Genomic DNA, 56,132 nt, shown 5'->3' with positions numbered 1-56,132 from the left:
ACACCAGCGAGCGCAGCTTGGTCTGCGACTCGAGGATCGCCGTCAGCTCGGCGATCTCCTTCTCCAGCGTGTCCCGCTCCTTCTCCAGCTCCAGCCGGTCGAAGCGGGTGAGGCGGCGCAGCGGGGTGTCCAGGATGTACTGGGCCTGGATCTCCGACAGCTCGAAGACCTGCATCAGGCGGGAGCGCGCCTGACCGGTGTCGTCGGAGCTGCGGATGACCTGGATGACCTCGTCGATGTTCAGCAGCGCGATCATCAGGCCGGCGACGAGGTGCAGCCGCTCCTCGCGGCGGCGGCGCCGGTACACCGAGCGGCGGCGCACGACCTCCAGCCGGTGGTCGACGTACACCTGGAGCAGTTCGCGCAGGCCGAGGGTCTTCGGCTGGCCGTCGACGAGCGCGACGTTGTTGATGCCGAAGGTCTCCTCCATCGGCGTCAGCCGGTAGAGCTCCTCGAGGACTGCCTCGGGGTGGAAGCCGTTCTTGACCTCGATGACCAGGCGCAGGCCCGTCGTGCGGTCGGTGAGGTCCTTGAGGTCGGCGATGCCGTTGAGCTTCTTCGCCTGGACCATGTCCTTGATCTTGGCGACGACCCGCTCAGGTCCGACGTTGTAGGGCAGTTCGGTGACGACGAGGCCCTTGCGGCGCTGACTGACCGCCTCGACGTGGACCGTCGCCCGGGTCTTGAACGTGCCGCGGCCCTTGGCGTAGGCGTCCCGGATGCCTTCGAGGCCGACGATCCGGCCGCCCGTGGGCAGGTCGGGGCCGGGGACGAAGCGCATCAGGTCTTCCAGCGTCGCGTCCGGGTGCACCAGCAGGTGCCGGGCCGCGGCGACGACCTCGCCGAGGTTGTGCGGCGCCATGTTGGTGGCCATGCCGACCGCGATGCCGCTGGCGCCGTTGACGAGGAGGTTCGGGAACGCCGCGGGCAGGACGTCCGGCTCCAGCTCCTGGCCGTCGTAGTTCGGCCGGAAGTCGACGGTGTCCTCGTCGAGGCCGGTGACCATGCTCATCGCCTCGGGCGACATCCGCGCCTCGGTGTAGCGCATGGCCGCGGGGGCGTCGTCGCCGCCGAGGGACCCGAAGTTGCCGTGGCCGTCGACCATCCGCATCCGCATCGCCCACGGCTGGGCCAGGCGGACCATCGCGTCGTAGATCGCGCTGTCGCCGTGCGGGTGCAGCTTGCCCATGACCTCGCCGACGACCCGGGCGCACTTGACGTGCCCGCGGTCGGGCCGCAGGCCCATCCCGTTCATCGAGTACAGGATGCGCCGCTGCACCGGCTTCAGTCCATCGCGCGCGTCGGGCAGCGCGCGGGAGTAGATCACCGAGTAGGCGTACTCGAGGAAGCTGCCCCGCATCTCCTCGGCTACGTCGATGTCGACGATGTTCTCTTCGAAGTCCTCGGGGGGAGGGGTCTGCGCTGAACGACGTGCTGCCATGAGGGCTATTCTCGCGGTTCCCGAAGACAGTTTCGTACCAGGAGCGCCAGGATGAGCCTTGCCGACTTTCAGAATGAGATCTATCTGAACGGTTTGTCGGACCTCAGGCCGTCGCTGCCCACGGATCTTTCCCAGCTCGAGGCACTCGCCGGGGAGCGCCTGGGCGGGCAGGCGTTCGGTTATGTCGCCGGGGCCGCGGGCACGGAGTCGACCGCGCGCGCCAACCGCGCGGCCTTCGAACGCCGGCGCATCGTGCCCCGCATGCTGCGCGACACCTCCGCTCCGGACCTCTCCACCACGGTCCTGGGCACGGCGATGCCCGCGCCGATCATGCTGGCGCCCGTGGGCGTGCTGTCGATCGTGCACCCCGAGGGCGAGATCGCCGTCGCCAAGGCGGCGAAGGAGACCGGCGTGCCGATGATCCTCAGCACCGCCGCCTCGCGCACCATCGAGCAGGTCGCCGAGGTCGCCGGACCGCGCTGGTACCAGCTGTACTGGCCGAAGGACCGGGACCTCGCCGAGAGCTTCGTGAACCGGGCGGCGGCCGCCGGGTACGAGGCGCTCGTCGTCACGCTCGACACCTACAAGCTCGCCTGGCGGCCCCGCGACCTCGACACCGCCTACCTGCCGTTCCTGCGCTCGATCGGCGTCCAGAACTACTTCAGCGACCCCGTCTTCCTGAAGGCCGTCGGCGGCGAGATCACCGAGGAGAACCGGATCGCGGCGATCCTGCACTGGGTCGCCAACTTCGGGAACCCGACCCTCACCTGGGACGACCTGGCGTGGCTGCGCGAACGCTGGGCGGGCCCGATCGTCCTCAAGGGCATCCAGCACGTGGACGACGCCCGCAAGGCCGCCGACGCGGGCATGGACGGCATCGTCGTGTCCAACCACGGCGGACGCCAGGTGGACGGGGCCGTGGCGTCCCTGGACTGCCTCCCGGGGATCGCCGAGGCGGTCGGCTCGCGGCTCTCGGTGCTGTTCGACAGCGGGATCCGCACCGGCGCCGACGTCGCCAAGGCCGTCGCGCTCGGCGCGGACGCGGTGCTCATCGGCCGCCAGTACGCCTACGGGCTGGGACTGGGCGGCGAAGCGGGCGTCAAGCACGTCCTGCGCTGCCTCATGGCGGAACTGGAGCTGACCATGAGCCTTTCCGGGCTCAACCGGGTCGAGGACCTCATCCCCGACATCCTCGTCTGAGTCTTCTGGTCTGAGGCTCCGGTCCGAGCCTCCGGCCTGGGCCTTCTGCGAGGTCGGGCCAGTCGCACCGCGGTCGTAGGCTGCGGGGCATGAACCGATGGGAAGAACTGACCGGGGGAACGTCCGGCGAGGACTACGCCGCGAGGTTCGCGGCGCTGGCCGGATCCGGGAAGGACGTCCACGGGGAAGCCCGCTTCTGCGCCGCCCTACTGACGCCCGGAGACCGTGTTCTCGACGCGGGATGCGGCACCGGAAGGGTGGCGATCCGCCTTGCCGAACTCGGCCATCCCTGCGTCGGGGTCGACGTGGACGCGTCGATGCTGACCGTCGCCCGCAAGGCCGCCCCCGGCCTGACGTGGATCGAGGCCGACCTCGCGACGTTCGAGGCGCCCGGCGACTTCGACCTCGTCGTCGCGGCGGGCAACGTGATGCCCCTTCTCGCCCCCGGCACCGAAGCCGAGACCGTCCGGCGGCTGGCGGCCTGCGTCCGTCCGGGCGGGCTCCTGGTGGCGGGCTTCGGCCTTGACCGGGCCCACCTTCCCGTCGCGCCTTCGCTCACGCTGGACGAGTACGACTCCTACTGTTCGGCCGCGGGCCTCACCCTTGACGGCCGCTACGCGACCTGGGACGGCGATCCGTACGACGGCGGCGGCTACGCCGTGTCCGTCCATCGAGCCGCCTCCACCGGGATCCCTGAAGCCCGGCACCCGTGACATCTGTCATGGGCCGGAGGTGAGAGGTTCAGGGCCATGTCCTGACGGTCGGCACTGACCGGGGGCCGTCTTCGCCCGGCAGGCTTGAGGGCATGGACGAACGGGCGAACACGATCGAGGTCGGCGGAGGCGTCGAGGTCGGTCCCGGCGAGGTGGTCGGGGTGTGCGGGCCGGACGCGCGGGGCGTGCTGGAGTTGGCCTGCGGGCAGCGTCCGGGGGAGCCCGGCACGGTGCGCGTCGCCGGAGCCGATCCGTACCGGGACCGCACGGTGCTGGTCGGGGCGCTGTGGGCCGAAGGGGGCCTCTACGGGGAGCTGAGCCTGCGGGAGGTGACCGGGGCGTGGCGGCGGTGGTCGGGGCGGCCCTTCGGCCCGGACGCCGAGAGCGTCCTGGCGCGCCTCGCGGGCCGGGCTGCGGTCCCCTACGAGCGGCTGGCGGCGGGGGAGCGGCGGCTGTTCGACCTCGCGCTCGCCCTGCTGGCGGCGCCCGCCGCGCTCGTCGTCGACGAGCCCCTGGACGGCCTGGACGGGAGCGAGGCCGACGCGCTGGGGGCGGCGCTGCGCGAGCTGGAGATCCCCGTTCTCATCGGGGCGCGGACGCCTTCGGGAGTGCCCGGAGCCGACCGGATCGTCCCGACTGCGGCGTTCCTCCTGGCGGCCTGAGGAGCGCGTACTGTGGAGCCCCGACCGTGGCCCCCGAACCAGGGAGGTGGGCGGTGCGCCCGAGGCTGCCGAGCGAGTCCGCGATCGTCGCGTTCGTCGTCGGGCTGTCCACGGTCGCCTCCTGCGGACTGTTCGTCCAGGGCGTCGCCGACGTCACCGGCATGGCGCTCTCCGGCGGGCCGGTCCGGCCCGCCGTCGCGGGCACGGGCGCGGCGCTGCTGGTCGTGGTGCTGCAGGGCGTTTTGATGTGGCAGTCGGCGACCCGGCAGGTCGGCGCGCGCAGCCGGGTCGCGCTCGCCGTCGCCGGCGCGGTCTGCTTCGCCCTTCCGCCGCTGCTCGGGCCGACCTGGAACGCGGCCATGCTCGCGGTCGGCGGCATGATCGCGGTGACCCTGCCGGAGCGGCTCTCGGTCCCGCTCGTCCTCGCCGCCGCCGTGCCCGCCGCCGGGATCACCGCGGCGACCGGCGCGGACGGCCTCCAAGCGCTGATCGCCGGACTCGGCCTGCCCGTCGCGGGGCTGTCCGCGTACGCGACAGTCTGGCTGTGCCTCGCCGTCGGCGAACTTCGCGACGCCCGCGCCGAGCTGGCCCGGCGCGCGGTCGGGGAGGAGCGCATCCGCTTCGCCCGCGACCTCCATGACGTCCTCGGGCACAGCCTCCAGGCCGTCGCGCTGCGCGCCGAACTCGCCGAGCGGCTGCTGCCGCGCGACCCCGACCGGGTGGCGCGGGAACTCGCGGAGATCCAGGCGATGGCGCGCGGGGCGGTGCAGGAGATGCGCGAGGTCGTCCGCGGCTACCGGATCACCTCCCTGCACACCGAACTCGACGGCGCCACGGCAGTCCTGAGGGCCGCCGGAATCGACTGCGCGGGCGCCGCGCTCCCGGCCGGCCTGCCCCGCCACGTCCACGAGACGCTCGGCTGGGTGGCGCGCGAGGCGGTCACCAACGTGCTGCGGCACAGCGGCGCCACCCGGTGCGCGATCCAGGTGCGGACGGACGGGGCGCACGCCGAGCTGGAGATCGCGAACGACGGGGCACGCCGGGCGGCGGGCTCCGGGAGCGGCCTCACCGGCCTCCGCGAACGCCTCGCCGCCGTCGGCGGGACGCTCCAGGCGGGACCCGCCGAGGGCGGCGAGTTCCGGGTCCTGGCGACGGTCCCCCTCACGGCGGCGGAAGCCCAGGAGGCGGGACAACGGGAGCCGGGACCCGAGGAGACCGGCCCGCGGGAGACGGGACGGCACGGGAGCGCGCGGCAGGAGGCAGGCCCGCAGGAGGCCGAGAGCAGGGAGGCCGAGTGCCAGGACGACGGCCAGGAGGACGAGCGTCGGGAAGCGCGGTCGCAGGAGGCCCGGTGAGCGAGGACACGATGAGCGGAGGCACGGTGACCGGGAGCGGGGCTCAGGGGAGCGCAGTGAGCGGGAGCGGGGCCCAGGGGAGCGCGGCGATCAGGGTGCTGCTGGCCGACGATCACCACCTCGTCCGGGAGGCGCTGGCGCTGCTGCTGGGGACCGTGGAAGGGATCGAGGTGGTCGCCGACGTGGGCCGCGGGGACGAGGCGGTGGCCCGCGCGCTCGCCGAACGGCCCGACGTGGCGGTGCTCGACATCGACATGCCCGGCCTGGACGGGCTCTCCGCGGCCGAGCGGCTCGCGGCGGAACTGCCCGGCTGCCGGGTCGTGATCGTCACCGGGCACGGAAGGCCGGGGAATCTGCGCCGCGCGATGGCGGCCGGCGTCCGCGGGTTCCTCGGCAAGGACGCCCCCGGCTCACGCCTCGCCGAGGTGATCGAGCAGGTCCACGCGGGCGCCCGCTACATCGACCCGCAGCTCGCCGCCGACGCCCTCGCCGCCGAGGAATGCCCCTTGACCCCTCGAGAACTCGACGCCTTGCGCGCCGCCTCCGACGGCTCCCCCGTCAGCCGCATAGCCCGCGCCCTCTCCCTCTCCGAAGGCACAGTCCGCAACTACCTGTCCTCCGCCGTCACCAAACTGAACACCCCCAACCGCCACACCGCAGTCCAAGCCGCCCGAGACCGAGGCTGGCTATAACCCACCCCCTACCGTCCCCACGCCCCCAGGCGTGCGGACGCCGTGACTGGTGGGCCTCTGGTGGGGCGCAGGTCGGCCCCGTGACCCGGGCGGCCTCGTTCCCTCTGGCGTGCGGACGCCGGGACCTGTGGGCGTCTGGCGGGCGCGGGGCGGGGGTCAGGAGAGGGCGGTGGCCACGGCGGCGGCTATCGGGGTGCGGTGGACGGGGCCGTGGCCGGGGAGGATGGTGTCGGCGGGCAGCGGGGCGAGGAGGTCCAGGGCGGCGCGGGTGGCGCGCTCGTCGTGGTTGAAGATCGGGTGCAGGAGCTGCGGGCCGCGGCGGCGCGAGGTCGGGTGCGCGGTGGCCAGGGCGTCGCCCGTCACCACGGCGCCGAGATCGGGCAGGTGGTAGCAGGTGTGGCCCGAGGTATGGCCGGGGGTGAGGACGGGGATGGGGCGGCCCGGGACGTCGAGGGCGCCGGTCGTGGGCAGGCCGGAGACCGGGTCGCGGACGAGGTCGTCGTGCGTGTGCGGGCGGGCCTCGGGGACGCGCGGGTCGGTCAGCACCCCGGCGCGCAGGATGTGCAGGGTCCAGCCGAGGAAGCCCGGCCGCCACAGGTTCGCCGCCACGTCCTTCGGCGCGGCCTGCTGCAGGTACTCGCGCCGGACGTGCGGGGCCTCCTCCGCCGAAGTGATCACCTGCGCCTTCGGCGCGAGCCGCAGCAGCTCGGGGATCGCCCCGATGTGATCGACGTGGGCGTGCGTGACGAGGATCGCGGTGATCTGCTCCGGCCGGTGCCCGACCGCCTCCAGGCTGTACCGCACCGTCTCCAGGTCGCCCGGGTACCCGGCGTCGATCAGGGTGACGTCGTCGCCCTCGGCGAGGATCGTCCAGTTGACGGCGGCGGCCTCGACGAAATGGGCGTCGTCGGACAGCCGGGTGATACGTGGGGCGCGCACAGCGGTCTCCTCGGCGGGTCGGGTTCGCCGCGACTCACGTCACGGTGCTGCCAAGCGGAGGCAAACACCTCGACCCTATCCGGAAGACTCTCCGAAGACTACTCAGCGTGATCGAGCCAACAGATCGGCAGAACGGTCATAAGACTGTCAAGCGGGTGCCATTTCGGCCTCGCGGCGGGGCTTCCACGCGGTGACCAGACCCGCGACGACGGCGCCGAGGGTGCCCAAGGCCTCATCGCCGAGCGTGTCCCGGTAGATCCCGACGCTCTCGGGCGTGTCGAGGATGAAGGCGCCGTACTCGGCGATCTCCCAGCCGATCGCGGCGATCGCCCCGATCCCCGCGCACAGCAGCACATGGGCCCACGGCGGCAGGGAGAGCGAGCCGCGGCGCAGCGCGACCCCGGCCGCCGACACCAGCAGCACCCAGTTGAAGAAGTGGCAGAAGTCGTCGAACCATCCGATGGTGTCGTAGAGATCGGCCGCGTTCCCCGCGACGTCGATCACGAACGGCGCCGTCAGCAGCGCGTCCACGTCCCAGGGGAACGCCCCGCCCTTCCCCAGTCGCCTGCGCGCCCACCAGACGACGGGCACCACCATCACCGCCAGCGGGTACGCGACGGCCCGCGCCCCCATCGCCTTGTCCGCGAACCGCTCCCACTCCGGAAACGCCAGGGCCATCCCCAGCAGCACCACGAGCGCCGCCTTCAGCCCGACCGAGACCACCCGCCACACACCCATGCCGCCCACCCTCCCGCACCCCGCCCGCCCCCGGCTACCCCTCACCCCACCCGCCCCGCCGTCCCACCCCTCCGCCCGCCCCGGCTGCGCCTCGCACGGCCGCGTGTGCCGACGCCTGGGCGCGCCGTGCCGCCGTTCGGCACCTCTGGCTTCGTCCGGCTGCTCCTCGCGGCGGTGTGCGGGGCGCGCGGGTGTTGCGCACGGCCACGGCTCCTTCTCGCGGGGCCGCAGGTGCGGGGTGGGGGTTGCCGGATGAGGGGGTGGGGCGCGCGGAAGCGCCGGCGGTGTCGGGTGGGGCTGGTGGGTGGTTCGGGTGGGGTCAGGTGGGGGTGGCGAGGACCAGGGGGAGGACGGCCGTGGCGCCGGCCTCGCGCAGGAGGCGGGCGGCGACGGTGAGGGTCCAGCCGGTGTCGGAGAGGTCGTCGATGAGGAGGACGGGGCCTGGCGGCACGTCGAGATCGAGGGTGAGGGAGCCCATCACGGTGCGCAGGCGGGTGGCGCTGTTGTGCTGGATCGGTGGGACCGGGCCGACGGAGGTGAGGGCGCCCAGGTAGGGCAGGCGGCCCAGGCGGCAGATGTGCTCGGTCAGGGAGGCGACCAGCGCGGGGCGGGTGCGCGAGGCGATCGAGGCGACCGCGACGGGCCGCTCCGCCCAGTCCCAGGAGGCGAGCACCTTGACGGCCTCGGCGAGGATCTCCTCGGGAACGGGGCCGTCGGCGGCCTGCCGGTCGACCAGGGCGCGCAGGCGCGGCCCCCAGCCGACCCCGGTGAGCCGCCCGACCGCGCGGCCTTCGGCGGCCTGCTCCGCGGGCGGGATGCGCCCGGAGAGCCCGAGATCGCTCTTGAGCCCGGTGGGCCACATCTTGCGCGGCTCCAGGACGATCCCGGGCCGGGCGAGCCGCTCGCGGGTCCCCGCGACGGAGGCCTCGGCGACGTCGGCGGGCCATGGCTCACCGGTGCACACGTCGCACCTGCCGCAGGGCTCGGCGGAGGCGTCGTCGAGGGTGCGGCGCAGGAAGACCATCCGGCACTCGTCGGTGTCGGCGTAGGCGAGCATCGTGCGCTGCTCGCGCTCGCGCGCCTCCTGGACGCGGGCGTACCGCTCGGCGTCGTACTCCCACGGCTGCCCGGTGGCGACCCAGCCGCCCTTCACGCGGCGGACCGCGCCGTCGACGTCCAGCACCTTCAGCATGGTCTCCAGCCGCGACCGGGACAGGTCCACCAGCGGCTCCAGCGCGATGGTGGACATCGGCCGGTCGCCGAGCGCGCCGAGGGTGGCCCGCACGAGCGGCTCGGGCGGGAAGGCCAGGGACGCGAAGTACGACCAGATCGCCTTGTCCTCGGCGCCTGGCAGCAGGATCACCTCGGCGCGTTCCACACCGCGCCCGGCGCGGCCGATCTGCTGGTAGTAGGCGACGGGTGAGGCCGGCGCGCCCAGGTGGACGATGAAGCCGAGATCCGGCTTGTCGAAGCCCATGCCGAGCGCACTGGTGGCGACCAGAGCCTTGACCCGGTTGCCCAGGAGATCCTCTTCGGCGCGCAGCCGCTCGGCCTGCTCGGTCTGCCCGGTGTAGGCGGCGACCTCGTACCCGCGCTCGCGCAGCAGGGCGGCGACCTCGTGCGCGGCGGCGACGGTGAGGGTGTAGATGATCCCCGAGCCGGGCAGCTCCGCGAGGCGCTCGGCCAGCCAGGCCAGCCGCTGCTCCGGGGTGGGCAGCTTGACCACGGCGAGCCGCAGGGAGTCGCGCTCCAGGGTGCCGCGCAGCACCAGGGTGCCCTCGCCGAGCTGCTCGGCGACGTCGGTGGTGACGCGGGCGTTGGCGGTGGCCGTGGTGGCCAGCACCGGGACGCCTGGCGGCAGCTCCGCGAACAGGGTGCGCAGCCGCCGGTAGTCGGGCCGGAAGTCGTGGCCCCAGTCGGAGATGCAGTGCGCCTCGTCGACGACGACCAGGCCTGCGTCCACGGCCAGCTTGGGCAGCACCCGGTCGCGGAACTCCGGGTTGTTGAGCCGCTCAGGGCTGACGAGCAGCACGTCGACCGCGCCGGAGGCGACGTCGGCGTAGACGGCCTCCCAGTCGTCGATGTTGGCGGAGTTGACCGTGCGGGCGTTGATCCCGGCCCGGGCGGCGGCCTCGATCTGGTTGCGCATGAGGGCCAGGAGTGGGGAGACGATCACCGTCGGGCCCGCGCCGCGGGCCCGCAGCAGGGACGTGGCCACGAAGTAGACGGCCGACTTGCCCCATCCGGTGCGCTGGACGACCAGCGCCCGGCGGCGGTCGGACACCAGGGCGGAGATCGCCCGCCACTGGTCCTCGCGCAGCTTGGCGGTGGCCCCGGCCAGCGCCCGCAGACACCTCTCGGCTTCCTCACGCAGTTCCATGCCCCCATGACTACCAGTCCGCGCCGACACTCGCGGACGAGCCTGTGGACAACTCTCCGGCGCCCCCGCCGCACCTGCGATTGATCCGTTATGCGCTGGTCAGGTGTCCGACTGCGGTCTGTCGGCCCCTGCTGGTAGACCTTTCGCGTCAGTTCCCCCAGAGAGGCCGATCGACGATGATCAATCACTTCATGGAGTCCTTCGCCGGTCTTCCGGTGTTCGACGTCACCGAGGAGACCGCGTTCACCGGGCTGCCCGACGCCGCGTCGGTGGCGTGGCGGCTGCGGATCGACGACTACGTCGAGGAGTTCGAGCCCTTCGAGAAGCTGTTCGCGGACTTCCTCGAGCACGTGGACACCGCCCGCGTCCAGGCGCTGATCTTCGGGAACTGGGGTCCGACCTACGAGGTGACCTCCACCAGGCCACTGGCGCTGCTCACCGACGCCGCCGAGCGCTTCCCGAACCTGAGGGCCTTCTTCTTCGCCGAGTACCTCCAGGAGGAGTCCGAGATCTCCTGGATCATGCACGGCGACATCACCCCCCTGTTCAAGGCCTTCGAGGGCCTTGAGGAGGTCGTCGTCCGGGGCGGCTCGGACCTCGCGCTGGAGCCGCTGAAGGCGCCGGCGCTGAAGTCCCTGCGCTTCGAGGCGGGCGGGCTGCCCGGCCGGGTGGTGCGCGCGGTGGCCGCCTCCGAGCTGCCCGCGCTGGAGTCCCTGGAGCTGTGGCTCGGCATCGAGGACTACGGCGGCACCACCGTGGCGGCCGACCTCGCCCCCGTCCTCAGCGGCGAGCGTCTGCCCTCGCTGGGCTTCCTCGGCATCCAGAACTCCGGCATCCAGGACGAGATCGCCGCGGCCGTCGCCGTCGCCCCGGTCGTCGCCCGGCTGGAGGCGCTGTCGCTGTCGATGGGCTCGCTCACCGACGTGGGCGCCGAGGCGCTGCTGTCCGGCCAGCCGCTCGGCCACCTCGCCCGGCTCGACCTGCACCACCACTACATGTCCGACGCGATGATGGCGCGCGTCGTCGCGGCGTTGCCCGGCGTCGAGGTGAACGTCGACGACCAGAGCGACCCCGAGGACGAGTGGCGCTACGTCGAGGTCTCGGAGTAGCCGGTGCGCCTCACCGTGGTCGGCACGCCGGGGGACCGCCGCGTCGGCCTCTTCGCGGCGGCCTGCGCGCGGGCCGGGCTGGCCGAGCCCTCCGTCGTCCCCTGGCGCGACGTCCTCGCCGGGCGTCCCTTCACCGTCGAAGGGATGCTCCGGATCGACTCCCCTGGGGAGGACGCGGAAGCCAACGCGCTGCTGCGCGGACCCGGCGACCCTTCCCGGATCGGCGGGGGAGCGCGCTGGTACCGCACCTTTCTCGACGGCCTGGAACGGCTGCGGCCCTACCCGTCCTTCGGCGACGCCGACGAGATCGCCGTGATGTTCGACAAACGCGTGGCCCACGCGCGGCTGGAGGCCGCCGGGGTGCCGGTGCCTCCCGCGCTGGGGCCGGTCGGCGGCTACGCCGAACTGCGGGAGCGGATGGCGGAGAGCGGGTTCCACCGGGTCTTCGTCAAGCCCGCGCACGGCTCGTCGGCCTCCGGGGTGGTCGCGCTCCAGACGGCGGGCGGCAGGATCCGGGCGCAGACCTCGGCGACGCGCGACGCGGCGGGCTGGTACAACGCGCTCGGCGTGCGCGCCTACACGGGCGAGGCCGAGGTGGCCGATCTCGTCGACGCGCTCGCGCCGGACGGCCTGCACGTCGAGAGGTGGTTCCCCAAGGCGGCGCTCGGAGGCAGGGTCTTCGATCTGCGCGTGGTGGTGGTCGCCGGGGAGCCGACGCACGCGGTGGCGCGCACCTCGCGGGCGCCCATGACCAACCTCCACCTCGGCGGCGCCCGCGGCGACCTCGCCGCGGTGCGGGCGGCCGTGCCGTGGGAGGAGGCCATGGACGTGTGCGTCCGGGCCGCGGCCTGCTTCCCGCGCAGCCTGATGGTCGGCGTGGACCTCCTCGTCGGGGTGGGCCTGCGGAGGTTCGCGGTCGCCGAGGTCAACGCGTTCGGCGATCTGCTGCCGAATCTGCCCGGTCTGTCCGGCGGCCATGACACCTATGATGCCCAGGTCGCCGCCTATCTACGGACGGAGCGTGTGACATCAGTGGATAACCGAAATGTCCGTGATGCCTGGTAGGACTGTGGGATCCGTCCACCCTGGAGGCCGCCGATGCCCGACATGAACACCATCGTCGGCACCCACGACATCGTGCTCGTCACCCTCGACACGCTGCGCTACGACGTCGCCGTCCGGCTCGCCGAGCAGGGCCGGACCCCTCGTCTGACCGAGCGGTTCTCCTGGCAGGAGCGGCACGCGCCCGGGAACTTCACCTTCGCCTCGCACATGGCGATGCTGAGCGGGTTCCTGCCGACCCCCGCGGGGCCCGGTCCGCATCCGCGGCTGTTCGCGGGGGCGTTCCCCGGCAGCGAGACCACCGCACCAGGCACCTGGACGTACGAGCAGGCGGATCTGCCCGCGGGGCTCGCCGCGGCCGGGTACCGGACGGCGTGCGTCGGCGGCGTCGGGTTCTTCAACGGGCTGACGCCGCTCGGCTCGGTGCTGCCCGGCATGTTCACCGAGGCGCACTGGGCGCGGGAGTTCGGGGTGACCTGCCGCGAGGGCCTCGACCACCAGCTCGACAAGGTGGCCGAGATCCTGGCGGGCGCACCCGAGCGGCTCTTCCTGCTGCTGAACGTGGCCTCGCTGCACCAGCCGAACCACTTCTACCTGCCCGGCGCGTCCGGTGACTCGCTGGAGACCCACGCCGCGGCCCTGGAGTACGTGGACGCGGGGATGGGGCGACTGTTCGGCATGCTGCGCAGGCCGTCGTTCGTCATCGTCTGCTCCGACCACGGCACCGCCTACGGCGAAGACGGATATGTCGGGCATCGTCTTGGGCACGAGGTCGTCTGGACCGTGCCGTACGGAGAGTTCGTGATCGCTTGATCCCCTTCAGCCCCTATCAGGGCTACGTCTACGCGTACCCGCACAAGTCCGCCTACCGCCCCCTCGACCCGGCCCCCGCCCTCGCCGACGTCTGGGCAGGCGAGGACACCTCCGCGCTGTTCCTCTACCTGCACATCCCGTTCTGCGAGATCCGCTGCGGCTTCTGCAACCTGTTCACCCGCACCGGCGCCCCCGAAGACCTCACCTCCGCTTACCTCTCCGCCTTGGAGCGCCAGGCGGACGCGGCCATGGACGCACTCGGGGACGTCCGCTTCTCCCAGGCCGCCTTCGGAGGAGGTACGCCGACCTACCTCACCGCCGCCGAGCTGGAACGCCTCTGCCTCCTCACTCGGCGGCTCGTGACGGGCGACGGCACACGCGGCGCGATCGGCGTGCCGCTGGGCGTCGAGACCTCGCCCGGCACGGCCACCCCGGACAGGCTCGCCGTCCTGCGCGACTTCGGCACCACCCGCGTCTCGATCGGCGTGCAGAGCTTCGTGGAGGCCGAGGCCCGCGCCGCGGTCCGGCCGCAGCGCACCGCCGAGGTGGTGCGCGCGCTCGACGCCATCCGCGACGCGGGCTTCCCGACCCTGAACGTCGACCTGATCTACGGCATCGAGGGCCAGACCGAGCGGACCTGGATCGACTCGATCGACCGGGCGCTGGAGTGGAAGCCGGAGGAGCTGTACCTGTACCCGCTGTACGTCCGGCCGCTGACGGGCCTCGGCAGGCTCGCCGGAGACTGGGACGACCAGCGCCTCGGCCTCTACCGGGCGGGGCGCGACCACCTGCTGGCCCTCGGGTACGAGCAGGTGTCCATGCGGATGTTCCGGCTGCCCACCGGCGCCGACGGGTCCCGGTACACCGAGTACACCTGCCAGGAGGACGGCATGGTCGGCCTCGGCTGCGGCGCGCGTTCCTACACCTCCCGGCTGCACTACTCGTTCGAGTACGCGGTGGGCGCCGCGGAGGTCCGCGCGATCATCGACGAGTACGTGCGGACCGAGGACTTCGGCCGCGCCCGCGTCGGGTTCCGCCTGGAGGACGCCGAGCGCCGCCGCAGGCACCTCCTGCAGTCCCTCCTGCAGGCCGAGGGCCTGGACATCGCGGCCTACGCCCGCAGGTTCGGCACCGACCCCGGCGACGACGCGGACCTCGCGCCCTTCGCCGAGCGGGGCTGGCTGGAGCGGACCGGGGAAAGGATCCTGCTGACGCCCGAGGGCCTCGCCCACTCCGACGCGATCGGCCCCGCCCTCTTCTCCCCGGAGGTCGACCGACTCATGGCCGCCTACGAAGCGCGCTGATGCTGACGATCCTCTACCGCGGCCCCTTGGCCGGCTGCGACTACGACTGCCCCTACTGCCCGTTCGCCAAGCGCCGCGACAGCCGCGAGCAGTTGCGCGCCGACCGCGACGCGCTCGCCAGGTTCGCCGCCTGGGTGGCCGCCCGCGACGAGGACACCGCGGTGCTGTTCACGCCGTGGGGCGAAGGCCTGGTCCGATCCTGGTACCGGGAGACGATGATCGCGCTGAGCCGCCTGCCGCACGTGCGGCGGGTCGCGATCCAGACCAACCTGAGCGGCCGGACGGCCTGGACGGCCCGAGCCGACCGCGAGTCCCTCGCCCTGTGGACGACCTACCACCCCGGGCAGGTGTCCCACGAAAGGTTCCTCGCCAAGAGCCTGGAGCTGACGGCCCTCGGAGTACGGCACAGCGTCGGCGTCGTCGGGCAGCCCGAGCACCTCGCGGCGGCCCGCCGGATGCGGGCCGACCTGCCGCGGGAGACGTACCTGTGGATCAACGCCGCCGAAGGCCTCACCTACACCGACGCCGAGGCCGCCGAATGGACGGCTCTGGACCCGCTGTTCTCCTACAGCCGCCACCCGCACCGCAGCCTCGGCCTGCCCTGCCGGACCGGCCATGACGTCGTCTCCGTCGCCGGGGACGGGACGGTGCGGCGCTGCCACTTCGTGAAGACGCCGCTGGGCAACCTCTACGACGGCACCTTCACCCCGAGTGCGGCGCCCTCGGCCTGCCCGAACGGCCTGTGCGACTGCCACATCGGCTACCTGCACCTGGAGCCGCTCCACCTCTACGACGTCTTCACCGGCGGCCTGCTGGAGCGCATTCCGGCACACCTGTAGGACCGCCCGCCCGGGCGGCCCGCCGCGCACCTCCGTGACGCCCCGGCCCCTGTTCGCGGGGCGCCACGGCCGACCTTGGGAAAGGACTCCGATCAGGTCTCCTTCTCCGGCCGGTACTCCTGCTCGGTCAGCCCGAACGTCCAGGCGACGCCCTCGCGGGCCGTCCTGGTGCGCGGCGGCACCCGCAGGTAGTAGGTGCGCACGGAGCCGTCCGGCTCGGGCGTGGAGTTCAGCACCTCGACCATGACGACGGGCTCGTCGTCCGGCAGCTCGATCCGCCAGAGGGTGCCGGTCTCGTCCTTGTGCACGGGGGCCGCGCCGGACTCGGCGAGGTACCTGTCGAAGCCGAAGTGCTCCAGCATCACGCGGCGCAGCTCGGCGTTCCGCTCGGCTCTGATCCGCGCGGGGGTGAGCTCGGCGAGGGCGCCGACGAACTCGGCGGGGAAGGGCATGCCGCGCCACGCGTACAGGGCGAAGCCGTCGGGGTAGGCCAGGGCGGGGCCGTCGCCGCTGTGCAGGCGGCCCGGCTCGTCGCGGCACAGCCGGGAGGGGCGCTCGCTGAAGATCACGAGGTTCTCCCGCGGCCACCACCAGCCGGCCGACGCGGCGACCTCGGCGAGGCCCTCCAACGGCCCGAGGCGGCCGAGGTCGGCGAACAGACCGAGCCAGGGCGCGTCGTGCTGGCCGAGGACGGCGTCGAGCGACGCGCCGCGCAGCAGCGGGGCGACCTCCTCGCCCCCGAAGTCGGCGAACGCGTTCCTGATCCTGGTGACGAGCCCGTACACCGCCTCCCAGGTGAGCCCGCCGGTGCGCGCCCACGCCTCCGCCCAGCCTGCCGGGCCGAGTTCGGCATGCGCGGCCGCCCGCTCGCCCTCCCAGGGAAGGGTCCGCACCCGCTCCCGGACGGACGCGCCACCCCCGAGCCGCGCGAGGACCTCGACGGACACCTCGAGGCCCGCCGACCCGAAGCCCGAACCTTCCGCCGGGGATGGCCGGGAGGGGGTCAGGGTGCGGTCGGGGAGGTCCGGGGAGCGCAGGACGCAGCCCGGCGGGATGAGGCCCTCCAGGCGGGCGCGGGTGGCGGGGGAGAGTTCGGGGTCGAGGAGGGCGGCCAGGACGGCGCCGGCGAAGGGGGAAGGGGCCCACAGCACATGCTCGGGCTCGGGCAGGCCCGCCGTCCGGTAGGCGGCGGCCGCTCCGGCCTCGGCGCGCGGGCGGTCTGCGGGGGAGGCGGTGAAGGGCATCGTCGGGATCACCGTTTCGTGGGTCGGGGGGAGGGAGGGCGGCGACGGGGTTCGAGTCAGTCGGCGACCGCGCGGGCGTCGAAGTCCGCAGCGACGTACTCGCGCTGGCGCGTGACCTGGAACCAGCCCGCGGGCAGCGTGATCGGCCCGTGCTCCTCGTGGACGAGCCGCCCGCCCTCTGGCAGGTGCAGGTAGTCCGACTCCATGGGATGCGGGGTGCGGTGCAGCGCGCCCTGCCCGGTGATCGCGTGCGCGTGGCCGGTGGCCTCGCCGAGGGCGAGCACGATGCGGCCCCGCGCGTCGCGCGCGACGGGAGGCAGCGCGAGCACGGCGGGCGGCACGGCCGCGGCGTCGATCGGACGGATCAGAATGTCTCCCTGGCGGTACATGGCACGACCGTAACCGCCCCCACTGACAGAACCCGCCCCCGCGGATCCACGCCCCGAACCGAGAACACCTCGGCCTCGCGCGGGCGAGCGCGGGGCCGAGGTGCGTCAGGGGAGCCGGGGAACGCCGGCGGGCGGTCAGGCGGCGGGCAGGACCGAGCCCTGGTACTGCTTCTCGATGAACGCGCGGGTCTCCGGCGACTGGAGCAGTTCCAGCAGCTCGGTGATCTGCGGGTCGGTCTCGTCGCCGGTCTTCACCACGAGGCCGTTGGCGTAGGGGTTGCCGTCGGCGGACTCCAGCGCGAGGGCGTCCTCGGACGGGACGAGACCGCCGGAGATGGCGTAGTTGCCGTTGATGACGGCGGCGTCGACGTCCTGGAGGGAGCGCGGGAGCTGCGCGGCCTCAAGGGCCTTGAACTCGAGGTTCTTGGGGTTGGCGGTGATGTCCTTCTCGGTGGCGGTGACGCCCGCGCCGTCCTTGAGGGTGATGACGCCCTCGTCGGCGAGCAGGAGCAGCGCGCGGGCGCCGTTGGTGGCGTCGTTGGGGATCGCGACCGTGGCGCCGCTCTTCAGCGCGTCCAGGGACTTCGCCTTCTCGGAGTAGACGCCGAGGGGCTCCAGGTGGATGTTGCCGACCCAGGTGAGGTCGAGGCCCTTCTCGGCCTTGAAGTCCTCAAGGTAGGGCTTGTGCTGGAAGTAGTTGGCGTCGAGGGTGCCGTCGCTGAGCGCGATGTTCGGCTGGACGTAGTCGGAGAACTCCTGGATCTCCAGGTCCAGCTCAGCCTTCTCGGCGAGGTTGTCCTTGACGAAGTTCAGGATCTCCGCGTGCGGGGACGGGCTGGCGCCGATGACGAGCTTGTCGTCGGCGGACTCGGTGGAGCCGCCGCAGGCCGCGGTGAGCGCCAGGGCCGCGGCGGACAGGGCGACGGTGATCTTACGGAGCACGGGAGTGCCTTTCGGGTCTCTTACTTGTGGGAGAGCCGCCGGACGAGGAGATCGCCCAGCATCTGGATGACCTGGACCAGCACGACCAGCACCGCCACGCAGGCGATCATGGTGCCGGTCTCGAAGCGCTGGTAGCCGTAGCGGATGGCGAGGTCGCCGAGGCCGCCGCCGCCGATCGCGCCGGCCATGGCCGAGTAGCCGACCAGGGTGATCACGGTGACGGTCAGGCCCGCGACGAGACCGGGCCGGGCCTCGCGCAGCAGGACCTTCCCGACGATCTGGGCGCGGGAGGCGCCCATCGCGCGGGCGGCGGAGACGACGCCGGGGTCGACCTCGCGCAGCGCGGTCTCGGCGAGCCGCGCGAAGAACGGGATCGCGCCGATCGTGAGCGGCACGATCGCCGCCTCGGTGCCGATGGTGGTGCCGACGATCGACCTGGTCAGCGGCAGGACCGCGACCATGAGGATGATGAACGGCAGGGACCGCCCGACGTTGACCACGAGGCCGAGCACCCGGTTGACCGGGACGCAGGGCGCGAGGCCGCCGCGGTCGGTGAGGATGAGCAGGACGCCGATGAGGAGTCCGCCCACCGCGGTGATGACGGCGGAGACCCACACCATCTGGAGGGTCTCCTGCAGGGCGAGGAACAGGTCGGCGCTCACGCCGCGATCTCCAGGGTGAGGCCGCTCTCGCGCAGGTGCGCGATCTGCGGGGCGTTGAGTTCGGGCGTGCCGGGCAGTTCGATGCGCAGGCGTCCGACGCGGGTGTCGCCGACCTCCTCGATGGCGCCGCCGAGCACGTTCACGTCGATCGAGTACGTGCGGGCGAGCGAGGAGATGAAGGGCGTGGAGGCGTCGTCGCCGATGAAGGTGACGTCCAGGATCGTCGTGTCCGGGCGGGTCTTCGGCTCGGGCAGCGGGAACAGGCCGCGCGCGAGTTCCGAGCCGGGGGCGGCCAGCAGGTCGAGGACCTTGCCGGTCTCGGTGATCCTGCCGTCGCGCATGATCGAGGCGGAGTCGCAGATCTTCTTGACGACCCCCATCTCGTGGGTGATCAGCAGGATCGTCAGGCCGAGGTCGCGGTTGAGGTCGCGCAGGAGATCCAGGACGGAGTCGGTGGTCTCGGGGTCGAGCGCGGAGGTGGCCTCGTCGGACAGCAGCACCTTGGGGTCGGCCGCGAGCGCGCGGGCGATGCCGACGCGCTGCTTCTGGCCGCCGGACAGCTGCGCGGGGCGGGCGCGGGCGTGCTCGGCGAGGCCGACGAGCTCCAGGAGCTCCCCGACGCGGCGCAGCCGCTCGCGGCGGGGCACGCCGGTGACCTCCAGCGGGAACGCGACGTTGCCGGCGACGTCGCGGGAGCCGAGGAGGCCGAAGTGCTGGTGGATCATGCCGATGCGCTGCCTGGCCTTGCGCAGGTCGGCGCCGCCGAGGGCGAGGAGGTCGGCGCCGTCGACGTGGACGCGGCCGCTGTCGGGCCGCTCCAGGGCGTTGACGCTGCGCAGGAGGGTGCTCTTGCCCGCTCCGCTGCGGCCGATCACGCCGTGGATCTCGCCTTCGGCCACATCGAGGCTGACGCCGTCGAGGGCGGTCACGGTCCTGCCGCGGGTGCGGTAGACCTTGCTGAGGTCGTCGAGCTTGATCACGAGGTCTCATTCCCGGGCAGGGCCGCGTTCGGGCGCGGCGCTGCGGTAGTGGGGCGTACAGGGGCGGGAGCGCACGGGGGCTCGGCTGGCCGAGCCCGTGTCAGGGCCTCAACCGCACATTCGCCGACACGCGACGCGCACGGCCCACAGCGGGCGGCGGTCTCTCGGGTCGGCGTTCACGGACATGAGCTAATCATAAGACGGACATGTCCGCAAAATCGGAAAGTAGTCGATCACCACGCTAGGTGATCAGTTGCGGGCATGCGAAAAGGGGCGGGATCCGAAGATCCCGCCCCTTTCGTGAGGCTTGGCTACAGAGCCGGGCGGGCGCCCAGGTGGGTGATCGCCCGGGCGGCGAGGCGGTTGCCGGCGGCGAGGGCCTCGGTCGGCGGCTTGCCGTCGAGCCACGCCGGCAGGAAGCCGGCGATGAAGGCGTCGCCCGCGCCGGTGCCGTCGACGACCTTCTCGACGGGCTCGGCGGGCACCACGATGGGCTCGGGGCGGCCGTTGGTGTACCAGAGGGAGCCTTCGTCGGCCATCTTGATGACGACCTGCGGGTACCAGGCGGTGAGCACCTTGGCGGCCAGTTCAGGCTCGTCCCGGCCGGTCAGCGCCTCGGCCTCGGACGTGCTGACGATCAGCAGCTTCGTGCCGTGGGTCCACTCGAAGAACGGCTCGGCCCCCGCGCGCTTGAGCGGCGAGGAGGAGGCGCCGTCTACGGAGACCGACATGCCGGCCTTGCCCGCCAGGCGCAGCGCGTGCAGCGCCGCGTTGCGGGAGCCTTCGTTGAGCAGCGAGTACCCCGAGACGTGCAGGTGGCCACCGGGCGTGAAGAGGTCCGCGGGGATGTCGTCCGGCAACAGCGCGCCGTTGGCCCCCGGGTCGGACATCATGGTCCGGTCGCCCTTGTGCGTGATCAAGATCACACACGTGCCGGTCGGCCGTTCCGGGTCCATGACGAGCCTGGCGTCGACGCCGTAGCCCATCAGTTCCATGTCACGGTTCCGGCCGTTGATGTCGGAGCCGCGGCGGCCGACGAACGCGACGTCGACCCCCTCGACCGCGAGCCAGGCCGAGACGTTCGCCCCCGAACCCCCGCCGTGCATCGTCACGCTGGCCGGGGTGTCGCTCCCCTTGGCCAGGGGGTACGCGGCCCGTGCCACGGCGTCGGTCATCAGATCGCCGACCACGACCACGCGTGTCATGATTCACCTCGCTCTTACGGCAGCTCCGCCTCACGACAGACCCGCACCATTCTGCCTGGGCGTGCCGACGACCGTAACAGCTCGGGCCCTCGGATTTGGTCTCGAACGCGCAGCGAAACGGGTAACGGCCCGACCTCTTGTCCGGACCGTTCACATGGACCCTTCCCAGTAAACCCCGGAACGCGGGGACCCGAACCGGTCAGGTCGGGCTCGTGACCCTCGCGCGTCCGTTATTGCGCTGTCGCCTACGCTCGACTTGTGACCGATCATCCCTATCCCGATCACTGGGAGGCGGACGTCGTCCTCTCCGACGGCGGGACCGCCCACCTGCGCCCCATCAGGCCCGAGGACGCGGAGCTGCTGCGGGCTTTCTACTCGCGGGTCTCGGCCGAGTCGATCTACTACAGGTTCTTCTCCCCGCGCCCCCACCTGAGCGAGAGAGAGATTCGGCATTTCACCACGGTGGACTATTCCGACCGAGTCGCGCTGATCGCCACGATTGGCAAGCAAATGGTGGGTGTGGTCCGTTATGACAGGACAAAGGATCCCGACCAGGCCGAGGTCGCGTTCCTCGTCGAGGACGCGCACCAGGGCCGCGGCGTCGGCTCGGTCCTGCTGGAGCACCTGGCGGCGGCGGCCCGCGAGCGCGGAGTGGCCCGCTTCGAGGCCAACGTGCTGCCCGACAACCGCAAGATGACCAAGGTCTTCAAGGAGGCCGGGTACGCCGCCGTCCAGCGGTTCGAGGACGGGATCATCCAGCTCACCCTGGACCTGCAGCCCACCGAGACGTCCGTGGAGGTCATGGCCGCCCGCGAGCACCGGGCGGAGTCGCGGTCCATCCGGCGGCTGCTGCACCCCGCGTCCGTCGCGGTGATCGGCGCCAGCCGGGTCTCGCACAGCGTCGGCCAGACGGTCCTGCGCAACCTCCTCGGCGCGGACTTCACCGGGCCCGTCTACCCGGTGCACCCCGAGGCCCACGCCGTCGCCGGCGTACGCGCCTACCGGACGGTCGCGGAGATCCCCGACGAAGTGGACCTCGCGGTGGTCGCGGTGCCCTCCTCGGCGGTCCAGGACGTCATCGCCCAGTGCGCGGCCAAGGGCGTGCACGGCCTCGTCGTCGTCTCCTCGGGCTTCGCCGAGACGGGCGAGGCGGGCCGCTCGGCCCAGCAGGACCTCGTCCGGGTCGCCCGCGCCAACGGCATGCGCGTGGTGGGCCCCAACTGCCTCGGCATCGCCAACACCGACCCCGCGGTGCGGCTGAACGCCAGCCTCGCCCCCGTCCTGCCCCACCGGGGCCCCGTCGGCTTCTTCTCCCAGTCCGGCGCCCTCGGCATCGCGATCCTCCAGCGGACCGCCGAGCGGGGTCTCGGCCTGTCCACCTTCATCTCCGCGGGCAACCGGGCCGACGTCTCCGGCAACGACCTCCTGCAGTACTGGGAGGCCGACCCCTCGACCACCGCCGTCATGCTGCACCTGGAGTCGATCGGCAACCCCCGCAAGTTCACCAGGCTCGCCCGGCGGGTCTCCCTCAGCAAGCCGATCGTCGCGGTGAAGACGGGCCGGTCCCTCCAGGGCGTGCCCCTCGGCCACGCGGTGCGCCGGATCGAGCTGCCCGACCACGCGGTGAGCGCGCTCTTCGAGCAGGCGGGCATGCTGCGGGTGGAGGACCTCGGCGAGATGTTCGACGTCGCCCAGCTGCTCGCCTACCAGCCGCTGCCCGCCGGCAACCGCGTGGCGATCATCGACAACGCCGACTCCCTCGGGCTGCTTGCCCGGGACTCCGCGGCGGCCCACGGACTGGTCGCGGCCCGGCTGGACTCGCTCGGCCCGAACGCGGTGGCCGCCGACTACACCCGGGCGCTCACCGAGGCCGTCGAAGACAACTCCTGCGACTCGGTCCTCGTCATGTACACGCCGCCGGTGCTCGGAGGGGCCGAGCTGATGCTGTCGCGCGCACGCGAGTCGGAGCCGGTCGCGGAGGCGATCTCCGCCGTCGCCCGGGGATCCGCCAAGCCCGTCCTCGCGACCTACCTCGGACAGAAGGGCATGCCGAGCGCCCTGCGGGTCCTGTCGGAGACGGGAGAACCCGGCCCCGGCTCCGTGCCCTCGTACTCCGCCCCGGACGACGCCGTACGCGCCCTGTCCTACGCGTCCCGCTACGCGGCCTGGAGGCGCCGCCCGCACGGCCACCTCCCCGAACTGGAGGGGATCGACCAGGAGGCGGCGCGCGATCTCGTCGCCGGGTGGCTGGACCGAGGGGAGCGGGGAGACGCCGAGGAACTCCTCGCCTGCTACGGCGTACCCGTAGGGGGCCAGCGCGGCGGCGTCGCCGTGCACATCGTCACCCAGGAGGACCCGTCTTTCGGCGCGGTCGTGTCTTTCCGCCTGTCGGACATCGCAGCGGCCCTCCTCGACGACCGCGCCTACCGCCTCGCGCCTCTCACCGACCTCGAAGCCGCCGACATGGTCCGCGCCATCCGGATGGCGCCTCTGCTCTTCGGCCACCAAGGCGCGGACAAGGTCGCCGTGGAGGCCCTGGAAGAGCTGCTCATCAGGGTCGCGCGCCTGGCCAGCGACCTTCCCGAAGCCGCCCGCCTGGAACTGGAGCCCGTCATGGTCGACGCCACCGGCGTCACCGTCACCGACGCCCGGCTGACCCTCGCCCAGCCGCCGGGCGCCCGCCTTCCGTTGGAACCACGCCGGATGTGAGGCCCTCGGCCGCCGGGATCCAGCCTGATCCCGGCGGCCGTGTCCCGGCTCTACGGGATGCGCTCGGGCTCTGGGACAGGCAGGATGGGGGAATGAGGGAAACCCGAGCGAAGGACGACCACGGGTTGCGCAGCGCAATCGAGCGCAGCGGCTACTACCCGGAGCTGGTCGCCGGGGCCGTCGAGTCGGCACTGGGCACCGAGGACGTGCTCGCCTACGTGGTCCACCACGAGGCGGCGTTCGACCCGGGCATGGAGGTCCGCAGGCACGTCACCGTCCTCGTCCTGTCGCCGACCCGGCTGCTGTTCTGCCACACCGACGAGCACCCGCCGAGCGACCTTGTGCCGCAGCCGCACTGTTCGACCACGACCGAGGCGGTCAAGCTCGACCGGATCTCCTCCGTCGCCGTCACGCGGGTCGTGCCGCGTCCGGAACGCTATGTGCCGGGCGTGCCGCCCACCGAGGTCGTGCTGACCCTCGGCTGGGGCGTGAACTCCCGGATCGACCTGGAGCCGGCCGGCTGCGGCGACGAGAACTGCGACGCCGACCACGGCTACACCGGCGCGGTCACGTCCGACGACCTCTCCCTGCGCGTCAGCGAGGCCGCCGACGGCGGCGAGGCGGTCACGCAGGTGCTGGCGTTCGCCGAGGCGCTGACGGCGGTGACGACGGGGTGAGCGGGTTCCCGGAGATCCCGGTGCCGCGCTACGGCGAGACCGCGCTGGCCGACCTGTCCTCCTCGGTGCTCGGCTCACTGGGCGTGCAGGGCGCGAAGAACGTGCTGAGCCTGCCCGAGCTGCCGCGCGCCTGCGTCCTGCTCATCGACGGCATGGGCTGGGAGCTGCTCAAGGCGCACCCGGAGGAGACGCCCTTCCTGAGTTCGCTTCCCGGCCGTCCCCTGACCGCGGGCTTTCCGGCCACCACGGTGACGAGCCTCAGCTCCCTGTCCACGGGCCTGCCTCCGGGCGCGCACGGGATGGTCGGCCTCCAGGTCGCCGTTCCGGGCGAGGGAAGACTGCTCAACTGCCTCCGCTGGGACAACGGCCAGACCGATCCCGAGACCTTCCAGCCCCGCCGCACCGTCTACTCCCGGGCCGCCGACGCGGGCATCGCCTCCAGCTACATCGCATCCGGCGCGTACATGGGCAGCGGCTTCAACTCGGCCATCACCCGCGGCGTGAAGTACGTCCCGGCCGACGGCCTCGGCCAGCTCGTCGCACGCGCGGAGGAGGCCCTGGAGGGCAAGCGCGCGCACGTCACCGTGTACCACTCCGACCTGGACACCGCCGGGCACATGTACGGCGCGGGCTCCAAGACCTGGCGGCACCAGCTCAGGTTCGTCGATCTGCTGGCCGAGCGGCTCGCCGAGGTCATCCCCGCGGGCACCGCCCTGTACATCACGGCGGACCACGGCATGAGCAACCCCGACGACAAGGTCGACGTCGACGACCACCCGGCGCTCACCGAGGGCGTCGCGCTGTTCGGCGGCGAGGCCCGCGCCCGGCACCTCTACACCGTGGACGGCGCCGCCGACGACGTCAGGGCGGCGTGGGCCGAGCACTTCGGCGACCGCGCGTGGGTCATGTCGCGCGCGCAGGCCGTCGCGGCGGGCTGCTTCGGCCCGGTGGACCCCGCGATGCTGCCCCGCATCGGCGACGTCGTCGCCGTGGCGCGCGGCGGCCTGGCGATCACCCGGACGGCGGTCGACCCGATCGACGGGTTCATGGTCGGCATGCACGGCTCGCTCGTGCCCGAGGAGCAGCTCGTGCCGCTGCTGTGGACGGCGCGATGAGCACGGGACATCAGCCCCTGCCCGAACGGGACGGCAGCGGTCACACTGACGATGTGCGGCCCCTCATCGACGCGCAGGGCCTCGCCCGACTGCGCGACCAGGCAGTGATCCTCGACGTCCGGTGGCGCCTGGGCGGCCCGCCCGGCGCCGAGTCCTACCGCGCCGGGCACATCCCCGGCGCGGCCTATGTCGACCTCGACACCGAGCTGGCCGGGCCGCCCGGCGCGGGCGGGCGCCACCCGCTGCCCGCCGCCGCGGACTTCCAGGCGGCGATGCGGCGGGCCGGGGTCGGCGACGACTCCCTCGTCGTGGTCTACGACGACGCCGACGCCACCAGCGCCGCCCGCGCGTGGTGGTGCCTGCGCTACTTCGGCCATCCGCGGGTGCGCGTCCTGGACGGCGGCTTCACGGCCTGGACCAGGGCGGGCCTGCCCGTCGAGAAGGAGCCGGCGGAGCCTGAGCCCGGTGGCTTCACCGCCCGTCCGGGCGCGCTGCCGGTGGTCGACGCCGAGGGCGCGGCGGAGCTCGCCAAGGCGGGCGTCCTGCTGGACGCCCGCGCGGCCGAGCGGTTCCGCGGCGAGGTCGAGCCGGTCGATCCGGTCGCCGGGCACATTCCGGGCGCGGTCAGCGCGCCGACGTGGGCGAACGTCGGAGGGGACGGCAGGTTCCTGGCCCCGGCGGTCCTGCGCGAGCGGTTCGCGGCCCTGGGCGCCACCGACGCGGCCGACGTGGCCGTCTACTGCGGCTCCGGCGTGACCGCGTCCCACGAGATCCTCGCGCTGACCCTCGCCGGGGTCCCCGCGGCGCTCTACCCGGGCTCCTGGTCCGCCTGGGTCGCCGACCCTTCCCACCGCGTCGCCACCGGCCCCTGATTCCTGCTTCCAGGCCGCAAGCCCGAATTCACCGGGCTTGCGGCGCTGGACGATGCGCCCGCGCCCCGAAAGCCCGTGACCACGGGCTTTCGCGCGCGCTGCCCGAGATGCCTGCGGAGAGGCCTCCCCGACCCTTCAACCCTCCGCGAAGCCCGACGGCGCAGGCTTCGCGGGGTCGGCGGGTCAGGTGCCCGCGCCGTAGGACTGGAGCCCCATACGGGCCGAAGTACGCGGGAGGGCGGCCAGGGCCTCGACGGGGGAGGCGCCCGCGGCCATGCGGCGGTGGAGGTCGGCCATGAGGCCCGGGGCGGAGGCGTCGGGCAGCGGCGTCACCGCGGCGATGACGGTCCGCGCGCCCGCCGACAGCAGGACGCCGGGCAGCCCGAGGACGTCGTCGCCCTGTCCGGCGTCGCAGGCCGCGAGGACGACGACGGACGGGGGCCGCCCGAGCGCGTTGAGGTCGTGCCCCGTCAGCGGGCCCGCGCGCAGGTCGAGGCGGGAGCCCAGCGGGTCGTCGTGCAGGTGGACGCCGTGGGCCGCGATGTGGGCGATCCTGGCCCCGGCGAGCGCGCCGGGGTCGGTCCGGATCAGCGCGTCCGGGTAGAGGGCCGCGATGTCCGCGAGTTCGGCCTCTGCGTGCTGGAGGCCGGGCCCGGAGAGCAGGACGACCGGGCCGGGTTCAGGACGCCGTTCCTGGGCGAGGAGCCAGGCGGTCGCCGAAGGCACGACGGTGAAGGGAACCTCGGTTATCGCCGTCCAAGGCAGCCCGTACAGGGGACCCGTCGGAGCGATGACGAGCTCCAGACCGTCGAGGAGGCCCAGGGCGGGTGCGAACCGTGACCGCAAGGACGCGATCGGGGTGCTCGCGCAAGAGCCGTCGACCATGGCCCGGGTCAAGGCGGAGCGGACAAGGCGGGTCTCCCTGACGGCCGCGTCATAGGAGCCGAGGGCGGCCCTCCGGACGCGTCCGCCGCGCACGGCCAAGGCGAAGAGGTGGTCGCCGGCCCGGACGAGTTCCAGGAGCCCGATCCCGTGCAGCCCGGCCAGCAGGTCGGGCATCGCCACCGAAGGGCGGGCCGGAGCGGCCCCTGCGCTCAGCGCCCGCGCGCGCCCCATGAGGCGGCTCTCCGGAGGACGGCGCATCAGCGCGGGGAAGAGGATGCTCCTGCGGAGTTCCTCCAGCTCCAGAAGCTCCCGGTCGGTACGGGCGAGGCGTACGGAGAGCGGAGACAGGTCCGCGCAGGCCCCGGCGAGAACGCCCCGCAGTTCCACCGAGTCGCCGGAGGCGGCGAGCGCGGCGGCGGTGCGCAGCGCGTCACGCAGGGCCTTGCGCGCTTGCGGCTCCTCGCCCCGCGCGCAGTGCACGTGGGCCGACGTCCGGTACGCCCGCAGCCGCAGCGCCGCGGAGGCCGCGGTGACGGGCCGCGGCAGGAGGTCGGGCTCCGCGGGGAAGGCGAGGGCGGCCTCCACCCGGGTGCGCAGCGCGGGGTCGGTCCAGCCGAAAGCGTCGAGCCGCGCCGCGGTCGTGCGGACCGAGACCAGCAGGGAGGGCGAGCGCTCCCCGCGCGCCGTCCAGGCCCGCAGCAGCACGCTGCGGGCCTGCGCCTCCCAGCCGGGCCTCGATTGCGCGGCGAACAGGGTCTCGGCCTCACGAGCCGACTCGGCCGCGCGCGCGGTGTCCCCGCAGGCGAGTTCGGCCTCGGCTCGGGCGAGCAGCGCGGTCGCCGCGTCGGCCGCGAAGCCGGCGCGGCCCGCCGCCTCGACCGTCTCGGCGAGCAGTTCGCGCGCCTCGCCGCACAGTCCGGCCTCCAGCAGCGCCGAGGCGTGGTCGAGCCGGTGCTGGGCGCGGCGCTCGCCGGTGAACTCGGGCGCGATCTCGGCGAAGAGCCCGAGCGCGCGCGAGAACTGCCCGCGCAGCGCCGCGAGGTGCGCCTCGTTGTGGCGGACCATCAGCTCCAGCCGGCGCGGCCCGAGGCGCGCGGCCAGTGAGGCGGCCGCGCCCAGCGCGCTTTCGGCCTGCGTGAAGCGGCCCGCCTGGGCCAGGGAGATCCCGTTCGCCATGAGCCGGGCGGCCCGCCAGACGGGGTCTCCGGTACCGGGCCGCGCCGGACGGTCCACCTTGCCCTGGGTGGCGCGCGCGTAACTGCGATGCAGAGACAGCCGTTCGAGGTCGGAGCCCGCAAGGTGCGGCTCGGCTTCGTCGGCCAGGACGAGTGCCTCGGCGGTCCTGCCCGAGGCCGTCAGCAGCGCGACCATGACGGCCTGGACGCGTGCGGTGAGGGCGGGGTCGCCCGGGCAGAGGGAGAGCGCGGACTCCAGCAGGCGGTGGCCTTCGGCGAGGTCGCCCGTCTCCTTGGCGTCCAGGGCCCCGGTGAGAAGGACGTCGATCACAAGGTGGTCCAGCTCGTGACGATCGAAGCCCCGTCGGCCAGGGCGAAGTGCAGCATCACCGGGCCGGGCATGACGCCGTCGGCCAGGAAGAAGCCCGTGGCGTCCACCGCGGCGGGCGTCTCGCCGCCCGTGTGCCGCACGGTGAGGTGGGCGGCGCGGGCGGGGGCGACCCGTCCCGTCAGGCAGAGCCGGTGCCTCCCCGCGGAGACCTCGACCTCCACCGACAGGCCGGTCGCCTCGAACGTCAGCATCCGGGCGGCGCCGCGCAGTCCGGCTGCGGCGGGGGTGAGGGAGGCGACGAGTTCGGCGAGCGCCGCGTCGGGGTCCCGGAAGTCCAGGGCGGCGCGCGCCGCCTCGAAGGAGCGCTCCGGAGGAGGGTCGAGTAGGGCGAACGCGCGTTGGATCTCGTGCAGCAGGTCGTTCATGGCAGGAAGGTCCCTTCGGCCCCGGCGGACGCCCTGGGCATTCGGCCGGAAACGGATCGAGAGCCGCCGTTCGCGGCGGAGTGGTGGCGCCTCAGTCGGCGAGGGCCGCCTCGAGGGCGCGCAGGCAGCGGGCGCGTGCGGGGCCGACGCCGCCGCGCGGCAGGCCGAGCGCCGCGGCGACGTCGGCGTAGGGCGTGGCGGCGGCCAGGAGCCGCAGCATCCGGCGGCAGGGCTCGGACAGCGACTCCAGGGCCGCGGCGACCCGGGAGAGCCGATCGCGCGCGACGCACACCGGCTCGGGGCCGGGCCGCGGATCGGGCCGGTCGAGCGGCTCCCGGGGCAGGGGCACCGGGACGCGCGGCACGCATTCGCGGCGGCAGGTGGTCGCCAGCCAGGCCCCGACCGCCTCCGGTGAGCGGAGGGCGGCGAGGTGCTGGACGAGCCGCAGCCACGTCGTCTGGACGACGTCCTCGGCGGCGGGCCCGGACAGCCCGTGCGCCCTCGCGATCGACCAGAGCATCGGGTGGTAGTGCGCGACCAGGGCGTCCCAGGCCGCGGCGTCCCCTTCCCTGGCCCGCTCGACGAGGTCGCCCGGCGCGGCGGTGGCTGGTTCGCTCACGCGACGAGCGTGCCCAGGCCGGGCCGGACCGGGCCCGCGCCGAGGACGGCGTCGGTCGCGTCGCCGGGCGCCACGCCCCGGGCGATCCGGGCGGCGACCTCCCCGGCGACGGCGGGGGCCGCGAACGACGTCCCCGACCAGGCCGCGTAGCCCTCGAACTCCCCGAAGCGCACGAACGTGCTGCGCACCGCGGTGCCCGGCGCGGCGGCGTCGACCCACCATCCGTGGTTGGAGAACCAGGCCCGCTCCTCGCCGTCGAGCGCGGCGACCGCGACGACCTGCTTGAGCGCCGCGGGCCAGAACGGCCGGTCGGAGGCGGTGTTGCCCGCGCACGCGGTGACGACGGTGCCGCGGCCGAGCGCCGCGACGGCGCGCTGGAGCAGCGGGGAAGGCCTGTCGTCGAAGGTGTGGCAGCCGAGGGACAGGTTGACGACGTCGGCCTGGAGCCCGTGCAGCGCCCGGATCACCTGGAGTTCGTCGCCGACGCCGTCGCCGCCGATGACCCTGCGCGCGACGATGCGGGCCGACGGGGCGCGCTGCAGGACGAGGCCCGCGATGAAGGTCCCGTGGCCGGACTGGGCGTCGAGTTCGTAGTCGAGGTCGGCGTCGAGGACTTCGCGGTCGGCCTCGGCGTGCTCGGTGAACCAGTCGGCCGCCGCGTACCACGGGTGCGGGTCGAGCCCGGTGTCGAGGATCGCGACGGTGACGCCGCGCGCGGCAGGGCGGGCCTCGGCGTCGGGCACGGGCAGCGCCGGGACGGGCCGCGGCCGGTCGGCCGGGCCCGTCCACCACATCGGCTGGCCGTACACCAGGTGGTTGGGGCAGACGCTCAGGCCGCGTTCGCGGGCGAGCAGGCTCAGCTCGCACACGTCGACCCGGGCGGCGCGGTTCAGCCGCATTCGGGCCAGCCCGGGTCCGGGCTCGCTCCCCGCGGTCCACCGGCGCAGCAGATCCTCGGCGCGGTCCACGTCGGCCCCGGCGACGAGGACCTCGTCCCGGCGCAGCAGCGCCCCGGTCTGCACGACCGAAACGTCGCGATGGCGGGCGAGCAGCCGCTCCACCCGGGCACCTTGATCGAACATGGCGCACAGTGTGCCGCCCCGAAGGGTCCGGGCGGCCCGACCTGGCGGTAGCTTTCCCGCGCGTTTACCGCGCGCCCCGCCGGTTTACTCGCGGACGAGCGAGACGGGGATGTTGCCGCGCGTGGCGTTGGAATACGGGCAGACCTGGTGGGTCGCCTCCAGCAGCTTCTCGCCGTCCTCCTGGGAGAGCGCGTCGGGCAGTTCGGCGCGCAGCGCGACCTCCAGGCCGAAGCCGCCGGACCCGTTCGCCTTGAGGCCGACCTCGGCGGTGACGGCGGCCTCGGAGACGTCGAGGCCCATCTGTCCGGCGACGAGGTTCATCGCGCTGGCGAAGCAGGCGGCGTACCCGGCGGCGAAGAGCTGCTCGGGGTTGGTGCCGGCGCCGTCGCCGCCCAGTTCCTTCGGGCGGGCCAGGGTGACGTCGAGCAGCCCGTCGTTGGTGACGGCCCGGCCGTCACGTCCGGACGCGGTGGCGATGGCGGTGTAGAGCGCGCTCATGGGAGACCTCCTGAACAGACCTGTCTGTCTTGACGCCTCCCAAGGTAGACAGATCTGTCTGGTAATGTCAACGGCATGGCACCGGCTCCCGACGCGCGCACGCGCATCCTCGCCACCGCGACCCGGCTCTTCTACGCCGAGGGCGTCCACACCGTGGGGATCGACCGGATCATCGCCGAGGCGGCAGTGGCGAAGGCCACCTTCTACCACCACTTCAAGTCCAAGGACGCCCTGGTCTGCGCCTACCTCGCCGAGCAGTACGGGCTCCAGCGCGCGGGCCTCACCGCGCTTCCCGGGCAGGGCAGGGCGAAGATCGAGGACGTCTTCGCGCGCATCGCCGAGGTGAGCTCCCAGCCCGGCTTCCGCGGCTGCCCGTTCCTCAACGCGGCCGCCGAGTTCGCCGACCCGGCGCATCCCGTCCGCGCGATCGTCGGCGACTACCGCGCCTGGTTCGCCTCCTTCATGGCCGCGCTGCTGGCGGAGGAGGGCCACCGCGACCCGGAGGGGGGCGGAAGGCTCCTGCTCCTGCTGCGCGACGCCGCGGCCGTCGGCGGCGCCCTGGACCCCGCCGGGCAGAACCGCGAAACCGTCGGCGCAGCCCTGCGTAAGCTCCTGGCGGCATAGGATCTTTCCGACGAAAGGGGGCCGGATGCCGCTGCGCGAGTTCATCGCGGGCATGCCCAAGGCCGAGTTGCACGTCCACCACGTCGGCTCCGCCTCGCCCGAGGTCGTCGCCGAACTGGCCGCGCGCCACGAGGGGACCACCTCGGTCCCGGCCGATCCCGAACTGCTCCGAGACTTCTTCGACTTCCGCGACTTCGCCCACTTCATCGACGTCTATGTCGCGGTCGTCGACCTGCTGCGCGACGCCGAGGACATCCGCGCGCTCACCTACGGCGTGGCCCGCGACATGGCACGGCAGAACATCCGCTACGCGGAGCTCACCGTCACCCCGTACCTCACCCTGCTGAAGGGCATCCCGGAGCCCGCGTTCATCGAGGCGATCGAGGACGCGCGGCGCACCGCCGAGCGCGACTTCGGCGTCGTGCTGCGCTGGTGCTTCGACATCCCGGGCGAGGAGGGACTGCCCGCGGGGGAGGCGACCGCGCGCTTCGCCGTCGAGCACGCGCCGGACGCCCTGGTGAGCTTCGGCCTCGGCGGCCCGGAGGTCGGCTGGCCGCGCCCGCAGTTCAAGCCGTTCTTCGACAGGGCCCGCGCCGCCGGGCTGCACAGCGTTCCGCACGCGGGCGAGACGACAGGCCCCGAGACGGTCTGGGACGCGCTGAACTTCCTCGGCGCCGAGCGGATCGGGCACGGGATCGCCGCGGCCCGCGACCCCCGCCTGCTCGACCACCTCGCCGAGCACGGCATCGCGCTGGAGGTCTGCCCGACGTCGAACATCGCCACCCGCGCGGTCGCCCGCATGGAGCAGCACCCGCTGCGCGCGCTCGTCGACGCCGGCGTGCTGGTGACCGTCAACAGCGACGACCCGCCGATGTTCGGCACCGACCTGACGAGCGAGTACCTCGTCGCGGCGCGGCTGCTCGGACTCGACGAGGCGGGCGTCTCGGACCTCGCGAAGAACGCCGTGCGCGCGTCGTTCCTCGGCGAGACCGACAAGAAGCGGCTGACCGCGGAGATAGACGACCATCTCCGCGCGGCGACACAACGCTCCTGAGGGAGAGAGGTCGCGGATTGTTGCCGGGGGGTTTCGTTTCGTCAATGGCGCTGGTGTGCGGGTGGTCCATCGGGCACAATGAGGGACGCACGGTCCATCTTGGCCACCGCTGCTCCAGGCCGTAGGGGAAGACGCGCCTAGAAAAGCACCACCAGGAGGACCGAGTGACCGTACGCGGTGTGTTTCACGTCCACTCCGCGCCACCTGCGCTGTGCCCGCACATCGAATGGGCGACCGCGGGTGTGCTTGGCGTGCCCGTCAAACTTCTGTGGACCGATCAGCCCGCTGCCCCCGGCAGCCAGCGGGCCGAACTGTGCTGGGAAGGCAAGCCGGGCATCGCCGCCGCCATCACCTCCTCGCTGCGCGCCTGGAAGCTGGCGCGCTTCGAGGTGACCGAGGAGTCGTCCCCGGGCGCCGACGGGATGCGCTACTGCTTCACCCCGACGCTCGGCGTCTTCACCGCGACCGTCGGCGCGAACGGCGACATCATGATCCCCGAGGACCGGCTGCGCCATGTCATGGCGAACGCCGCGAGCGGCCGGACCACGCTGGAGCACGAACTCGACCGGCTGCTGGGCACCCCTTGGGACCACGAACTGGAGCCGTTCCGCCGGGCCGGAGACGGCGCCCCCGTCCGCTGGCTGCACGCCGCAGGCTGATCCGCGCCGCCCGACGCGCGTCCGGCCGCCGCCCACGGGCAGGGCGACGGCCGGACGGCTGCTTCACCGGTCTGCGCGGTCCGCGCGGATCACCTCCGGGCGAGGATCACGCACAGGCGCGGATCACTGGTAGCCGCGGATCTCCTTGAAGACCTCCTGCAGTGACTGCTCGCGCGCGTCGAACGCGCGGCCTCCGGTGAGGTCGGCCAGCTGCTTCATCTCGTCCTCCCTGGCCTCGCCGAACAGCACGGGGAAGACGGGCACCCCGAGCTTGGCGTAGGCGCTGTAGCGCCCCTTGAAGTCCGCGAAGTCCATGCCGCCGGTGTTCTCCCCGTCGGTCATGAGCACGATCGAGGTGAACCTGTCGGGGTCGGCCGCGACCTTGCCGGCGAGGATCCGGTAGGCGCTCTCCAGCCCGTCGTAGATCGCGGTGCCGCCGCCGATCTGGAGCCCCTCGGCGTACCGGCGGATCTCCAGCAGCGCGGCGTCCGGGTCCTCGGCGGGGACCGTGAACTCCTTCGGGGCGTGCGGCTTGGTGCTGAACGGGACCACGGTCACCTCCTCCCGGTTGTGGAACCTGTCGAAGGCCGAGGTCTCCCCTCCCGTCAGGGAGACGAAAGCGCGCTTGAGGTCCTCGATGCGGTCGCCCGTCATCGAGCCGGAGAGGTCGACGACGTAAGCGGTCCTGGACGGCCTGCGCAAGTCGTCGTAGAAGGCCGCCAGAAGCCCGTCGACGGTCTGGGGAGCCCCGGGGAAGGGGAGCTCCTTCACATCGGCCGGGCCGTCGAACGGGACGTCCTGGGCCTTCGGCCTGCGGTAGGTCGTCTCCACGATCCGGCGCTGGGTCTCGGGCTTCAGGAGGTACTCGGTGAGCTTCTCGTAGGCCCCCGTGGTCTCCTTCGAGGCGCCCGGCAGGAGCGTCAGCGGGTAGTCGGCGGTGACGACGCCGTCCGACGGGTAGACGAGCGTCAGCGGCTCGGCGAGCTTCCCTGAGGCGTTGAGGGACTTCAGCACCGACTCGTAGTTCACCAGGCCGTCGACCTCGGCGCCCTTGCGGACGAACGCCTCCGACAGCCAGCCCGACGAGCCGGCCGTCAGGGTCTGCGCGGAGAAGAAGTCCCTGAGGCCGGGGGCCACCTTCGTGACGCTCGTCGGGTCGAGGTCCTGCCCTGAGTTGAGGGCGGTGGCCACGCCGACGAGCGCGGAGAACCCGGAGTTGGAGGCGGCGGGGCTCGCCATGCCGTAGGTGAACTCGCGGTCCACCGCGGCCTTGGCGATCTCGGCCCAGGACGGCCGCCGGTCGGTCCAGCCCAGCCGGTTCGCGGCCTCCGGCCGGACGCCCAGCACGACCGGCGAGGCCATGATCGGGGTGGCGGTGCCCGCCGCGGCGCTCTTCTGGAGTTCCAGGTAGCGGTTGGAGGCGAACCAGATCGCCTCGTGGTCGCGTCCCGCGTCGCCGGAGATCACCTGGCGGACGCCGTCGAGCGTTCCGGCGTAGGTGAACCGCACGGTGACGCCGGTCGCGTCGGCGGCCTCCTTGAGCACCGGTGCCAGGTCGGCCAGCTCGCTTCCGGCGAGGACGTTCAGAACGGAGCCTTCGGAGGGCTCGGAGGGGGAGCATCCCGCCGCCAGGAGTGCGGCGGCCGTGATCGCCGCGAAGATCCTTCTCATGGAGGTTGAGACGCGTGACGCGCCGCGCGCGGAGGCGAACGCGCGATGGACATCAGGTGAACGTGAAGGACCGGCCCCCTCGCGATCGAGGTCCAGGGGACCGGTCCTTCACACCTCGCGGTGGACGGGGTGGTTCAGGCGATCTCGGCGAGTGCCTTGCGGTAGGCGTCGAGGTCGCGTGCGTTGGGGATGTCGTTGTCGACCTTCCACTTGACGACGCCCGCCTTGTCGATGATGAAGGTGCCGCGCCGCGCCAGGCCCTTCTCCTCGTCGAACACGCCGTAGGCGGCGGCGACGCCGCCGTGCGGCCAGAAGTCCGACAGGAGAGGGAACTGGTAGCCCTCCTGGTCGGCCCACGCGCGGTGGGTGAAGACCGAGTCGACGGACACGGCGAGCACCTGGACGTCGTCGCCGCCCAGGGTGGGCAGCTCGTCCCGGATGGCGCACAGCTCACCGGTGCAGATGCCGCTGAACGCCAGCGGGTAGAAGACCAGGACGACGTCCTTGGAGCCGACGAAGTCCGACAGCTTGACGGGCGTGCCGTGCTGGTCCTTCAGTTCGAAGTCCGGTGCCTTGTCTCCGACCTCAACGGCCATGTGGTTTCCCCTTCGTGGAGACGGGATGGTGCCTGGGCACGGCAAGTCTGCCACCAAGGGAGCACCGCCTTTACATGCGGCCCTTGGGCGCGACAAGCCGAGATCCCGACCACTCGGGGGCGGCACTGACGCTCTTGGTCTGGGCGAGGCCCGCGGTGGGCGCCGCCTCGGAGATGTCGCTGGGCTCGACGTGGCCTTCTCGACCCGCCTTGGGGGTGAGCAGCCAGATGTGCCCGCCGCCGGCGATGGAGGACAGTGCGTCGACGAGGCCGTCCACGAGATCGCCGTCCTCGTCGCGCCACCACAGCACGACCACGTCGGCGACGTCCTCGTAGTCCTCGTCGACCATCTCGCCGCCGATGACGGCCTCGATGGAAGCACGCAGCTCCTCGGAGACGTCCTCGTCCCAGCCGAGCTCCTGCACCACCTGGCCCGACTTGAAGCCGAGCTTTTCGGCCAGGCCGCGCTCCGTCTGCGCCTGGCCCGCGGTCGCGCTCACTGACGTCCTCCCTGTGTCGTATTCATGGGATGCACCGTACTGGCTCTCCAGCGTCCCGGCTCGACACCGCCCGGCTCGACACCGTCTGGTGCGATACCTGCGATTCGACGCCCCGGCGTCGGGTGCACCTCAAGGTATTGCGGGACAGTCCACACAAAGGACGGCCCCTTGCGCAAGTGCCCATACCCCATAAGCATGATCCACACGTGCTCCACATGCGGTTTCGCCTTCCCATCATGCGCCCGCCAGAAACGACAGACGCACGTTCCGCTCGGGATTGTCGACGTTGAGGTCCACGACGGCGATCGACTGCCAGGTGCCAAGTGCCAGTTTTCCGTCGATGACGGGAATCGTGGCATAAGGCGGGATGAGGGCAGGCAGTACGTGCGAGCGGCCGTGGCCCGGGGAGCCATGGGCGTGGCGCCACCTGGCGTCCGCGGGGAGCAGGTCGCGCAGGGCGGCGAGGAGATCGTCGTCGCTGCCGGCGCCGAGTTCGATCACCGCGATGCCGGCGGTCGCGTGCGGGACGAAGACGTGCAGGAGCCCGTCGCCTTCTCCGCGCGCGAAATCCCGGCATTCCCCGGTGATGTCGTGAACGGTGTCGCGCCGGCCCGTGATCACGGGCAGCAGTGTGGTCTTCATGAGAGGATCATCACAGGTGTAGACCAATGCGGCCCCGGGTACGACCGCGTCCTTTGCGCGAAGCTGCGCTGACCTGGCGTATTTACCTACCCCCTGACGCGCCTAACATGGACTCTGACAGTGCTGTGACCTGCACCTTGTTACCGGGGAGTAGAGATGCGATCGCGCCCCGGCGGCGGCAGGATGGGCACTGAACGTCGACAAACAGCCGATGTACCCGCGTGACAAGGGGACACCAGTGCCTTCCGGACGCCAACGCTTCTCGATCATTAGCGACGGCCTGCCGAGCCAGCTCCCGGACATCAACCCGGACGAGACCCGGGAGTGGCTCGAATCACTGGACACGGTCATCAAGACCGAGGGCCGTACCAGGGCCCGCTACGTGATGCTCAAACTGCTCGAGCGCGCCAGAGAGCAGCAAGTCGGTGTGCCCGGCCTGCGCAGTACCGACTACATCAACACCATTCCTCCGGAGAAGGAGCCCTGGTTCCCCGGCGACGAGCACATCGAGCGCCGCATCCGGGCCTACATCCGGTGGAACGCCGCGATCATGGTCTCCCGGGCCAACCGCCCGGAGCTGAGCGTCGGCGGCCATATCGCCACCTACGCCTCGGCGGCCTCGCTCTACGAGGTCGGCTTCAACCACTTCTTCCGCGGCAAGGACCACGGTGAGTCCGGCGACCAGGTCTTCATCCAGGGCCACGCCGCTCCCGGCGTCTACGCGCGCGCGTTCCTCGAGGGCCGCCTGAGCGAGCAGCAGCTCGACGGGTTCCGCCAGGAGGTCTCGCACCCGGGCGGCGGCCTGTCGTCGTACCCGCACCCGCGGCTCATGCCCGACTTCTGGGAGTTCCCGACCGTCTCGATGGGCCTTGCCGCCATCGACTCGATCTACCAGGCGCGGTTCAACCGCTACCTGCTCTCGCGGGAGCTCAAGGACACCTCGCGGTCGCACGTCTGGGCCTTCCTCGGCGACGGCGAGATGGACGAGCCCGAGTCGCTCGGCGCGATCGGCCTCGCCGCCCGCGAGGAGCTGGACAACCTCACCTTCGTGATCAACTGCAACCTCCAGCGGCTCGACGGGCCGGTACGGGGCAACGGCAAGATCATCCAGGAGCTGGAGTCCTACTTCCGCGGCGCGGGCTGGAACGTCATCAAGGTCATCTGGGGCCGCGACTGGGACCCGTTGCTGGCCAAGGACGTCGACGGTGTGCTCGTCAACAAGATGAACAACACCCCCGACGGCCAGATGCAGACCTTCACCGTCGAGCCCGGCGCCTACACGCGCGAGCAGTTCTTCGGCGACGACCCGCGGCTGCGCAAGATCGTCGAGCACCTCAGCGACGACGACCTCACCAAGCTGTCGCGCGGCGGCCACGACTACCGCAAGCTCTTCGCCGCCTTCAAGGCCGCGCGCGAGCACGTCGGCCAGCCGACCGTGATCCTCACGCACACCATCAAGGGCTGGACCCTCGGACCCGACTTCGAGGCCCGCATGTCCAGCCACCAGATGAAGAAGCTCACCAAGAACGAGCTCAAGGAGTTCCGGGACCGCCTGTACCTGGACATCCCGGACTCGGCTCTCGAAGCCGACCTCCCGCCCTACTACCACCCGGGCGAGGACTCCGAGGAGATCCAGTACATGAAGGAGCGCCGCGCGGCGCTCGGCGGCTTCCTGCCCAAGCGGATCAACCGCGCCAAGCCCCTCACCCTGCCGGGCGACGCGCCGTACGACGAGCTGCGCAAGGGCTCGGGCAAGCAGTCGGTGGCCACCACCATGGCCTTCGTCCGCCTGCTCAAGGACCTCATGAAGGACAAGAACATCGGCCACCGCTTCGTGCCGATCATCCCGGACGAGGCCCGCACCTTCGGCATGGACGCGATGTTCCCGACGGCGAAGATCTACTCGCCGCACGGGCAGACGTACGAGTCGGCCGACCGCAAGCTGATGCTGTCCTACAAGGAGTCCGAGCAGGGCCAGATCCTGCACGAGGGCATCTCCGAGGCCGGCTCCATGGCGTCGCTGATCGCCTCCAGCACCAGCTACGCCACGCACGGCGAGCACATGATCCCGATCTACATCTTCTACTCGATGTTCGGGTGGCAGCGCACCGGCGACCAGATGTGGGCGATGGCCGACCAGATGGGCCGCGGGTTCATGCTGGGCGCCACCGCGGGCCGCACGACCCTGACGGGCGAGGGCCTCCAGCACGCCGACGGCCACTCGCACCTGCTGGCCTCGACCAACCCGGCGACGGTCAGCTACGACCCGTCCTGGGCGTTCGAGCTGTCGCACATCGTCAAGGACGCGCTGCGCCGCATGTACTCCGCCACCGAGGAGCACCCGCAGGGCGAGGACATCAACTACTACCTGACCGTCTACAACGAGCCCTATGTGCAGCCGGCCGAGCCCGAGGGCCTGGACGTCAAGGACCTCCTGCGCGGCCTGTACAAGTTCGCCGACGGGCCGGACCTCGGCTCCGAGGCCCCCAAGGCGCAGATCATCTCCTCGGGTGTCGCGGGCCGCTGGGCCGTCGACGCGCAGAAGATCCTCGCCGAGGAGTGGGGCGTCTCGGCCGACCTGTGGTCGGCCCCGTCCTGGACCGAGCTGCGCCGCGAGGCGATGAACTGCGACACGTTCAACCTGCTCAACCCCGAGAGCGAGCAGCTGATCCCGTTCGTGACGCGGCGTCTCGCCGACGTGCAGGGCCCGATCGTCGCGGTCAGCGACTTCATGCGCGCGGTGCAGGACCAGATCGCGCCCTGGGTCCCGGGCGACTACACCTCGCTCGGCACCGACGGGTTCGGCTTCTCCGACACCCGTGCGGCAGCCCGCCGCTTCTTCCACGTCGACACCGAGTCGATCGTGCTCCAGGTGCTCACCCGCCTGGTGAAGCGCGGCGAGCTGAAGCACGAGGTGCTCCAGCAGGCGATCACCCGCTACGGCCTGGACCAGGGCGTGGCGGCGGTCTCCGGCAAGAACGCCCCCGCCGAGTCCGGCGGCGCCGCGTAGCCGTCGCCGTGCGGCGACCGGGTGGGGCCGGACGACCTCCGGCCCCACCCGGACGCGCTCGGCGGAGTTCTCCCGCGGAACATCGCCGGGTGCGGCCGCTCACGTGATCGGTCGCCCGATCACACGCCCGACCGGAGGCTCCCGGCGGTCTGAGGCCGGGTCAGCAGACACGCGAGGTCGCCGTGTTCGCGCAGGCGCCTCAGGGCGTCCTTGGTGTCGCGGGCCAGCCGGCTGCGGCGCATGGCGGCGGCGGTGGCGAGGTAGAGGGTCACCTGCTTCGCCGTGGGGCGCGGGGCGTCGGCGGGGGGCGCGTAGCCGTAGCGGCGCAGGCGGGAGCCGAGGAAGTACTCGGCGAGGCCGATCTCCCAAGGCTCCAGGCGGGTCTCCCAGGAGTGCACGGCTTCGGCGTCGACGGCCTGGTGGGTGCGGCTGTGGTGCTTCTTGCGGCGGGGGGTCACGGCGGCGACCGCGGCGGGGTGCAGCATGGCGGGGTCGAAGTCCTCGCGGAGGAAGCCGCACAGGCGCCGCAGTTCCGACTCCGGGTCGGTGACCAGTTCCTCGTACTGGAGTTCGTGGTAGGAGTTCGGGGGCAGGGTGCGGCGGGCGCGGACGCCCGCGTCGATCGCGCCGGCCCAGGTCGTCATCGCGTAGGTGCTGTCGCGCTCCCACCACTTCATGCCCTTGAGCGAGCCGACGCAGTCGCGGCCGTCCCGGATGAGGTGCACGACCTGGGCGTCGGGGAAGAGCCGGAACAGCTCGGGCAGGTAGCGGACGTATCCGGGCCGCTTGTCGCCCCAGCGGGGTTTGCCGTGGCTGCGGGCGTAGGCGCGGAAGACCGTCCCGAGGGCGGATCCGAGGGTGGGCGGCCCCGTTTCGATCTCGTCGACGACGGCCTGCCTGTCGAGCCCGAGATCAGGGAACTTGTGGCCCTTCGTCGCGGTGAGCCAGACGCCGAGGGCGCGCCGGTTCCCGCGGTCGGAGAGGTCGCCGAACATCTCGCGGCCGTAGTACGCCGGCAGGAGGAAGCGGGTCTCGGGAGGGAGGGCGATGCGCGGGTGGGCGTGCAGCATGAGCTGGAGGAGCGTGGTGCCCGACCGGGGGCAGCCTACGACGAAGATGGGGCGTTCCACTCCCTGACCTTTCCGTAACCGTGAGCACGATGACCCTCCGGAGATTACGGAGAGTGGCAATTTCTGGCACGGAACGTAGCGGCCCGTGGTGGAGAATTGACCCGTCGGTTACCCCGAAGGGGGGATGGGGAGCGGAGAACGGAGACGATGCATGGCCGCGGGTTCAAACGGGCGTGAAGGGGATGGCACCCTTGACCCCGTGACGAACGAGAGCGCGGAGAGCCGCGCGCTGCGCGAGGCGACCACCCGCCGCCTGGAGACCGCGCTGAGCACCTTCGGCGTCGCGGCCCTCACCCGGATGGAGGAACGGCTCCCGTGGTTCCGGCGGATGCCCGCCGAGCAGCGGTCCTGGATCGGGCTCGTGGCGCAGACCTCCATCGCGGCGTTCGTCGACTGGTTCCGGGGAGGCGAGCGGACCAGGGTCGCCCTCGGCGGCGAGGTGTTCGCGACGGCCCCGCGCGAGATGATGCGCACGATAAGGCTCCAGCACACCGTCGACATGATCCGGGTGATCAGCGAGGTCGTGGAGACGCGGCTGCACGACCTGGCCGAGCCCGGCGGCGAGGCCCAGCTGCGCGAGGCGATCCTCCGGTACACGCGTGAGGTGGCCTTCAGCGCCGCCCAGGTCTACGCCCGGGCCGCGGAGACCCGCGGCGCCTGGGACGCCCGCCTGGAGGCCCTGGTGGTCGACTCGCTGCTGCGCGGCGACGGTGACGACGGCCTGCACTCCTGGGCCGCTGCGCTCGGCTGGACGACCAAGCCCGTCGTCGTCATCGCCGGCCATGCCCCCGAGGACAGCTCCGAGGCGATCGCCGACCAGATCAAGCTCGCGGCCCGGCGGCTGCGCGTGGACGTCCTGTCGGGGGTGCAGGGCAGCCGGCTCATCGTGATCGTCGGCGGGGCGGAGGACCCGCTCGCCGCCGCCCGGCAGCTCTCGGCCAAGTTCGGCCAGGGACCCGTCGTGGTGGGTCCGGAGGCGCCCGACCTGTACGGGGCGACGGCCTCGGCGCGGGCCGCCCTCGCGGGCCTGCGCGCCGCCGTCGGCTGGCCGGACGCGCCCCGGCCCGTCCCGGCCTCCGAACTGCTGCCAGAACGGGCGCTGGACGGCGACGAAGTGGCCCGCAAGTACCTCGTCGAGCAGGTCTTCATCCCGATCCAGGCGGCGGGCGCCCCTCTGCTGGACACCCTCACCACCTACCTTGAGCAGGGTTCGTCCCTGGAGGCCACCGCCCGGCTCCTGTACGTCCACCCGAACACCGTCCGGTACCGCCTGCGCCGGGTGAGTGAACTGACCGGTCTGCCCCCTACGGACGGGCGCGGCGCGTTCACCCTCCGGATCGCCCTCGTCCTCGGAAGATTCACCGATCGTGGCGGTTCCTTTTAGGAGTTCTCCAATCTTCCGCACCGGTGGCCCGGGTCACCGTTGTCTGGGTCCTACAAAGACCGCCGAGTAAACTTCGTCCCTGTCGGCATGACCCCGGAACCCCGGCAGACGGCATCGTTGGTCCCGTGCTTCTCATCACAGCTCCCGGCCAAGGCGCCCAGACCCCCGGATTCCTCGCCCCGTGGCTCGAGGTCCCCGGCGTTGCGGACCGGCTCGGTTCCTGGTCCGACCTCGTCGGCCTCGACCTGATCCGCTACGGCACGACCGCGGACGCCGACGAGATCAAGGACACCGCGGTCGCCCAGCCGCTGCTGGTCGCCGCCGCCCTGGTCACCTTCCAGGCGCTGGGCCTGCGGCCCGAGGCGGTCGCCGGGCACAGCGTGGGTGAGCTGGGCGCGGCCGCCATCGCGGGCGTCCTCACCGAGGAGGAGGCCATGCGCCTGGTGGCCGTGCGCGGCCGCGGCATGGCCGAGGCCGCCGCCGCCGCGCGGACCGGCATGACCGCGGTCCTCGGCGGCGACACCGAAGAGGTGCTCGCCGCGATCGCCGAGCACGGGCTCACGCCCGCCAACATCAACGGAGCCGGCCAGATCGTCGCGGCCGGCACGCTGGAGCAGCTCGCGGCCTTCGCCGAGGCGCCTCCGGCCAAGGCCCGCCTGCGCCCCCTCCAGGTCGCCGGCGCCTTCCACACCCGGCACATGGCCCCGGCCGTCGCCGCGCTCGACGCCGCGGCCGCCTCGGTCACCCCCAAGGACCCGGAGATCAAGCTGGTCTCCAACAAGGACGGCGCGGTCGTCGGCTCCGGCGCGGAGTTCCTCGCCCGGCTCGTCGGCCAGGTCAGCTCGCCGGTCCGCTGGGACCTGTGCAGCGCCACCTTCGCCGACCTGGGCGTCACCGGACTCATCGAGCTCGCCCCGGGCGGGACGCTGGTGGGCCTGGCCCGTCGCGACCTCAAGGGTCTCGCGACGCTCGCCCTGAAGACCCCCGACGACATCGAGAAGGCGGCGGAGCTCGCGTGATCAGGCTTTCCGAGGGTCGCAACGGCGCCCGCATCCTGGCCTTCGGCCACTACCAGCCCGACAACGTCGTCACCAACGACGACCTCGCCGCGCGCGGCGTCGACACCAACGACGAGTGGATCCGCTCCCGCGTCGGGATCGCCTCGCGGCGCCTGGCGCTGGAGGACGAGTCGATGCTCGACCTCGCGGTCGCCGCCGGAGGCAAGGCGCTGGCGGCCAGCGGACTGACGGCCGCCGAGATCGACCTCGTCATCGTCGCGACCTGCACGGCCGAGACCCAGGTGCCCAACGCCTCGGCGACCGTCGCGTTCCGGCTCGGCATCCAGGCGCCCGGCGCGTTCGACGTCAACGCCGCCTGCGCGGGCTTCGCCTACGCGCTCTCGACGGCCAGCGACGCCATCCGCGCCGGTTCGGCCAAGAACGTCCTGGTGATCGGCGCGGAGAAGTTCACCCCGTGGATCGACTGGACCGACCGCACGACCTGCATCATCTTCGCCGACGGCGCGGGCGCCGCGGTGGTCACCGGCTCGGACGTGCCGCAGGTCGGCCCGGTGGTGTGGGGGAGCGACGGCGAGAACGCCGACAAGATCATGGTGCAGGACCGCAACTCGTTCCTGTCCCAGGACGGCCAGGCCGTCTTCCGGTGGGCGACCACCGCGCTTCACCCGGTGGCGCTGGAGGCGTGCCGGCGGGCGGGCGTCGCCCCGTCCGAACTCGCGGCGTTCGTGCCGCACCAGGCGAACCTCAGGATCATCCGCGGCATCGCGCGCAAGCTCAACGCGCCCAACGCGGTGATCGCCGAGGACATCGTCAACGCCGGGAACACCTCGGCCGCGTCCATTCCGATGGCGCTGTCGCGCATGATCGAGCGCGGCGACGTCAAGTCGGGAGAACCGGCTCTCATTATCGGGTTCGGCGCAGGATTGACCTACGCTGCCCAGGTCATCCAGATCCCCTAAGGTCTGGGCGAAACATCCCTATCGGAATCAAGGAGCACAGCAGCCATGGCTGAAGTCACCACGCAGGACATCCTCGCCGGCCTCGGTGAGATCGTCGAGGAGATCGTCGGCATCCCGGCCGCCGACGTCACCGCCGAGAAGAACTTCATCGACGACCTCGACATCGACTCGCTGTCGATGGTCGAGATCGCCGTCGCCGCCCAGGACAAGTTCGGCGTCGAGATCCCGGACGACGAGCTCAAGAACCTGCGCACCGTTCAGGACGTCGTGGACTACGTCCAGAACCTCGCGGCCAAGGCCTGACCTCACACGCTCCGGAGTCCGGATCCGGAGCATGCGGTGCGCGGGCCGCTGCAGAGGCCCGCGCACCCTGAGAACCCCCCCAGGTAAATAGGAGTAAGCGCAATGGGCAAGACCCGTGTTGTCGTGACCGGTTTGGGAGCATCGACCCCTTTGGGGGGAGATGTCGCGTCCACGTGGGACGCCCTACTCGCCGGCAAGTCCGGCTGCCGCACTCTGCCCTGGGATGATCTCGATCGCCTGCCCGTCCAGTTCGCCGCGCAGGCCGCGGTCGAGCCCGCCGACTCCGGCGTGCTCGCCAAGCCCCGCATGCGGCGGATGGACCGCTGCCAGCAGTTCGCCCTCATCGCCGCCATCGAGGCGATGAAGGACGCGGGCTACGCCCACGGCGAGACCGAGGGCCTCACCGTCGACCCCGACAGGCTCGGGGTCGTTCTGTCCTCCGGCATCGGCGGCCTGCACTCGGCGCTCAACAGCTACGACGTCTTCCGCGAGAAGGGCTGGAGCCGCGTCTCGCCCTTCACCGTGCCGATGCTCATGCCGAACGGCTCCGCCGCGCACGTCGGCCTGGAGTTCAACGCCACCGCGGGCATCCACGCCCTGGTGTCGGCGTGCTCGTCCAGCGCCGAGGCCATCGGCTACGGCATCGACATGATCCGCGCGGGCCGCGCCGACGTCGTCATCTCCGGCGGCACCGAGGCGTGCATCCACCCGCTCCAGATGGCCTCCTTCGGCGCCATGCGCGCCATGTCCACCCGCAACGACGCCCCCGAGCTCGCCTCCCGGCCCTACGACAAGGCGCGGGACGGCTTCGTGCTCGGCGAGGGCTCGGCGGTCCTCATCCTCGAGTCCGAGGAGCACGCGCTCGCGCGCGGCGCGAAGATCTACGCGATCGCCTCCGGCGTCGGCTACTCCGCCGACGGCCACGACATGGTCCAGCCGCCCGAGGACGGGCGCGGCGCGGCCAAGGCGATGCAGCGCTGCCTCGCCGACTCCGGCCTGGCGCCCGAGCAGATCGTGCACATCAACGCGCACGGCACGTCCACCCCGCAGGGCGACGTGGCCGAGCTCCAGGGCATCAAGAAGGCGTTCGGCGACCACGCCTACCGGCTGAACATCACCGCCACCAAGTCGATGACCGGTCACCTCCTCGGCGGCGCGGGAGCGCTGGAATCGCTGATCACCGTGCTCTCATTGCGTGAGGGGGTCGTCCCCGCGACGGTGAACCTGGAGAACCTCGACGACCAGGTCGACCTGGACATCGTCGCCGGCGAGCCGCGCAAGCTGCCCGAGGGCCCGGCCGCCGCACTCAACAACTCGTTCGGATTCGGCGGCCACAACGTGACCCTGGCGTTCGAGCGGGCCCTATGAGCCTCTAGGAGTCGCCGTGACCGTCCTCGACACCGCTCCCGCCCCCTCCGCCGCCGAGGATCCGCGTGATCCGCGGGTCCGCCTGGAATCGCTGTTCGACGAGGGAACCTTCCGCCCTCTCGTCGGCGGCGACGGCGGCGGCAAGCTCGCCGGGCGGGGGCGGATCGAGGGCCTTCCGGTGGTGGCGTTCGCCAGCGACCCGCGGGTCATGGGCGGCGCCATGGGCACCGAGGGCTGCGCGGCGGTCGTGGACGCCTACGATCTCGCGCTGCGCGAGCGGCTCCCGATCATCGGCCTGTGGCACTCCGGCGGCGCGCGGCTGGCCGAGGGCGTGGAGTCGCTGCACGCCGTCGGCAGGGTCTTCGCCCAGCAGACGCGCGCGTCCGGGGTGATCCCGCAGATCTCCGTCGTGCTCGGCCCCGCCGCCGGCGGCGCGGCCTACGGCCCGGCGCTCACCGACATCGTCGTGCTGTCGGAGAGCGGCAAGATCTTCGTCACCGGCCCGGACGTGGTGCGGTCGGTGACCGGCGAGGAGATCGACATGGCCGGGCTCGGCGGCGCCGACGCGCACGGCCGCAAGTCCGGCGTCGCGCACATCACCACCTCGTCCGACGCGGGGGCGGTCACGACGGCGCGCAGGCTCGCCGTCCTCTTCGGGAACCAGGGCCGGGTCCGCACGGACGAGGTGGAGGAACGCGACTTCTCCGACTTCCTTCCGGAAAGCGCCCGGCGCGCCTACAACGTGCTCCCGCTGGTCAGGGGCATCGTCGACGACGAGCTGATCGAGCTCCAGGCCAGGTGGGCGCCCAACATCGTCACCGCCCTCGGGCGGCTCGGCGGGCGGACCGTCGGCGTCATCGCCAACAACCCGCTGCGCAAGGGAGGCTGCCTCGACAGCCTCTCCGCCGAGAAGTGCGCCAGGTTCGTGCGGCTCTGCGACGCGTTCGGGATCCCGCTCGTCGTCCTCGTGGACGTCCCCGGGTACCTTCCGGGTGTCGGACAGGAGCACGGCGGGGTCGTCCGGCGCGGGGCCAAGCTGCTGCACGCGTTCGCCGAGGCGACCGTCCCGCGCGTCACGCTGGTGACCCGCAAGGCCTACGGCGGCGCGTACATCGCGATGAACGCCCGCTCGCTCGGCGCCACGAGGGTCTTCGCCTGGCCTACCGCCGAGGTGGCCGTCATGGGCGCCCTCGCGGCCGTCCGGGTGCTGCACCGCAAGAAGATCGCGGCGGTGCCGGAAGAGGAGCGCGCGGCCTTCGAGGAGAAGCTCGCGGCGGAGCACGCGGAGATCGCGGGCGGCCTCCAGCGCGCGATGGACCTGGGCGTGGTGGACGAGGTGGTCTCCCCGGCGGCCACCCGCGCGGCGCTCGCCCGGGCGATCGCCGAAGCGACCCCGGCCCGCGGCCTGCACAACAACATCCCGCTGTAGCCAGGTTCGCCGAAGGCCCCGGACGGCTCGTCCGGGGCCTTCGCTATGGCCGGGGGGCGTTGGCGAGGACGCCGGAGATGAGCAGTTCGATGCCGAAGGCGAAGTACTCCGCGGCGTCCGCCGGCTCGTGCATCGTCTGGGCGTAGGCGATCGTGCAAGGGAATCGGTCCGAGGGCAGCGACTCGATTTCGAGTCGGCGCCTGCGCCGCAGCTCGTCCTGCTCCTGCCCGGGGAGTCCGGGCCGGTCGGGGTTGTGCTGGGCGAGCGAGATGCAGCCGCTGAGCAGATAGCTGGAGATCCAGTAGCCCTGCCGCAGGGTGAACCCCGCCTCGCCCAGGACGCTCAGCGCGGCCTCGGTGGCGCGCTGGAAGCTCTCGACGCGGTATTTGTCGACGACGCCCAGGAGCGCCGGAAGGGACGGGTGCGCGCGCAGGGCGTCGAGCAGCGTGCCGGTGATGGCCCGGAGCCTGATCTCCCAGGGGTCCTCCGGGCGCAGGTTCGCCGTGACGTGCCGCAGCGCGTGCTCGGCGAGCGCGTCGAGCAGCTCGTCCTTGTTCTTGAAGTGCCAGTAGAGCGCCATCGGTGTGACGCCGAGCTCCTTGGCCAGCCGGCGGATGGTGACCGCCTCCAGCCCCTCGCCGTCGGCGAGGGCGAGGGCGTGCTCGCAGACGGTGTCTCGGTTCAGCTTCTCGGGTGCCACTTGACAACTATACGACGTACAAGTTCTCATGTACCGCGTACATGTACGACGTACATGTACCTCGTACAGTGAAGCTCAGGGGGAAGGACCCGGCATGCGGACCGAACGCAGATGGTGGGCGCTGGTGGCGCTCGGCCTCGGCACGTTCATGACCTACCTCGACAACAACATCGTCAACGTGGCGCTCCCGACGGTGCAGCGCGAACTCGGACTGAGCATGTCCGGGCTCGAATGGATCGTGAGCGGCTACGTCCTGGTCTTCGCGGGCCTCACCCTCGTCGGCGGAAGGCTCGCCGACGTCTACGGCCGGCGCCGTGCCTTCCTCGCCGGGATCGTCGTGTTCACCGCGGCCTCGGCCGCCGCGGGGCTCGCCGAGAACGCGCAGGTGCTCGTCGGGGCGCGGGCGGCGCAGGGCGTCGGTGCGGCGCTGCTGGCCCCGGCCGCCCTCGCGCTGCTGCCCGCGACGTTCCCCGACAAGCGCGAGCGCGCCACCGCCATCGGCCTGTGGGGCGCGATCGGCGCGCTCGCGATGGCACTCGGCCCGGTCACCGGCGGCTGGATCACCGAGAACGCCGACTGGGGCTGGATCTACCTCATCAACGTGCCCGTGGGCGTCGCGACCGCCGCCCTCGCCCTGTGGGCGGTCGGCGCCGAGCCCGGATCCCGGCGCCGACTCGACCTGCCCGGCCTCGCCGCCTCCGCGGCCGTGCTCTTCCCGCTCACCTTCGCGCTCATCGAAGGGGAAGGCCGCGGCTGGAGCTCGCCGCTGATCCTCGGCGCCTTCGCCGCGGCGCTGGCCGGTTCCGTCGCGTTCGTCCTCGTGGAACGGGCCGCGGCCGAGCCGATGGTCGACGTCGCGATGCTGCGCGGCCGGGTCTTCGGCGGCGGACTGCTCACCATGGGCATCTGGGCGTTCGCGATCTTCGGGATCTACTTCTACACCGCGCTCTGGCTCCAGAACGTGCTCGGCTTCGGGCCGCTCAAGGCGGGTCTGGTGTTCGTGCCGATGGCGCTGGTGCTCGTCGTCGCGTCGGCCTCCTCGGCCCGGCTGGCCGCCCGGATCGGGACGCACCGGCTCGTCGCGGGCGGCCTGGCGCTGATGGGCGTCGCCGTGCTGGGCCTCGCCCGGATCGACGCGGACGGGACCGTCGCCGACCTCATGCCGTGGCTGCTGCTGTACGGCGTCGGCGGCGGCGCGCTCAGCCCGCTGACCAACGCGATCGTCGGCACCATGCCGGCTGGCCGCGAAGGCACCGCCTCCAGCGTGCTCAACGTCTCCCGCGAGGTGTTCGGACTGCTGGGCGTCACGGTCCTCGGCGCGGTCGTCGCCGCCCGCGCCGACGGGCCCGACCCGCTGGCCGCGTTCCTCGACGGATACCGCGTGGCCCTCCTCATCGCCGCGCTCGTCATCGCCGCCGGCATCCCCCTGAGCCTCCGCGCGCTCCGCCCCGCGTCCGCGCCGGCGAGGCCCGAGGTGGACCTGGTGGCCTAGCCGCTACTGCGGAGCCGCGGGGGAGGGCCAGCGGACGGCGCCACCGAGGATCTCGTCCGTGAGATCCTCGGCCCAGGCCGCTTCGGCCTCGGCGAGACGGAGCCTGTACTCGGCTTCGAGCAGCCGCAGCCGCGGGACCCCCGCGGCCCGCTCGGCGGCCAGGCGCGCCCGGTCCGCGGAGGCCAGGCGGCGCACCTGGGCGGCCCGCTCGGCCAGCGCCTCGACGGTCCCGCGCGCCCCCAGCACACTGAGGCAGGGCAGCGTCCCGATCAGCCGGGAGTACTCCCGCTGCGGGACGCGCACCTCGGCGTCGAGGCGCCGCACGAGATGCGCCCGCCCCGCCTCGGTGATCGCGAAGGTCGTCTGCACCTGCCCGGAGCGGACGACCTCCGCCCTGACCGGCTCGACCCAGCCTTCCTCCAGCAGAGCCCGCACCGCGCTCTGCACACCCCCACGGGTGACCGCGGCCGCGTGCTCGGGCCCGCGGGCCCGAAGCCTGGCGGCGATGCCGCCCGCGTGGAGGTCCCCCTCGGCGAGCACGCTGAGCACGGCCAGTACGGCACGTCCATTGAAAACACGACGAGACACGCGCCGAACGTACCAACCCGAGAAGACCACGCACGGTGATACCGCGAAAGCTGACGGTTGATCCCGGTCTGGGTCAGGGGACGGACCAGAAGGCCAGCTCGTGGCGCATGCCCTCGGTGAACAGGGTGCGGGCGCGGGACGGATCGGGGGCCGCCTCGTCGATCATCCGGCCGATGCGGCGGCCGAGGGCGGCGAAGCCCGGGTCGGCGTAGGAGTCGACCCACTTGCGGTAGCGGGGGTCGGCCGGCGGGTTCTCCGCGAGCGCCGCACCGATCTGCGCGTAACCCCACATGCACGGATAGAGCGCCGCGAGCCCTTCCCCGTAGTCGGCGGCGGACTCCAGCAGGAACGCCGTGTAGGCCGCGCACGGCCCGCCCTTCACTGCCCCGTCGAGGTCGGCCCCGAACTCCGCCGAGAGCCCCCGGTGCAGGCTCAGCTCCTCATGGAACGTCCCGTGCGCGAGGTCGACCAGATCCCCCAGATGCGCAGCCGGTGCCTGCCACGCGAGCCGCGAGAACACCCGCACATAATCCAGCAGGAACAGATAATCCTGCTCCAACCACGACCGGAACACCCCCTCATCCAACGTCCCCTCCGCGATCCCCCGCACCGTCGGATGCGCCAACTGCTCCCCGAGCAGCCCCCGCCCGACCTCCTCCAACTCCCACACCACACTCATGCGCCCATCCAACCACGCAGGGAATCGGAGGTCCGTATCGGCGAATCCTGTCCGGAGCAGGTCAGACCGGTGGCCATGACCTCATGGGCGGCAAAACGGGTCGTCCACCCACCACGGCGAACGCTGTCTCCGACTCCGGGCCGACTCTGTCGACGCTCGGGAACAGGTGCGACGAGCTGTGGGCGCTCCCGGGCCAGGGAATGGCGGCGGCGGGGGTCAGCGGGGTTCGGGGTCGTCGTGGTCGCGGGGGGCGGGGACGGCGGAGGGGGCGGGCTGGGGCGGGTCGGTGGGCTGCTCCCAGCCTTTGGCCGCGAGGGCGCGGAGGAAGGCGGTGACCATGGCGGGGTCGAACTCGGTGCCGGAGCAGCGGCGGAGTTCGGCGACGCCCTCTTCGAGGGACCGGGCCCTGCGGTAGGAGCGGGTGCTGGTGATGGCGTCGAAGGTGTCGGCGACGCCGATGATGCGGGCGAACTCCGGGATCTCCGAGCCGACGAGGCCGAGGGGGTAGCCGCGGCCGTCGAGGCGTTCGTGGTGGTGCATGATGCCGCCGAGCGCCTCGTCGAGGAACTCGATGTGGCCGACGATCTCCAGGCCGCGCATCGGGTGGAGCTGGATCTCGGCGAACTCGCGGTCGGTGGGTTTGCCGTCCTTCTGGAGGACCTTGGTGGAGACGCCGAGTTTGCCCACGTCGTGCAGCATGCCCGCGAAGCGGATCGCCTCGACGCGCGAGTCGCTGAGGCCGAGTTCCTCGGCGATCATCACCGAGCCGCGCGAGACCCGTTCGCTGTGCCCGCGGGTGTAGGGGTCCTTCGTCTCCACGGCCTGGCACAGGACGGCGAGGGTGGCCTCCTGGGCGGCCTTCTGCTCGGCGGCCTGGGCCATCGCCCAGGTGGCGATGAAGAGCGGCAGCAGGACCAGGACGGGCGCGGCGAAGCCGATGACGTCCCAGGCCGCCGCGATGAGCAGGCCGAACCAGCCGAAACCCAGGCATCCCGCGCACAGAGCGCCGATCTCGCGGAGCAGGTCGCGGACCGCGGCGGGCTCGGTGAGCAGCAGCACCCCGGTGATGAGGGTGAGGTTCACGACCACGAACACCGCGAGCGCCACCGCGAACGGCGGGATCTGCGCCGCGCCGAAGTCCTCGCCGGGCGGCGCCAGCGCCTCGAAGACGAGGCCGGCCGCCCAGCCGCAGACCGCGAACTGGGCGGCGTTGAACAGCCGCTTGACCAGGGGCACCGGTTGCGGCGTGGCGATCGCGCCGGCCGCGACGAGCGCCGCCCCGCCCGGGTCGAGCACGACGACCGCGGCGAGGGTCGCGGCGTAGCTCATCGACACCTTCGCCCGGTCGACGCCCAGCCGCGCGGGCATCGCGTCGCACACGAGGAAGAGCACCGCGAGCATCGCGTACACGTCCCAGTCGATCGGTCCGGCGGTCGCGATCACCGCACAGGCGAGCACGACGGTCCCCGCGACGTAGACGCGGGCCTCCAGCGGAAGTCCCCGCGGACGATCGGCCATGATCCGGAGAGTAGACGCGCGAACACGGGTCGTGGGGCGGACATGCCCAACAGGTCCGACCGACGCCGCCCGTTTCAGGTGGCTCCTCCCTGGAAGACCCGAGACGCACTGAAATCCGAGGGGAGCAGGGTCGTCAGCTCCGGGAGCCCTACGAGGTCGGCGCCTTCGACGAGCCGTCCCGCATGCCGCAAGCGCGCGCGCTCTATGGCGTTGCGCACCGACCTCGCGTTGGCGAACCGGGGCTGCTCCCGGCGGAGCCCGATGTACTCGCGGAAGACGTCCTCCGCCTCACGGGACAGCGTGTAGCCCTCGGAGGCGAGCATGAGCCTTCCGATCTCCTCCAGCTCCGCCGTGCTGTAGTCGGGGAACGCGATGTGGTGGGCCACCCGGGATCCCATCCCCGGATTGGAGGAGAAGAAGGCGTCCATCCTGTCGCGGTACCCGGCGAGGATCACCACGAGGTCGTCCCTGTGGTTCTCCATCGCCTGGAGAAGGATCTCGATGGCTTCGACGCCGTAGTCGCGCTCGTTCTCCGCCCGGTACAGCGAGTACGCCTCGTCGATGAAGAGGACGCCGCCCATGGCCCGTTTGAGGACCTCGCGCGTCTTCGGCGCCGTGTGCCCGACGTACTGGCCGACCAGGTCGTCCCGCGTCACGGACACGAGATGGCCCTTGCGTACGTGGCCGAGCCTATGGAGCAGTTCGGCCATCCTCGTGGCGACCGTCGTCTTCCCCGTCCCCGGGCCTCCCGTGAAGCACATGTGGAGGTTGGGGCGCCCGGACACGACGCCGAAGCGGGCCCGGACGCGGTCGACGAGCAGGAGCGCGGCGATCTCCCGGATCCGGGTCTTCACCGGGGCGAGGCCGACGAGTTCGGCGTCGAGGGCGGCGAGGACCTCCTCGATGCCGGAGTCCGCCCGCTCCCCGCCGAGGTCCACGAGCGCGCCGTGGGGGAGGAGCTCCCGCGTCACGTCCTGCTCCGGGGCGGGAGGGCGCATGCCGAAGGTCGTCACAGCGGGAGCTCCCGTCTCTAGTACCGCTCGCCCTCGGGGCGGTCGGCGGCGTAGGCGTGCAGGGTGTAGCGGACCTGGCGGTCGGCCGACTCCTCGCGGGTCAGCCTGAAGCCCGGCTCCTTGGCCGGCCTCTGGACGAGGAACTGCAGGGCCGTCGTCTGGCGGCCGTAACGGGCGTCGTAGGCGCTGAGCCGTACGTAGTGCGAAGGGAAGGCCTTGCGGCACTCGTTCACCTCCAGCAGGACACCCGCGGGGTCCTTGAGGTCGAACATGGGCAGGCCCCACATCTCCCAGTAGCTGTTGCGGGGGTGGGGGTCGTCCGTGTACTCGATCGAGCAGGGCCACCCGTTGTCGAGCGCGTACGCGATCTGAAGGGTGATCTCCGCGTCCGTCAGGTCAGGCAGGTAGGAGAAGGCTCCTTGCGTGAGTCTCATGGATGCGCTCCTCAGCTGGGGGTCACGAGGACGTCGGGGGTGTCGGTCGACTCGTAGGTGAACGTGATGTCCCCCCACGTCGTCAGGGCGACGTCCAGCTCGCGGCTGTGCTTGGCCGCCGCCCGCAGGATCTCCGGACCCTCCCTGAGGAAGTCGCGGCCCTCGTTGCGCGCCTTGATCATCGCCTCCAGGGCGACGCGGTTGGCCGTCGCGCCCGCGGCGATGCCCATCGGGTGGCCGATCGTCCCGCCGCCGAACTGGAGGATGACGTCCTCGTCCAGGTAGTGCAGGAGCTGGTGCATCTGCCCGGCGTGGATGCCGCCGGACGCCACAGGCATCACCCCCGGCATCGACGCCCATTCCTGGTCGAAGTACAGGCCCTTGCGCGGGTCGGCCTCGATCCTGTCCTTGCGGAGGGTGCCGTAGAACCCGGCGACGCTGAAGGGATCGCCTTCGAGCTTGCCGACGACCGTCCCGGCGTGGATGTGGTCGACGCCCGCCAGCCGCATCCACTTGGCGATGACGCGGAAGCTGACGCCGTGGTTCTTCTGCCGCGTGTAGGTGGAGTGGCCGGCCCGGTGCAGGTGCAGCAGGACGCCGTTGGCGCGCGCCCACCTGGCCATGGACTGGATCGCCGTGTACCCGATCGTCAGGTCGATCATGACCACGACGCTGCCGAGCCGCTTGGCGAACTCCGCCCGCTCGTACATGTCCTCCATCGTCGCGGCGGTGACGTTCAGGTAGTGGCCCTTGATCTCGCCGCTCGCGGCCTGGGCCTTGGTGACGCCCTCCATGCAGTACAGGAAGCGGTCGCGCCAGCGCATGAAGGGCTGCGAGTTGATGTTCTCGTCGTCCTTGGTGAAGTCCAGGCCGCCGCGCAGGGCCTCGTAGACGACGCGGCCGTAGTTGCGCGCCGACAGGCCGAGCTTCGGCTTGACGGTCGCCCCGAGGAGCGGCCTTCCGAACTTCGCCAGGTACTCCCTCTCCATGACGATGCCATGGGCCGGCCCCTGGAACGTCTTCACGTAGTGCGCAGGGATCCGCATGTCTTCCAGGCGCAGCGCGCGCAGCGCCTTGAAGCCGAAGACATTGCCGATGATCGACGAGGTGAGGTTGGCGATCGAGCCTTCCTCGAAGAGGTCGAGATCGTAGGCGATGTAGGCGATGAACTGGTCTTCGACGCCCGGCACGGGCTCGACCCTGTAGCACTTGGCTTGGTAGTTCTCGTAGCTGGTGAGGCGGTCGGTCCAGACGACCGTCCAGGTGGCCGTCGAGGACTCGCCCGCCACCGCGGCCCCCGCCTCCTCCGGCGGTACGCCCGGCTGAGGGGTGATGCGGAAGGCGGCGAGCACGTCGCTGTCCTTCGGCACGTAGTCGGGCCGCCAGTAGCCCATCTCCGCGTACGGGATCACGCCCGCGGACCATCTGCCCATCGTCGGCTCCATCCGTCGTCGACGCCGTTGACGCGGCAAGCATGCGACGCCGACACTTGTGCCGTCTATCAAGTGTTTCGGGGTGATTGTTGAGCGATGACTGAATCAAGACTGCGCACTTTCGTCGCGCTGGCCGAGACCGGCTCGGTCCGGGGTGCCGCGGAACGCCTGTACGTGACCGAATCCGCGGTCTCGGCCTCCGTCGCGGCCTTGGCGCGCGACCTGGGCGTCCCCCTTCTGGCCCGCGCGGGCCGCGGCGTCGTGCTCACCCCCGCGGGCCGCGTCTACGCCGACTACGCCCGCCGCCTCCTCGGCCTCCACGAGGAGGCCCGCGCGGCGGCCAGAGGCGAGCACGACCCTTCGACGGGCCGCCTACGCCTCGCCGCCGTGACGACCGCCGCCGACCAGGTGCTGCCCTCGCTGCTGGCGGGGTTCCGCCGGGCCTGGCCGAATCTGGACCTCGCCTTGGAGGTCGGACCGAGCGCCCGCGTCTGGGCGAGCCTTGCGGCCCATGAGGCCGACCTCGTCCTGGCGGGCCGCCCTCCGGCGGGCGCCTCGGCGACGGTCCTCGCAACCCGCTCCAACGACCTCGTCGTCGTCATCGCCCCCGGCCTGCCCTTCGACCTTGCCGCCACCCCCTGGGTCCTGCGCGAGCCGGGCTCCGGCACCCGCGCCACCGCCGACGCCTACCTGGCCGACCACGGCGTCTCCCCGCCCACCCTCGTCCTGGGCTCCAACGGTGCCGTCATCGCCGGCGCCGCCGCCGGCCTGGGCGCCGCCCTCGTCCACCGCGAGGCGGTTCACCGCGAACTCGCCGAAGGCGCCCTGGTCCTGGCCCCCCCCCCCCCCCCCCCCCCCCCCCCCCCCCCCC

General features: G+C 72.3%; 53 protein-coding genes (1 of these 53 cut by a window edge). 26 read left to right on the top strand and 27 right to left on the bottom strand.

Annotated elements, in window-relative coordinates; translation table 11 throughout:
- Positions 1-1,441: the 5' portion of a DNA gyrase/topoisomerase IV subunit A gene (locus ACYVOM_RS25380; protein ID WP_460305999.1), read on the bottom strand. 1,034 nt of this gene lie to the left of the window's left edge; the window shows 1,441 of its 2,475 coding nt (coding positions 1-1,441); it begins with the start codon at positions 1,439-1,441; its stop codon lies beyond the left edge, outside the window.
- Between the two features lie 51 nt (positions 1,442-1,492).
- Here ACYVOM_RS25380 and ACYVOM_RS25375 point away from each other — a divergent pair, with 51 nt between their 5' ends.
- The 5 genes from ACYVOM_RS25375 to ACYVOM_RS25355 all read left to right on the top strand — a co-directional run bounded on the left by ACYVOM_RS25375 (position 1,493) and on the right by ACYVOM_RS25355 (position 6,063).
- Positions 1,493-2,641 carry a lactate 2-monooxygenase gene (locus ACYVOM_RS25375; protein ID WP_460305998.1) on the top strand — a complete coding sequence of 383 codons (1,149 nt, stop codon included), beginning with the start codon at positions 1,493-1,495 and terminating at the stop codon, positions 2,639-2,641.
- A gap of 89 nt (positions 2,642-2,730) precedes the next feature.
- Complete coding sequence (locus ACYVOM_RS25370) at positions 2,731-3,354, top strand: class I SAM-dependent methyltransferase (RefSeq protein WP_460305997.1); 624 nt, start codon at positions 2,731-2,733, stop codon at positions 3,352-3,354.
- 92 nt (positions 3,355-3,446) lie between these two features.
- Positions 3,447-4,016, top strand: coding sequence for an ATP-binding cassette domain-containing protein (locus ACYVOM_RS25365; protein WP_460305996.1), 570 nt, complete (start codon positions 3,447-3,449; stop codon positions 4,014-4,016).
- 53 nt (positions 4,017-4,069) lie between these two features.
- On the top strand, positions 4,070-5,371 hold the full coding sequence (locus tag ACYVOM_RS25360) for a sensor histidine kinase (protein WP_460305995.1): 1,302 nt from the start codon (positions 4,070-4,072) through the stop codon (positions 5,369-5,371).
- A gap of 56 nt (positions 5,372-5,427) precedes the next feature.
- Positions 5,428-6,063: a response regulator gene (locus tag ACYVOM_RS25355; RefSeq protein ID WP_460305994.1), complete on the top strand. Its 636-nt coding sequence runs from the start codon at positions 5,428-5,430 to the stop codon at positions 6,061-6,063.
- 156 nt (positions 6,064-6,219) lie between these two features.
- Here ACYVOM_RS25355 and ACYVOM_RS25350 read toward each other — a convergent pair whose 3' ends face one another.
- The 3 genes from ACYVOM_RS25350 to ACYVOM_RS25340 form a co-directional block, all read right to left on the bottom strand.
- Positions 6,220-7,002: an MBL fold metallo-hydrolase gene (locus ACYVOM_RS25350; protein ID WP_460305993.1), complete on the bottom strand. Its 783-nt coding sequence runs from the start codon at positions 7,000-7,002 to the stop codon at positions 6,220-6,222.
- A gap of 147 nt (positions 7,003-7,149) precedes the next feature.
- Positions 7,150-7,740: a hypothetical protein gene (locus tag ACYVOM_RS25345; RefSeq protein ID WP_460305992.1), complete on the bottom strand. Its 591-nt coding sequence runs from the start codon at positions 7,738-7,740 to the stop codon at positions 7,150-7,152.
- Positions 7,741-8,059: 319 nt separating this feature from the next.
- The gene (locus ACYVOM_RS25340) at positions 8,060-10,120 is read right to left on the bottom strand and encodes a RecQ family ATP-dependent DNA helicase (RefSeq protein WP_460305991.1); all 2,061 of its coding nucleotides are present in this window, start codon (positions 10,118-10,120) and stop codon (positions 8,060-8,062) included.
- Positions 10,121-10,296: 176 nt separating this feature from the next.
- On the opposite strand from ACYVOM_RS25340, the gene ACYVOM_RS25335 reads away from it, so the two are divergent.
- The 5 genes from ACYVOM_RS25335 to ACYVOM_RS25315 are packed head-to-tail and all read left to right on the top strand — an operon-like array spanning position 10,297 to position 15,247.
- Positions 10,297-11,229 (top strand): STM4015 family protein, encoded by a 933-nt coding sequence (locus ACYVOM_RS25335; RefSeq protein WP_460305990.1) that lies wholly within the window; start codon positions 10,297-10,299, stop codon positions 11,227-11,229.
- Between the two features lie 3 nt (positions 11,230-11,232).
- Entirely contained in the window at positions 11,233-12,294 is a 1,062-nt protein-coding gene (locus ACYVOM_RS25330) for an STM4014 family protein (protein WP_460305989.1), read from the top strand.
- Positions 12,295-12,327: 33 nt separating this feature from the next.
- A complete protein-coding gene (locus ACYVOM_RS25325) occupies positions 12,328-13,104 on the top strand; it encodes an STM4013/SEN3800 family hydrolase (RefSeq protein WP_460305988.1) in 777 nt (258 codons plus the stop codon).
- A complete protein-coding gene (locus ACYVOM_RS25320; RefSeq protein ID WP_460305987.1) occupies positions 13,101-14,408 on the top strand; it encodes an STM4012 family radical SAM protein in 1,308 nt (435 codons plus the stop codon). The genes ACYVOM_RS25325 and ACYVOM_RS25320 overlap by 4 nt, the downstream gene beginning before the upstream one ends.
- A complete protein-coding gene (locus tag ACYVOM_RS25315) occupies positions 14,408-15,247 on the top strand; it encodes an STM4011 family radical SAM protein (protein WP_460305986.1) in 840 nt (279 codons plus the stop codon). The genes ACYVOM_RS25320 and ACYVOM_RS25315 overlap by 1 nt, the downstream gene beginning before the upstream one ends.
- Positions 15,248-15,339: 92 nt before the next feature.
- On the opposite strand, the gene ACYVOM_RS25310 is transcribed toward ACYVOM_RS25315, so the two are convergent.
- The 6 genes from ACYVOM_RS25310 to ACYVOM_RS25285 all read right to left on the bottom strand — a co-directional run bounded on the left by ACYVOM_RS25310 (position 15,340) and on the right by ACYVOM_RS25285 (position 20,669).
- Entirely contained in the window at positions 15,340-16,503 is a 1,164-nt protein-coding gene (locus tag ACYVOM_RS25310; RefSeq protein ID WP_460305985.1) for a DUF6745 domain-containing protein, read from the bottom strand.
- Between the two features lie 44 nt (positions 16,504-16,547).
- Positions 16,548-16,880: a hypothetical protein gene (locus ACYVOM_RS25305; protein ID WP_460305984.1), complete on the bottom strand. Its 333-nt coding sequence runs from the start codon at positions 16,878-16,880 to the stop codon at positions 16,548-16,550.
- Positions 16,881-17,015: 135 nt separating this feature from the next.
- The gene (locus ACYVOM_RS25300) at positions 17,016-17,822 is read right to left on the bottom strand and encodes a MetQ/NlpA family ABC transporter substrate-binding protein (protein ID WP_460305983.1); all 807 of its coding nucleotides are present in this window, start codon (positions 17,820-17,822) and stop codon (positions 17,016-17,018) included.
- 20 nt (positions 17,823-17,842) lie between these two features.
- Entirely contained in the window at positions 17,843-18,442 is a 600-nt protein-coding gene (locus ACYVOM_RS25295; protein ID WP_460306047.1) for a methionine ABC transporter permease, read from the bottom strand.
- 38 nt (positions 18,443-18,480) lie between these two features.
- Positions 18,481-19,464 (bottom strand): methionine ABC transporter ATP-binding protein, encoded by a 984-nt coding sequence (locus tag ACYVOM_RS25290; protein WP_460305982.1) that lies wholly within the window; start codon positions 19,462-19,464, stop codon positions 18,481-18,483.
- A 311-nt stretch (positions 19,465-19,775) separates the two neighbouring features.
- Positions 19,776-20,669 (bottom strand): carbohydrate kinase family protein, encoded by an 894-nt coding sequence (locus tag ACYVOM_RS25285; protein ID WP_460305981.1) that lies wholly within the window; start codon positions 20,667-20,669, stop codon positions 19,776-19,778.
- A gap of 258 nt (positions 20,670-20,927) precedes the next feature.
- Here ACYVOM_RS25285 and ACYVOM_RS25280 point away from each other — a divergent pair, with 258 nt between their 5' ends.
- From ACYVOM_RS25280 to ACYVOM_RS25265, 4 genes are all read left to right on the top strand, one after another.
- Complete coding sequence (locus ACYVOM_RS25280; protein ID WP_460305980.1) at positions 20,928-23,378, top strand: bifunctional acetate--CoA ligase family protein/GNAT family N-acetyltransferase; 2,451 nt, start codon at positions 20,928-20,930, stop codon at positions 23,376-23,378.
- Positions 23,379-23,470: 92 nt separating this feature from the next.
- Positions 23,471-24,055: a DUF5998 family protein gene (locus tag ACYVOM_RS25275; protein WP_460305979.1), complete on the top strand. Its 585-nt coding sequence runs from the start codon at positions 23,471-23,473 to the stop codon at positions 24,053-24,055.
- Positions 24,052-25,170: an alkaline phosphatase family protein gene (locus tag ACYVOM_RS25270; RefSeq protein ID WP_460305978.1), complete on the top strand. Its 1,119-nt coding sequence runs from the start codon at positions 24,052-24,054 to the stop codon at positions 25,168-25,170. The genes ACYVOM_RS25275 and ACYVOM_RS25270 overlap by 4 nt, the downstream gene beginning before the upstream one ends.
- A gap of 53 nt (positions 25,171-25,223) precedes the next feature.
- Positions 25,224-26,042 carry a sulfurtransferase gene (locus ACYVOM_RS25265; RefSeq protein ID WP_460306046.1) on the top strand — a complete coding sequence of 273 codons (819 nt, stop codon included), beginning with the start codon at positions 25,224-25,226 and terminating at the stop codon, positions 26,040-26,042.
- A 183-nt stretch (positions 26,043-26,225) separates the two neighbouring features.
- On the opposite strand, the gene ACYVOM_RS25260 is transcribed toward ACYVOM_RS25265, so the two are convergent.
- The 5 genes from ACYVOM_RS25260 to ACYVOM_RS25240 form a co-directional block, all read right to left on the bottom strand.
- Positions 26,226-28,433, bottom strand: coding sequence for a CHAT domain-containing protein (locus ACYVOM_RS25260; RefSeq protein WP_460305977.1), 2,208 nt, complete (start codon positions 28,431-28,433; stop codon positions 26,226-26,228).
- Entirely contained in the window at positions 28,430-28,858 is a 429-nt protein-coding gene (locus tag ACYVOM_RS25255) for a hypothetical protein (protein WP_460305976.1), read from the bottom strand. Before ACYVOM_RS25255 ends, ACYVOM_RS25260 begins: the two co-directional genes overlap by 4 nt.
- 91 nt (positions 28,859-28,949) lie before the next feature.
- Positions 28,950-29,477, bottom strand: a complete 528-nt coding sequence (locus ACYVOM_RS25250) for an RNA polymerase sigma factor (protein WP_460305975.1) — start codon at positions 29,475-29,477, stop codon at positions 28,950-28,952.
- Positions 29,474-30,559: a S8 family peptidase gene (locus ACYVOM_RS25245; protein ID WP_460305974.1), complete on the bottom strand. Its 1,086-nt coding sequence runs from the start codon at positions 30,557-30,559 to the stop codon at positions 29,474-29,476. Before ACYVOM_RS25245 ends, ACYVOM_RS25250 begins: the two co-directional genes overlap by 4 nt.
- Positions 30,560-30,643: 84 nt before the next feature.
- Positions 30,644-31,057, bottom strand: a complete 414-nt coding sequence (locus ACYVOM_RS25240; RefSeq protein WP_460305973.1) for an organic hydroperoxide resistance protein — start codon at positions 31,055-31,057, stop codon at positions 30,644-30,646.
- Between the two features lie 75 nt (positions 31,058-31,132).
- On the opposite strand from ACYVOM_RS25240, the gene ACYVOM_RS25235 reads away from it, so the two are divergent.
- The 3 genes from ACYVOM_RS25235 to ACYVOM_RS25225 all read left to right on the top strand — a co-directional run bounded on the left by ACYVOM_RS25235 (position 31,133) and on the right by ACYVOM_RS25225 (position 33,394).
- On the top strand, positions 31,133-31,681 hold the full coding sequence (locus tag ACYVOM_RS25235) for a TetR/AcrR family transcriptional regulator (protein WP_460305972.1): 549 nt from the start codon (positions 31,133-31,135) through the stop codon (positions 31,679-31,681).
- 25 nt (positions 31,682-31,706) lie between these two features.
- A complete protein-coding gene (locus ACYVOM_RS25230) occupies positions 31,707-32,735 on the top strand; it encodes an adenosine deaminase (protein ID WP_460305971.1) in 1,029 nt (342 codons plus the stop codon).
- A gap of 164 nt (positions 32,736-32,899) precedes the next feature.
- Positions 32,900-33,394 (top strand): DUF3145 domain-containing protein, encoded by a 495-nt coding sequence (locus ACYVOM_RS25225; protein ID WP_460305970.1) that lies wholly within the window; start codon positions 32,900-32,902, stop codon positions 33,392-33,394.
- Positions 33,395-33,517: 123 nt separating this feature from the next.
- On the opposite strand, the gene ACYVOM_RS25220 is transcribed toward ACYVOM_RS25225, so the two are convergent.
- The 4 genes from ACYVOM_RS25220 to ACYVOM_RS25205 all read right to left on the bottom strand — a co-directional run bounded on the left by ACYVOM_RS25220 (position 33,518) and on the right by ACYVOM_RS25205 (position 36,802).
- Positions 33,518-35,065, bottom strand: a complete 1,548-nt coding sequence (locus ACYVOM_RS25220; protein ID WP_460305969.1) for a substrate-binding and vWA domain-containing protein — start codon at positions 35,063-35,065, stop codon at positions 33,518-33,520.
- Positions 35,066-35,199: 134 nt separating this feature from the next.
- Positions 35,200-35,661 carry a peroxiredoxin gene (locus ACYVOM_RS25215; protein WP_460305968.1) on the bottom strand — a complete coding sequence of 154 codons (462 nt, stop codon included), beginning with the start codon at positions 35,659-35,661 and terminating at the stop codon, positions 35,200-35,202.
- A 70-nt stretch (positions 35,662-35,731) separates the two neighbouring features.
- Complete coding sequence (locus ACYVOM_RS25210) at positions 35,732-36,160, bottom strand: DUF3052 domain-containing protein (protein WP_460305967.1); 429 nt, start codon at positions 36,158-36,160, stop codon at positions 35,732-35,734.
- 234 nt (positions 36,161-36,394) lie between these two features.
- Entirely contained in the window at positions 36,395-36,802 is a 408-nt protein-coding gene (locus ACYVOM_RS25205) for a YjbQ family protein (RefSeq protein WP_460305966.1), read from the bottom strand.
- A gap of 238 nt (positions 36,803-37,040) precedes the next feature.
- Here ACYVOM_RS25205 and aceE point away from each other — a divergent pair, with 238 nt between their 5' ends.
- Positions 37,041-39,812, top strand: a complete 2,772-nt coding sequence (aceE, locus tag ACYVOM_RS25200; protein WP_460305965.1) for a pyruvate dehydrogenase (acetyl-transferring), homodimeric type — start codon at positions 37,041-37,043, stop codon at positions 39,810-39,812.
- A gap of 119 nt (positions 39,813-39,931) precedes the next feature.
- On the opposite strand, the gene ACYVOM_RS25195 is transcribed toward aceE, so the two are convergent.
- Positions 39,932-40,942, bottom strand: coding sequence for a sulfotransferase family protein (locus ACYVOM_RS25195; protein WP_460305964.1), 1,011 nt, complete (start codon positions 40,940-40,942; stop codon positions 39,932-39,934).
- Positions 40,943-41,093: 151 nt separating this feature from the next.
- Here ACYVOM_RS25195 and ACYVOM_RS25190 point away from each other — a divergent pair, with 151 nt between their 5' ends.
- From ACYVOM_RS25190 to ACYVOM_RS25165, 6 genes are all read left to right on the top strand, one after another.
- Positions 41,094-42,326 (top strand): PucR family transcriptional regulator, encoded by a 1,233-nt coding sequence (locus tag ACYVOM_RS25190; protein WP_460305963.1) that lies wholly within the window; start codon positions 41,094-41,096, stop codon positions 42,324-42,326.
- 125 nt (positions 42,327-42,451) lie between these two features.
- Positions 42,452-43,345, top strand: coding sequence for an ACP S-malonyltransferase (locus ACYVOM_RS25185; RefSeq protein WP_460305962.1), 894 nt, complete (start codon positions 42,452-42,454; stop codon positions 43,343-43,345).
- Entirely contained in the window at positions 43,345-44,304 is a 960-nt protein-coding gene (locus tag ACYVOM_RS25180; RefSeq protein ID WP_460306045.1) for a beta-ketoacyl-ACP synthase III, read from the top strand. Before ACYVOM_RS25185 ends, ACYVOM_RS25180 begins: the two co-directional genes overlap by 1 nt.
- A gap of 45 nt (positions 44,305-44,349) precedes the next feature.
- Complete coding sequence (locus ACYVOM_RS25175; RefSeq protein WP_460305961.1) at positions 44,350-44,607, top strand: acyl carrier protein; 258 nt, start codon at positions 44,350-44,352, stop codon at positions 44,605-44,607.
- A gap of 102 nt (positions 44,608-44,709) precedes the next feature.
- A complete protein-coding gene (locus tag ACYVOM_RS25170) occupies positions 44,710-45,975 on the top strand; it encodes a beta-ketoacyl-[acyl-carrier-protein] synthase family protein (RefSeq protein WP_460305960.1) in 1,266 nt (421 codons plus the stop codon).
- A gap of 16 nt (positions 45,976-45,991) precedes the next feature.
- Positions 45,992-47,404, top strand: a complete 1,413-nt coding sequence (locus ACYVOM_RS25165; protein WP_460305959.1) for an acyl-CoA carboxylase subunit beta — start codon at positions 45,992-45,994, stop codon at positions 47,402-47,404.
- 43 nt (positions 47,405-47,447) lie between these two features.
- Here ACYVOM_RS25165 and ACYVOM_RS25160 read toward each other — a convergent pair whose 3' ends face one another.
- On the bottom strand, positions 47,448-48,104 hold the full coding sequence (locus tag ACYVOM_RS25160) for a TetR family transcriptional regulator (protein WP_460305958.1): 657 nt from the start codon (positions 48,102-48,104) through the stop codon (positions 47,448-47,450).
- Positions 48,105-48,198: 94 nt separating this feature from the next.
- On the opposite strand from ACYVOM_RS25160, the gene ACYVOM_RS25155 reads away from it, so the two are divergent.
- A complete protein-coding gene (locus ACYVOM_RS25155; protein ID WP_460305957.1) occupies positions 48,199-49,596 on the top strand; it encodes an MFS transporter in 1,398 nt (465 codons plus the stop codon).
- A gap of 3 nt (positions 49,597-49,599) precedes the next feature.
- On the opposite strand, the gene ACYVOM_RS25150 is transcribed toward ACYVOM_RS25155, so the two are convergent.
- From ACYVOM_RS25150 to ACYVOM_RS25125, 6 genes are all read right to left on the bottom strand, one after another.
- Positions 49,600-50,184, bottom strand: a complete 585-nt coding sequence (locus ACYVOM_RS25150) for a PadR family transcriptional regulator (protein WP_460305956.1) — start codon at positions 50,182-50,184, stop codon at positions 49,600-49,602.
- 73 nt (positions 50,185-50,257) lie between these two features.
- Entirely contained in the window at positions 50,258-50,863 is a 606-nt protein-coding gene (locus ACYVOM_RS25145) for a TenA family protein (RefSeq protein WP_460305955.1), read from the bottom strand.
- 216 nt (positions 50,864-51,079) lie between these two features.
- Positions 51,080-52,381: an HD-GYP domain-containing protein gene (locus ACYVOM_RS25140; RefSeq protein WP_460305954.1), complete on the bottom strand. Its 1,302-nt coding sequence runs from the start codon at positions 52,379-52,381 to the stop codon at positions 51,080-51,082.
- A gap of 74 nt (positions 52,382-52,455) precedes the next feature.
- On the bottom strand, positions 52,456-53,394 hold the full coding sequence (gene cbbX, locus ACYVOM_RS25135) for a CbbX protein (protein ID WP_460305953.1): 939 nt from the start codon (positions 53,392-53,394) through the stop codon (positions 52,456-52,458).
- A 17-nt stretch (positions 53,395-53,411) separates the two neighbouring features.
- On the bottom strand, positions 53,412-53,828 hold the full coding sequence (locus ACYVOM_RS25130; protein WP_460305952.1) for a ribulose bisphosphate carboxylase small subunit: 417 nt from the start codon (positions 53,826-53,828) through the stop codon (positions 53,412-53,414).
- Between the two features lie 11 nt (positions 53,829-53,839).
- Entirely contained in the window at positions 53,840-55,261 is a 1,422-nt protein-coding gene (locus tag ACYVOM_RS25125; protein WP_460305951.1) for a form I ribulose bisphosphate carboxylase large subunit, read from the bottom strand.
- Positions 55,262-55,357: 96 nt separating this feature from the next.
- On the opposite strand from ACYVOM_RS25125, the gene ACYVOM_RS25120 reads away from it, so the two are divergent.
- Positions 55,358-56,132, top strand: a 775-nt coding sequence (locus tag ACYVOM_RS25120) for a LysR family transcriptional regulator (protein ID WP_460305950.1), incomplete at its 3' end; no start/stop codon positions are given.

The sequence above is a fragment of the Actinocorallia aurea genome, from assembly GCF_054783995.1.
The sequence above is the reverse complement of the archived record's forward strand: the minus strand, read 5'-3'. Positions and strand labels throughout refer to the sequence as shown.

What these genes read in the sequence shown, in the direction of transcription:
- ACYVOM_RS25340 (WP_460305991.1), bottom strand. Translation starts at nt 10,120, where the DNA reads ATGGAACTGCGTGAGGAAGCCGAGAGGTGTCTGCGGGCGCTGGCCGGG.
- ACYVOM_RS25305 (WP_460305984.1), bottom strand. Translation starts at nt 16,880, where the DNA reads ATGTACCGCCAGGGAGACATTCTGATCCGTCCGATCGACGCCGCGGCC.
- ACYVOM_RS25335 (WP_460305990.1), top strand. Translation starts at nt 10,297, where the DNA reads ATGATCAATCACTTCATGGAGTCCTTCGCCGGTCTTCCGGTGTTCGAC.
- ACYVOM_RS25295 (WP_460306047.1), bottom strand. Translation starts at nt 18,442, where the DNA reads ATGGTGTGGGTCTCCGCCGTCATCACCGCGGTGGGCGGACTCCTCATC.
- ACYVOM_RS25155 (WP_460305957.1), top strand. Translation starts at nt 48,199, where the DNA reads ATGCGGACCGAACGCAGATGGTGGGCGCTGGTGGCGCTCGGCCTCGGC.
- ACYVOM_RS25145 (WP_460305955.1), bottom strand. Translation starts at nt 50,863, where the DNA reads ATGAGTGTGGTGTGGGAGTTGGAGGAGGTCGGGCGGGGGCTGCTCGGG.
- ACYVOM_RS25130 (WP_460305952.1), bottom strand. Translation starts at nt 53,828, where the DNA reads ATGAGACTCACGCAAGGAGCCTTCTCCTACCTGCCTGACCTGACGGAC.
- ACYVOM_RS25240 (WP_460305973.1), bottom strand. Translation starts at nt 31,057, where the DNA reads ATGAGCGCGCTCTACACCGCCATCGCCACCGCGTCCGGACGTGACGGC.
- ACYVOM_RS25365 (WP_460305996.1), top strand. Translation starts at nt 3,447, where the DNA reads ATGGACGAACGGGCGAACACGATCGAGGTCGGCGGAGGCGTCGAGGTC.
- ACYVOM_RS25275 (WP_460305979.1), top strand. Translation starts at nt 23,471, where the DNA reads ATGAGGGAAACCCGAGCGAAGGACGACCACGGGTTGCGCAGCGCAATC.
- ACYVOM_RS25370 (WP_460305997.1), top strand. Translation starts at nt 2,731, where the DNA reads ATGAACCGATGGGAAGAACTGACCGGGGGAACGTCCGGCGAGGACTAC.
- ACYVOM_RS25170 (WP_460305960.1), top strand. Translation starts at nt 44,710, where the DNA reads ATGGGCAAGACCCGTGTTGTCGTGACCGGTTTGGGAGCATCGACCCCT.
- ACYVOM_RS25190 (WP_460305963.1), top strand. Translation starts at nt 41,094, where the DNA reads ATGGCCGCGGGTTCAAACGGGCGTGAAGGGGATGGCACCCTTGACCCC.
- ACYVOM_RS25140 (WP_460305954.1), bottom strand. Translation starts at nt 52,381, where the DNA reads ATGGCCGATCGTCCGCGGGGACTTCCGCTGGAGGCCCGCGTCTACGTC.
- ACYVOM_RS25205 (WP_460305966.1), bottom strand. Translation starts at nt 36,802, where the DNA reads ATGAAGACCACACTGCTGCCCGTGATCACGGGCCGGCGCGACACCGTT.
- ACYVOM_RS25215 (WP_460305968.1), bottom strand. Translation starts at nt 35,661, where the DNA reads ATGGCCGTTGAGGTCGGAGACAAGGCACCGGACTTCGAACTGAAGGAC.
- ACYVOM_RS25235 (WP_460305972.1), top strand. Translation starts at nt 31,133, where the DNA reads ATGGCACCGGCTCCCGACGCGCGCACGCGCATCCTCGCCACCGCGACC.
- ACYVOM_RS25315 (WP_460305986.1), top strand. Translation starts at nt 14,408, where the DNA reads ATGCTGACGATCCTCTACCGCGGCCCCTTGGCCGGCTGCGACTACGAC.
- ACYVOM_RS25220 (WP_460305969.1), bottom strand. Translation starts at nt 35,065, where the DNA reads ATGAGAAGGATCTTCGCGGCGATCACGGCCGCCGCACTCCTGGCGGCG.
- ACYVOM_RS25230 (WP_460305971.1), top strand. Translation starts at nt 31,707, where the DNA reads ATGCCGCTGCGCGAGTTCATCGCGGGCATGCCCAAGGCCGAGTTGCAC.
- ACYVOM_RS25325 (WP_460305988.1), top strand. Translation starts at nt 12,328, where the DNA reads ATGCCCGACATGAACACCATCGTCGGCACCCACGACATCGTGCTCGTC.
- ACYVOM_RS25375 (WP_460305998.1), top strand. Translation starts at nt 1,493, where the DNA reads ATGAGCCTTGCCGACTTTCAGAATGAGATCTATCTGAACGGTTTGTCG.
- ACYVOM_RS25345 (WP_460305992.1), bottom strand. Translation starts at nt 7,740, where the DNA reads ATGGGTGTGTGGCGGGTGGTCTCGGTCGGGCTGAAGGCGGCGCTCGTG.
- ACYVOM_RS25255 (WP_460305976.1), bottom strand. Translation starts at nt 28,858, where the DNA reads ATGAACGACCTGCTGCACGAGATCCAACGCGCGTTCGCCCTACTCGAC.
- ACYVOM_RS25245 (WP_460305974.1), bottom strand. Translation starts at nt 30,559, where the DNA reads ATGTTCGATCAAGGTGCCCGGGTGGAGCGGCTGCTCGCCCGCCATCGC.
- ACYVOM_RS25125 (WP_460305951.1), bottom strand. Translation starts at nt 55,261, where the DNA reads ATGGGCAGATGGTCCGCGGGCGTGATCCCGTACGCGGAGATGGGCTAC.
- ACYVOM_RS25285 (WP_460305981.1), bottom strand. Translation starts at nt 20,669, where the DNA reads ATGACACGCGTGGTCGTGGTCGGCGATCTGATGACCGACGCCGTGGCA.
- ACYVOM_RS25175 (WP_460305961.1), top strand. Translation starts at nt 44,350, where the DNA reads ATGGCTGAAGTCACCACGCAGGACATCCTCGCCGGCCTCGGTGAGATC.